The following is a 55,474-nucleotide window of genomic DNA, read 5'->3' on the forward strand; positions in this document are numbered from 1 at the left end:
CTCATCTCCACTCTCTGATGGTTACGATGAGCCTGAAATCCTCCGCTACGCAATCAACCTAGTCTGTTCCATGGGTGCTGATGGCGGACAATCGAGCGCGCTAGCAAACCGGCTCCCAAGGAGAGGTATCTCACGCGCCAGGAGATTTCACAGCTCCTGGCGGTCGACTGCGCACCGCACATCAAACTGGCTATATGGCTGATGCTGTCGACGGCGGCCAGAGTAACAGCAGTGTTAGAACTCACATGGGATCGGGTGGACTTTGAACGCCGTCAGATCAATCTCCGAACTGGCGACGGACAGAGGAAGGGCAGGGCCATCGTCCCCATGACCGAGAGTCTGTATGCTGCGCTTTTGAACGCCCGAAAAGCCGCATTATCTGAGTATGTTGTGGAGTGGGCCGGCGGATCGGTAAAGTCGATCAAGAAAGGCTTCAAGGCGGCCGCAGTCGCGGCGGGCCTGCCTGACGTGTCACCGCACGTCTTGCGGCACACCGCAGCAGTTCATATGGCTGAAGCAAGTATCTCGATGGAGGAGATTGCACAGTTTCTAGGCCATTCAGGCTCCCGGATCACCGCGTCCGTCTACGCGCGCTACAGCCCTGAGCACTTGCGTAAGGCTGCCAGTGCGTTGGAGTTCGACTAACGCTCAGGTTCAACGAACCTCGGATCACTGTCTAAAAAACAACAAAAGCGCCCTCGGGCGCCTTGTTTTATTGGTCGGAGTGAGAGGATTCGAACCTCCGACCCCTGCCTCCCGAAGACAGTGCTCTACCAGGCTGAGCTACACTCCGACCGTGGCGGCGGGTCTATACCCGGCAATTTGGATGTGCAAGAGGGATTTTGCGGTTTCAAACCCCGCGCTCATTGTCGCGATTGGTGTCAGGGCAGGGCGTCCGTGCGGTAGAGGCGGATTTTGGTGCCGCCGTGGTCAACCACCGGTCCGGGCGGCAGCAAAGGCAGGCGAGTTGCGCGGGCAAGCCCCGCATTGCTGGTCACGATCCCCGCGCGCCAGCCGCTGAATCGAGTGGCAAGCACCTTGCCCAACGCCCCGTAGAGAGAGCGCAGGCGTTTTTCATCACCGATTCGTGCACCATAGGGCGGGTTGACGATGACAAGACCGGCGTCGCCGGGTGGGGGCTTGATGTCGCTGACGGCGCGGGTTTGGAACTTTGTGACCTCACTCACTCCGGCCTGCGTCGCATTGGCTTGGGCGGCTTCAACCGCGCCCGAATTGCGGTCAGAGCCGGAGAAAACAAGATCGGTTTCGGACATATCCCCGTTGGCGCGTAGATCGCCCCAAGCGGCAGGGTCGAACCCGGCAAGGTCTTCGAAGGCAAAGCTGCGGCCGCGACCGGGGTTCAGCCCCAAGGCGATCTCGGCGGCTTCGATGACGAAGGTGCCGGAGCCACACATCGGGTCCAGGACCGGTTCGGATCCGGTGTATCCGCACTCGCGCAGGAACATGGCGGCCATGGTCTCGCGCATTGGGGCTTTGGCAACTACCGGTTTGTGGCCGCGTTTGTGCAGCGGCTCGCCGGATGTATCGACTGAAAAAGTGCAGATATCCTTTTCAATGCGTAGCAGGACCCGCAGGGTGGCATCGCCCGAGATTGGCGCGCCGAGAGTTTCGGTAATTGCGTGCTCGATCCGCTGCTTTGCGGCGCCTGCATGGTAGATACGGGATTTGCGGCTGGTCGCCTCGACTTTGACCGGCACATCGGGGCGCAAAAAAACTGACCATGGAAACTTGCGGGCACGTTTGTCGAGCTGGGCCAGGTGAACGGCAGGAAAGCTACCCATGCGCAGCAAGACCTTGTTGGCACCCCGCAGACACAGATTGGCGCGCCAGACATCGGTCCATCCGCCGCGCAGGCTGACACCACCGGGTACGATTCTGGCGTTTTCGTATCCGTTTTCGACAGTCTCGGCCAGCAGGGGGGCCTCGAGGCCGGGCGTGGCCACCAGAAATATCTCGAATTTGTCGCTGTGTTCCATTTTGGGTGCTTACACCGGATGCGATCCGGGTGCGACATGCATTTTCCACGCATCGAAACTGCGCAACGTGATAGGAATGTGACAATTACTTGCGGCTTTGAGCGGTAACAGGTTTGCGTTTATGACCATCCCCGCGTAAAGGGTCCATGATCGAAAATATGCCTGCGGATTTTGGACCGTTTTCGGCGCTTTTGCGACGGAGATCCCGAAAAACCGTGCTATTGCAGGATTCCGAAAGGACGTCGGCAGAGTTGGCGCAGACAAAGAGGCTTGGAAGACCGTAGCGACATGCAAACTTTCAAACTGAAAAAAGGGTTCGAGCTGCCGGTGCTGGGTGCGCCGGATCAGACGATTCATCCTGGACCCGAGTTTTCGACCGTCGGGGTTCTGGGCGGCGACTATATTGGCCTGAAACCCAAGATGCTGGTACAAGAGGGTGACGACGTCCAGCGCGGCACGCCCCTGTTTAGTCACAAAGACGCGCCCGATGCGATGATGGTAGCGCCAATGACCGGCAAGGTCGTCGCAGTCAATCGCGGTGCTCGGCGCGTGCTGCAAAGCGTCGTGATCGAGGTGTCAGACCCCAATGACACCGGGGTTGATTTCTCGGGCACCGGGAATGCCGACAGCGCCGAGGGCGTGACGGCCAAGCTGTGTGCTGCGGGTCTTTGGACGGCCTTCCGAACGCGGCCCTATTCCAAAATGCCGACACCCGGCACCACACCTGCAGCGATTTTCGTGACGGCGATGGACAGTGAGCCTCTGGCGGGTGATGCAGCCGTGATCATCGCTGACGCAGGGGATGCTTTCGCCGCGGGTCTGGCGGCGGTCGCGAACCTGACCGAAGGCAAGACCTATCTGTGCCACAAAGAGGGTGACTCGGTACCGGGCGCCGATGTGCCAGGAATTGAAGCCGCCGCATTCGCAGGGCCGCACCCGTCGGGGCTGGCGGGGACGCATATCCATTTCCTCGAGCCGCTGGCAGGGGACAAGCAGGTCTGGACCATCGGGTATCAGGACGTCATCGCCATTGGTCGCCTGATGCAGACCGGCCATCTGGATCCCAATATCGTGGTCGCTCTGACCGGTCCGGGCGCGCGGCAGCCGCGTTTGATCCGCACGGTCATGGGCGCGTCGACCGACGATCTGACCCGTGACGAGGTCGATGTGGACGGGACGCCCCGGATTATCTCGGGCTCGATCCTGTCAGGTGCACAGGCTGAAGGCCCGACCGCTTATCTGGGCCGCTTTGCGCGGCAGGTTTCGATCATCCGTGAAGATCACGATCAACACACGATGGGTTGGATTCTTCCGATGCCGTCGAAATTCGCCGTACAGCCCGTGTTGGGCTCGGCCTTTGCGAAAAAGCTGTATGCGTTCACTTCAAACCTGAACGGCGGCCGTCGTGCGATGGTGCCGACGGGCGTGTTCGAAGAGCTGATGCCGCAGGACTATTTGCCAACGCAACTGCTGCGCGCATTGCTTGTCATGGACACGGACACGGCGCAGGCGTTGGGTGCGTTGGAGCTGGATGAAGAGGATTTGGGCCTTGTGGGCTTTGCCTGTCCAGCAAAATATGAATACGGGCTGGCGCTGCGCGACTGCCTGACCAAGATTGAAAAGGAGGGCTGATCCACATGGGTTTGCGCAGCTTCTTCGATCGGATTGAGCCGAACTTTACCAAGGGCGGCAAGTACGAGAAGTATTTCCCCATCTACGAGATGGTCGAAAGCTTTATCTACACTCCGAAAACCGTAACCACCGTGGCCCCGCATGCGCGGTCCTACGTGGATATGAAGCGGATCATGACCTATGTCGTGATCGCCACGATCCCCTGTATCCTGTGGGGGATGTGGAATACGGGCTATCAGGCGAACTCGGCCATTGCGACGCTTGGTCCGGATGCCGCGACCGGTTGGCGTATTGCTTTGCTGCAGATGTTTGGCATCTCGCTGGATCCGTCCAGCCTGTTAGCCAATGTGTTGCACGGGTTGCTTTATTTCCTGCCGATCTACATCACGACGCTGGTTGCGGGTGGTATTTTCGAGGTCATCTTTGCCACCGTGCGTGGGCATGAGGTGAACGAGGGCTTCCTTGTCACATCGATGCTCTACACGCTGATCCTGCCCGCATCGACACCGCTGTGGCAGGTCGCTTTGGGCATCATCTTCGGCGTTGTCATCGGCAAAGAAGTATTTGGCGGCACCGGCAAGAACTTCCTCAACCCGGCATTGGTGGGGCGGGCGTTCTTGTATTTCGCTTATCCCGCGCAAATGTCGGGGGACTCGGTCTGGACTCCTGTGGATGGGTTCTCGGGCGCGACCGCGTTGGGGATCACCGCTGCCGAGGGCGTTCAGGCGCTGGCGGCCGACGGTATCACTTGGGCCAATGCGTTCTTCGGCACCATTCAGGGCAGTTTTGGCGAGACATCGACCCTGGCCTGTATGATCGGCCTGGCCTTCCTGCTGACAACGAAAATTGCCAACTACCGCCTGATCCTGGGCTGTTTGGCGGGGACCATCGGCTTTAGCCTGTTGCTGAACCTGATCGGGTCGGACACCAACCCGATGTTTGCGATGCCTTGGTACTGGCACATCGTTCTGGGCGGCTACGCCTTTGGTCTGGCTTTCATGGTCACCGAGCCGGTTTCCGCCAGCCACACTAACATGGGCCGCTATATCTACGGTGCGCTGATCGGTGTCATGGTTGTGATGATCCGCGTCATTAACCCTGCTTTCCCCGAAGGTATGATGCTGGCTATCCTCTTCGGAAACGTCTTTGCGCCGCTGATCGACTATTTCGTCGTGCAAGCCAACATCAAACGGAGGGCGCGTCGCCATGTCTGATACGCAGTCCCAAGAACCAAAGGGCGCGATTGCAAAATTTCTGGCCGCCTCGCCGGATTCTGTCGGTAAAACGATAGTCGTCGCGGTCGCTGTCTGCCTTGTGGCCTCAATGGTCGTATCCGCCGCAGCGGTCAGCCTGCGCCCGGTGCAAGAAGCCAACGCGCTGAAGGACAAGCAGGTCAACGTTCTGCAAGTCGCCGGTGTCTATGAGCCGGGCGTCGATGTCTCCGAAGCGTTCGCTGCGTTCGAACCGCATGTACTTGAACTGTCGACGGGCGCTTTCGTCGACGATCAGTTCGACGCTGCCACGTTTGATGACATCGCTGCGGCCAGCGATCCCGACCTGAGCGTTGCGCTGGACAATGACCCGGCGGGAATTGGGCGTCAGTCTAAGTATCGCGTGATCTACCTGTTGCGCGACGATGCGGGCGAGTTGGACAAGGTGATCCTGCCGCTGCATGGCTATGGCCTGTGGTCCACGCTCTATGGCTTTATCGCACTGGAGAACAACGGCAACGATATCTTCGGCCTGCAATTCTATCAGCATGGTGAGACGCCGGGCCTTGGGGCCGAGGTGGACAACCCACGCTGGAAGGCACTGTGGAATGGAAAACGTCTGCGTGATGACGCGGGTGAGCTTCAGATCACCGTCGCCAAATCGCAGCCCGCCGCTGGCCCGGACTTTTACGTCGACGCGCTGGCCGGGGCGACGCTGACCTCGGTGGGTGTCGATAACCTTGTACGGTTCTGGATGGGAGATGCGGGTTACGCTCCGTTTCTGGCCAAATTGCAAGCAGGAGAATTCTGATGTCTCAGACTAAGAAAGAGATGCTGGTCGACCCGCTTGTCGACAATAACCCGATCACTCTGCAGGTGCTGGGCATCTGTTCGGCGCTGGCGGTGACCTCGTCACTGCAGGTCTCGATGGTGATGGCGCTGGCGGTGATCTTCGTGACCTCGTTCTCGTCCTTCTTTATCTCGTGCCTGCGCAACCAGATTCCGGGCTCGATCCGGATCATCGTACAGATGGTGATCATCGCCTCGCTGGTGATCCTGGTGGACCAGATCCTTAAGGCCTATGCGTTTGAGATCTCGAAAACTCTGTCGGTTTTTGTCGGCCTGATCATCACCAACTGTATCGTGATGGGCCGGGCTGAGGCGTTTGCGATGAAGAACCCGCCCGTCGCGTCGTTCATCGACGGCATGGGCAACGGTATGGGCTACGGCCTGATCCTGCTGCTGGTCGGCTTCATTCGTGAGCTATTCGGTGCCGGATCGCTGTTTGGCATCACCATTCTGGAGACCGTCAACAACGGTGGCTGGTACGTGCCCAACGGCATGCTGCTGCTGCCTCCGTCAGCGTTCTTCATCATCGGTCTGATCATCTGGGCCTTCCGCACATGGAAGCCGAACCAGGTGGAAGAGCGTGAGTACAAAATTCAGCAGGTAGAGGCCCACTGATGGAAGGTCTGATTTCACTGGCCGTAAAGGCCATCTTTGTCGAAAACCTTGCGCTCAGCTTCTTTCTGGGGATGTGTACCTTCATTGCCGTGTCCAAGAAGATTTCGACCGCGCTGGGTCTGGGCATCTCGGTCATGGTTGTGCAGGCCATCACTGTGCCTGCCAACAACCTGTTGCTGAACTACCTGCTGAAACCGGGCGCGCTGGCCTGGGCCGGTTTCCCGGATGTGGACCTGACCTTCCTTGGCCTGATCTCGTATATCGGTGTGATCGCGGCGATGGTTCAGATCCTTGAGATGGTTTTGGACAAGTATTTCCCGCCGCTCTACAACGCGCTGGGGATCTTCCTGCCGCTGATCACGGTGAACTGCGCGATCTTGGGTGGTTCGCTGTTCATGGTGGAGCGTGACTATAACTTTGCCGAGGCCGCGACTTATGGTCTGTCTTCCGGTTTTGGCTGGGCACTGGCGATCACTGCGATGGCGGGTGTGCGCGAAAAGCTGAAATATTCGGATATCCCCGACGGCCTGCAAGGGCTTGGGATCACCTTCATCACCGCGGGTCTGATGGCGATGGCCTTCATGTCCTTCTCAGGCGTGAAACTGTAAGGAGGGGCGCATGGAAACTTTTAGCTTAGGCGTCGTTCTTTTTACCCTGATCGTGTTGGGGCTGGTGGCCATCATCATGGCTGCGCGGTCCAAGCTGGTGTCGACCGGGAACGTGAACATCACCATCAACGGTGAGAAAACCATCTCGGTCCCAGCAGGTGGCAAACTGCTGCAAACGCTGGCGGCCGAGAAGCTGTTTGTTCCGTCCGCCTGTGGCGGCGGCGGTACCTGCGCGCAATGCCGGGTGCGGGTGCATTCGGGCGGTGGCTCGATCCTGCCAACTGAGGAAAGCCATATCACCAAGCGTGAGGCTTCGTGCGGTGACCGTCTGTCCTGTCAGGTCGCGGTCAAGCAGGACATGGACATCGAAGTCCCCGAAGAGGTCTTTGGCGTCAAGAAATGGGAATGCACCGTTCGCTCGAATGAAAACGTGGCGACCTTCATCAAGGCCCTGACCCTGGACCTGCCGGAAGGCGAGGACGTGAACTTCCGCGCCGGTGGCTATATCCAGATCGAGGCCCCCGCGCACGCGTTGAAATATACCGATTTCGACGTGGAAGAGGAATATCGCGAAGATTGGGACAAGTTCAATCTGTGGCAATACGAATCCGTCGTGGCCGAACCGATTGAGCGGGCTTATTCCATGGCCAACTATCCGGACGAAAAAGGCATGATCATGCTGAACGTCCGAGTGGCTTCGCCGCCTCCGGGTTCGGATGGTATCCCCCCGGGCCAGATGTCGTCGTATATCTTCAACCTGAAACCGGGTGACAAAGTCACGATTTCGGGTCCGTTTGGTGAGTTTTTTGCCCGCGACACGCAGAAAGAGATGGTCTTTATTGGTGGTGGTGCGGGCATGGCCCCTATGCGCAGCCACATCTTCGATCAGCTCAAGCGTCTGGAAAACCGCGATCGCAAGATCAGCTTCTGGTACGGCGCGCGGTCGAAGAAAGAGATGTTCTTTGTCGAGGATTTCGACCAACTGGCCGAAGAGTTCGACAATTTCGAATGGCATGTCGCCCTGTCGGATGCGCAGCCCGAGGACGATTGGAAAGGCTATACCGGCTTCATCCACAACGTTCTGTTCGAGGAATACCTCAAGAACCACCCCGCGCCCGAGGATTGCGAGTTCTACATGTGTGGACCGCCGATCATGAACCAGTCGGTCATCAACATGCTGCTGGACTTGGGCGTGGATCGCGAAGACATCATGCTGGACGATTTTGGCGGATAAGACAGGATAAACCGGCGCAGCACAGCGCCGGTTTTTTTACAGCCGCAGGTCGCTGGCCTCTGGCGGCAGACAGGATTTGACGTCGAACAACACGCTTTGATCCTTGCCAAAGGCGCGTATCTCGGCTGGGGCGAGCGTCAGAAATTCCCGATGCGCAACTGCCAGAACGATACCGTCATAAGCACCGGTTTCAGGCTGCGAAGTCATTGAAATCCCGTATTCCTGCTGCGCGGCAACTGCATCCGCATGGGGGTCGTAGACATCGACGGCGACGCCGTAGTCTTGCAACTCGTCAATGATATCCACCACACGCGTGTTGCGCAGGTCGGGACAGTTTTCCTTGAAGGTCAGCCCCATTACCAGCACGCGGGCGGCGGCCACATTGATCCCCTCGCGCATCATCCGCTTGACCAGTTGCGAGACCACATAGCCGCCCATACTGTCATTCAACCGACGCCCGGCCAGAATGATCTGCGGGTGATGGCCCACAGCTTCGGCCTTGTGGGTCAGGTAATAGGGGTCTACGCCGATGCAATGCCCGCCCACCAGACCGGGGCGGAAGGGTAGAAAGTTCCACTTGGTCCCCGCGGCGCGCAGAACTGCATCGGTGTCGATATCCATCCGGCCAAAGATCATCGCCAGCTCATTCACCAGCGCGATGTTCAGGTCGCGCTGGGTGTTCTCGATCACCTTTGCGGCCTCGGCCACACGGATGCTTTCCGCCTTGTGGGTGCCTACCGTGATGATCCGCGCGTAAAGCGCATCCACCAGATCGGCCACCTCGGGGGTCGAGCCGGACGTAACCTTGCAGATATCCGCGATCCGATGGGTCTTGTCGCCGGGGTTGATCCGCTCGGGGCTGTAGCCTGCAAAGAAATCGCGGTTGAACACCAGGCCCGAGGCGCGTTCCAACACTGGCACACAGTCTTCCTCGGTCGCGCCGGGGTAGACGGTGGATTCGTAGACCACAAGATCGCCGGGTTTCAGCACGCGTCCAACGGTTTCAGACGCGCTGAGCAAAGGTGTTAAGTCAGGCTGCTTGCCTGCCGTGATCGGGGTGGGGACGGTGACGATATAGGTGTCACATTCCGCGATTTCTGCCGCATCGGTGGTGAAGGACAGGCCGGTTGCGGCGCGCAGGTCCTCGGGCTCGACCTCATGGGTTGCGTCCTGACCGGCGCGCAGGGCGGTTATCCGGGCTGTGTTGATGTCAAAGCCGGTCACAGGGCCGATTTTGCCGAAGGCCACGGCCAGCGGCAGGCCGACATAGCCCAGTCCGATCACAGCGATCTTGCGGGCGTTGGGGTCTGTTTCAAACATCGCCGTCATTTACCATGATAGTCGCGGAACCACGCGACGAACCGGGCAATTCCCTCTTTGAAATCGGTTTGCGGGCGGTACCCTGTCAGGGATTGCAGCAGATCATTATCGGCCCATGTCGCAGGCACATCGCCCATCTGCATAGGCATGTAGTTTCGGATAGCCTTTTTGCCCAAGGCATCCTCAATGGCCTCGATGAAGTCCATCAGCCGCACCTTGTCTCCATTGCCGATATTCACCACCCGCCACGGCGCTGCCGGAGACAGGCTGTCGCCCTCGGCAATCTGATCCGCGCTGTCCGGGCGCACGGGCGGCACGTCGATCAGCAGGCGGATACCCCGCACCAGATCCTCGACATAGGTGAAGTCGCGGTACATGTCGCCGTGGTTGTAGATGTCGATTGGTCGGTCATCCAGAATGGCGTCCACAAATTTGTAGAGCGCCAGATCGGGACGCCCCCAACTGCCGTAAACAGTGAAAAAGCGGAACATCGTCGTCGGCAGGTTCCACAGATGAGCGTAGGAATGGCCCATCGCCTCATTTGCTTTCTTCGTGGCTGCGTAGATCGTCAGAGGGGTGTCGGCCTTTTCGACCTCGGTAAACGGCATCTCTTCGTTCGCACCGTAAACGGATGAGGTCGATGCCATCAGCAGATGCGCAACTTCATGTTCTCGGGCAATCTCCATGACATTGAATGTGCCCACGACGTTTGAGTTGATATAGCTGCGCGGGTCTTCCAGGCTGTAACGCACCCCGGCTTGTGCGGCGAGGTGAACGATGACCTCGGGCTTGAAGTCATCGGCGATCTGTTTCAGGCGGTCGTGATTTTCCAGCAAGTCCTCGGTTGCGGAAAAGCCAGGGTTTTGCAGCAACATCTGGTGGCGGCGCTGCTTGAGGGTGACGTCGTAATAGTCGGTCATCCCGTCATAGCCGTGCACACGAAAGCCTTCGGCCAGCAAAAGCTTGGCCAGATGGAACCCGATGAACCCGGCCGTTCCGGTGACAAGAACCCGTTTCATGCAACCCTCTGTTTCATCGCCGTTTGATGCTGCATCAGGGATACTGTCACCGGCCCGAGGTCAAGCGGTTTTCGCACTTTGGAGCGTCAACCGACGATCATCTGTTTCATGCGAAGGGCTTCGTATTCCAGCTCTTTCAGGCGGAAATGCACGACGTCGCCAATGGTGATCACGCCGCGCAGGGCGCCGTCGGCGAGAACCGGCATATGGCGGAATCGCCCCTCGGTCATGGTTTTCAGAACGTCGTTCAGCGGGTCATCAGGTGCGCAGGTTTTGACCTCACGCGTCATCAGGTCCTCGACCGATTGGGGAAGCGTCTGACCGGGGGTGTCGGCCATGCGGCGCACGATATCGCGTTCCGACAGAATGCCCTGCAGTGCGCCGTTTTGATCGGTCACCAGAACCGCCCCGATTTTCTTTTCCTTCAGCGTGTTCACCACCGAGTGAATCGTGTCGTTTGGACGCACCGAGAACACCGCATTTCCCTTGCCCTCAAGCAGTTTCGCCACGGTCGTCTGCGAGTGTGACAGGTTCGAGTCGACCGACTGGCTGCGCGTGCTGGTCTCGGCCTTGTCGCCGCGGGTCGGTGGCTGGTAAGAGCTTGGGGCCATGGGCAATCTCCTTCTGCTTTGTTATTTACCTTAGCGCAGCCAAACGACCTGTATAGGGTGCAATTGCCCGTTCCGGGGAAAACTGCCGAAAACCAAGGATATCCGAACTTTTGTCCGACCTTTCTCTGACCCCGCCTGTTGCAGCGCTGATCTTTTTCGCCGTGGTTGTATGCGGGCACAATTTTCGCATGGCATGGAAACAACAAGCGCCGGGGTGGCAGAAAAAGGCGTGGCTGTTTGGCGTGCCTGCCGGAATTGGTCTGCTGGTTTTGGGCTTCATGCCGCTGAAACTCTGACGCAGGTTTGACTCTGATCCGGGGCGCTGGCATATGCCGGGCACGTTTTCCTAAGAGGGTGCTGTGATGCGTTTTGTCCCCGTTTTGGCTGTTGCCGCGCTGGTGTCTGGCTGTTTGTTCGACAAAGAACCAGAAGTCGTGCGCCTGTCTGGCGAAACCATGGGGACGACCTTCAACATCACCGCCATCGGCGTGGACCTTGACGAAGAGGCGCTGGCAGGTGCAGTCGATCAGACGCTGGCCGAGGTCAACGCCAAGATGTCCAACTGGGATCCGAATTCCGAGGTGTCCACCTTTTCTGCGTCGGACAGCACCGATGCCGTGGCAGTATCTGACGAATTTGCGTTGGTGATTGATGCGGCAAATGACGTGCACGAGAAAACGGGCGGCACGTTTGACGTCACCCTTGGCCCGCTGATTGAGCTGTGGGGCTTTGGCCCGCGCAAACCCGAAGATCCTGTGCCATCGGATGCCGAAATTCAGGCCGCGCTGGACAGCGTCGGTCAGTCCCGCCTGTTGACGCTGGACCGCGAGGCCGGGACGTTGGCCAAATCGGATGCGGATGTAGGCATCAACTTGTCGGCCATCGCCAAAGGCTATGGCATTGATGCGGTGGCCGAAACGCTGCGCGAAGCTGGGATCGAGAACTACATGGTCGAGATCGGCGGCGATCTGGTCACTATGGGTCAGAATGACAAGGGTGAGGCATGGCGGATCGGGATCGAAAAACCTGAAACTGGCGTGCAGGCCATTCAGTTGATCGTTCAGCTTGACGATCTGGGGATGGCGACCTCGGGCGATTACAAGAACTTCTTCGAACAGGACGGCGTGCGCTATTCGCATATTATCAACCCGGTGACAGGCCGCCCGATCACGCATCGGACCACCTCGGTCACGGTGCTGGCGGAAAACGCGATGATGGCCGATGCCTGGGCCACGGCCATGTTGGCGCTGGGGCAGGAAAAAGGGCTGGAACTGGCCGAAAAGCATAAACTTGCCGTGTATTTCATCTCGCGGGATGTGACAGGGGGCGAAGATGCCTATATCACGGTTCATAGCAGCGCGTTCAAAGACGCCTTAGGCAGCAACTGACGGATACGAATCATGAGCACCTTTATTCTGGCTTTCATACTGCTGGCTCTTGTGATGGTGGGCATGTCGTTGGGCGTGATGCTGATGGGCAAGACCATCAAGGGCAGCTGTGGCGGTCTGAACGCGATCTCGGGTGCGGATAAATGCGTGGTCTGTCAGAAAGATGTCGACCCGAACAGCCCGCTGCGTGATCAGTTGCAGTGCAAGCGCGCCAAGAAGATGCTGGAACAGATGGAACGCGAAGCGCAGGTGTAAATTCCGCTTCGCCGCTGACGCCGAATTGGTTAGCCTAAGCCCCGGACGATCAAAGGGGCGTATCCGTGGCAAAAGCCAAAAACATCCTGTTCATCATGTTCGACCAGCTGCGCTGGGATTACCTGAGCTGCTACGGCCATCCGCATCTGCATACTCCGAATATCGACCGGTTGGCGGCGAGGGGTGTGCGATTTGACAGGGCTTATATCCAATCACCCATTTGCGGCAGCTCTCGCATGTCGACCTATACCGGACGCTATGTGCATTCGCACGGCGCCTCGTGGAACGGCATCCCACTGAAGGTTGGCGAGATGACGATGGGCGATCACCTGCGCAGGGCTGGGATGGAGTGTTGGCTGGTCGGCAAAACTCATATGCGCGCGGATGCCGAGGGGATGGCCCGACTGGGTCTGGAGCCTGACAGCCTGATTGGGGCCCGTGTGGCCGAATGCGGTTTTGACGTGTTCGAACGCGATGACGGGATGCTGCCCGAGGGGCCGGATGGCTATTATGATCCGGACGGCGCGAAAGAGTACAACAATTACCTCGCTGCCAAAGGTTATGAGAGTGACAACCCGTGGCACGACTTTGCCAATTCTGGTCTGGATGCAGATGGCAACGTTTTGTCCGGCTGGTTCCTGAAGAATTCGACCGAGGCCGCAAATATCGCCGAGGAAGACAGCGAAACCCCATATCTGACCGGGCGCGGGATCGAGTTCATTGATACCCATGACGGCCCCTGGTGTTGCCATCTGAGCTTCATCAAACCCCACTGGCCTTATATCGTGCCCGAGCCCTATGCCTCGATGTACGGCCCCGATGACGTGCTGCTGGTAAACCGGTCTGAAGCCGAGCGTGACAACGCGCATCCCGTTCTGCGTGCTTTCATGGACACAAAGATTGGCCAGACATTCTCGCGGCAGGATGTGCGCGAGGCGGTGATCCCCGCCTATATGGGTTTGATCAAACAGGCGGATGACCAGATGGGCCGCCTGTTCGACTGGATGGAAAAAACCGGCCGGATGGAGGACACGATGATCGTGCTGACCTCGGATCACGGCGATTTTCTGGGCGATCACTGGATGGGGGAGAAGACGTTCTTCCACGATGCCTCGACCAAAGTGCCGCTGATCATCTATGATCCATCGTCCGCCGCTGACGCCACGCGCGGCACGGCCTGTGATGCGTTGGTGGAATCCATCGATCTTGCCCCGACCTTTCTGAATGTAGCCGGTGGCGCAGATGCCTCGCATATCCTCGAAGGGCATTCCCTGTTGCCGATCCTGCATGGGACACAGGCGGAAACTCCGCGGGATGTGGTGATTTGCGAATATGATTATTCGGCCTCGCCGCTAGCAGAGAAACTTAATGCCTCGGTCCGCGATGCGGTGATGTTCATGGTCGCCGACAGGAAGTGGAAGCTGATCCATTGCGAGGGTGGCCATCGTCCTTTGCTGTTTGATCTGGAAAACGATCCACAGGAATTGACCGATCTGGGCGACAGCGCCGACCACGCCGACGTCATCGCGCAGATGTATGAGCATCTGTTTACGTGGACCCGCAGGCAATCTCAGCGCACCACGCGGTCCGAGGCGCAATTGATCGAGATGCGGACCAAAAGCCGGGGCCGGGGGGTTGTTGTCGGCATCTACGACGAAAACGACGTGCCGTTGGAGTTGACGGTGAAATACCGAGGCCGCAAAGCGCGCCCGTATCGGGATATTGTCGGCAAGGATTAAATTCAGCGCGTCTGCGCCAAAAGGCGGTTCACCCGGCGTCGGGCAAGGGGTAAAAGGTCAGGCAAGAGCAGCAATCCCGGAGAGTCCGAATGACCGCCCCCAAACCTGTCGTCCTGTGCATTCTTGATGGTTGGGGTTTGTCCGAGGACACCGAGGCCAACGCCCCCTATCTGGCGCAGACCCCGACATTTGACGCGATCATGGCGCGAGGGCCGCACGCGCAACTGATCACACACGGGCCTGACGTGGGTCTTCCCAGCGGCCAGATGGGCAATTCCGAGGTCGGCCATACCAATATTGGCGCAGGCCGCGTGGTGGCTATGGATCTTGGGCAGATTGATCTGGCGATCGAGGATGGGTCATTTTTCGAAAATCAGGCGTTGCAGGCCTTCATCGCCAAGGTGAAGGCGGCGGGCGGCACGGCGCATCTGATGGGTCTGGTCTCGGATGGCGGCGTGCATGGGCACCTGAACCACATCGTCGCGGCGGCCAAGGCGATCACGGATGCGGGCGTGCCGGTGGCGTTGCACGCGGTGACGGATGGGCGGGACGTTGCGCCGAAATCGGCCGCGCCCTTTGTTGCCGAACTGGAAGAGCGACTACCCGAAGGCGCGCAGATCGTCACCGTCAGCGGGCGCTACTATGCCATGGACCGCGACAATCGGTGGGAAAGGGTCAGTCAGGCCTATGCTGCCATGATCAACGGACAGGGGCGGGCGGCTAGCACGGCGCATGGGGCCATCGACCACGCTTACAACCAGTCGGAAACCGATGAATTCATCGTGCCCACGGTGCTGGACGGGTTCGATGGGGTGACGGATGGCGACGGGTTCTTCTGTCTGAACTTCCGCGCCGACCGCGCCCGCGAAATCCTGCGCGCGATTGGCGAGCCGGGTTTTGCCGATTTCGACACCGGGCCGCGTCCGCATCTGTCGGCTTTGCTGGGAATGGTGGAATACTCAGACGGCCACAACGCCTATATGACCACTGTATTCCCCAAGCGAGACATCGTGAACACCCTCGGTGAATGGGTGGCCAAACAAGGTCTGCGTCAGTTCCGTTTGGCCGAGACCGAGAAATACCCCCATGTCACCTTCTTCCTCAACGGTGGCAAGGAAACCCCCGAGGTGGGCGAAGACCGCTATATGCCCAAATCGCCAAAAGTAGCGACCTATGATTTGCAGCCCGAGATGTCGTCGGCCGAGGTGACAGCCAAATTCGTTGAGGCGATTGAAGAGGGCTATGACCTGATCGTCACCAACTATGCCAACCCCGATATGGTCGGCCATACCGGTGATCTTCAGGCAGCTATCAAGGCGTGCGAGGCGGTGGATCAGGGCTTGGCGCAAGTTGTTGCGGCGCTGACCAAAGCAGGGGGCGCGATGATCGTGACGGCGGATCACGGCAACTGCGAGGTGATGGTCGACCCTGAAACCGGTGGGCCGCATACGGCGCATACGCTGAACCCGGTACCCGTGGCTTTGGTCGGCGGACCCGAAGGCGCCACGTTGCGCGAGGGGCGGCTGTCGGATCTGGCACCGACACTGTTGGACCTGATGGGGCTGGAGCAGCCTCAGGAAATGACCGGGCGCAGCTTGCTGTCATGAGGGCGCTTCCGGTTCTGCTCGCAGCCCTTCTGGCAGCCCCGCTTTACGCGCAGACGGACCCTTCCACTGCGGCGCTGAACGCGGCGCGCCAGCTCGAGGCGGCCTCGATCGCGCTGACCGAAGCTGACAGCGCGCGGGATCGGGTGCGGGCGTTGACCACCACGGTGCAGGCTTATGAGGCCGGGTTGACGGCGATGCGCGAAGGCTTGCGCAAGGCCGCTACGCGCGAGGCGCAGCTGACCGCCGAACTGCACGCGCGGGAAAAGGATGTGGCGCAACTGTTGGGTGTGTTGCAAACGATCGAGACCACAGCGCCGCCGGTTTTGATGCTGCACCCGTCGGGCCCGTTGGGGTCTGCGAGGGCGGGCATGATGTTGTCCGAGGTCACGCCGGGCCTGAATGCCCGCGCTCAGGCGCTGGCCAGTGACCTGCGAGAGGTTCAGACGCTACGCCAATTGCAGCAAAGTGCGACCGAAACCCTGACCGAAGGTCTGGTGGGTGTGCAAATCGCCCGAACCCAACTAAGCGCCGCGATTGCCGACCGTACAGACCTGCCGCGCCGCTTTGTCGAAGACCCTATTCGTACCGCCATCTTGATTTCCTCGACCGAGACTTTGGAAGGCTTCGCAAGCGGTCTGTCCGAGATTTCCGAGGGTGAGATTGCCGCCACCAATGCCGATGTATCCGACCGCAAGGGTCAGATCGACCTGCCGACGCAGGGGATCATCCTGCATCGCGCGGGCGAGACCGATGCCGCAGGCGTGACCCGCCCCGGCATTGTGATGGGCACCCGGCCCCGCGCGATTGTTACATCGCCCACGGCCGCGACGATCCGCTATCGCGGGCCGCTGCTGGATTTGGGCAATCTGGTGATATTGGAGCCGCAACCGGGTCTTTTGTTCGTCTTTTCCGGCTTACAAGAGGTGTATGGAGAGACGGGTCAGGTGATCCCGCAAGGCTCACCCGTTGGGTTGATGCCAGGTGAAACGCCGGAAATCGGCGCTATTTTGTCAACAAGCAGTGATGGTACTGGAACTGACCGCTCAGAAACGCTCTATATAGAGGTAAGACAACAAAACAGCCCCGTGGACCCGGAATCGTGGTTTCGGACCGACAAGGATGGATAACCGAGTATGAAGAAATTTGTGATGGCCGGTTTGGCCGGAACCGTGGCAGGCATTATCGCAACCACTCAGATTGCAGGCCCCTTGCTGGCGCAAGAGGCCGAGAACAAGGCGAGCGTTTATCAGCAACTTGACCTGTTTGGGGACATTTTCGAGCGTATCCGTTCGCAATATGTCGAAGAGGTTGAGCCCGAAGATCTGATCGAAGCGGCGATTGACGGAATGCTGACCTCGCTTGATCCCCATTCCAGCTACCTGTCGCCCAGCGATGCAGAGCAGATGCGTGTTCAGACGCGCGGTGAGTTTGGCGGGCTGGGGATCGAGGTTACGCAGGAAGAAGGCTATGTCAAAGTGGTCTCACCCATCGACGACACTCCGGCTGATGAGGCCGGGATCGAAGCGGGCGATTTCATCACCCATGTGGATGGCGAAAGCATTCTGGGCCTGACGCTGGACAAGGCGGTCGATCTGATGCGCGGGCCGGTGGGCTCGGAAATCGTGATCACCGTAGTTCGTGAGGGCGAGCAGGAGCCTTTTGACATCACCATTGTCCGCGACACGATCAAGCTGACTGCCGTGCGCGCCCGGACCGAAGGTACCAGTGTCGTTCTGCGTGTGACGACGTTCAACGACCAAACCTTCCCCAATCTGCAAGAGGGCCTGAACGAGCAGATCGAAGAGATCGGCGGCATCGACAAGGTCAACGGCGTTGTTCTGGACCTGCGCAACAACCCCGGTGGTCTGCTGACGCAGGCGATCAAGGTTTCAGACGCATTCCTGAACGAGGGCGAAATCGTTTCAACCCGTGGTCGTGACCCGGGCGAGGGTGAGCGGTTCAACGCCACCGCCGGCGATCTGGCCGAAGGCAAGCCGATCGTGGTGCTGATCAATGGCGGGTCGGCCTCAGCCTCGGAAATCGTGGCGGGTGCGCTGCAAGACCATCGCCGGGCGATTGTCGTGGGCACGAAGAGTTTTGGCAAAGGCTCGGTCCAGACGGTCATGCCGCTGCGCGGGGATGGTGCGATGCGTCTGACGACGTCACGCTATTACACGCCGTCGGGACGCTCGATCCAGGCGCTTGGGGTCAGCCCGGACATTATTGTGGAACAACCGCGTCGCGCTGCGGATACCGAGGAAGAGGAAACAAACCCCCGCACCCGGTCCGAGGCCGATCTGCGTGGCAGCCTGAACAATGACAGCCTCAGCGAGGATGAGATCCGTCAGATCGAGGAAGACCGCGCCAAGGCTGAAGAAACCGCCGAATTGCGGGAAGAGGATTACCAATTGGCCTATGCCATCGACATCCTCAAAGGTCTGTCGGCCTTCCGGCCCAACGGCCCGTCCCAGTAAATCGAAGGGCCGCTCCAGGGCGGCCCTTTTCTTATGAACTTAGCTTTCGACCTTCCGCAGCTTCTCTTCATCCAGCATCGTCGCGAGGATCATACCGACCGAGACCGAGATGGCGGCGAAGACAAAGGCCATGTTCATGCCGCTGTCAAACGCCGATGCGATAGCGGTTTTCACCTGTTCGGCCTCTGTCGGGGTCAGCTTGGCCATCACGGTTTTGGCGGAATCGGTAGTCAGCGTGCCGCCGTTGATGGCCCTTTGATCCGCATCGGACATTTTGATGCCATCCACCGCAAGCTGTTTGCCAAGGCTGGAGAGGCTGGTGGCATACATGATCGCGGTGGCGAACGCGACTGAGATGGCACCATAGACGAGATGGGTCATGAAGCTTAACCCGCCAACAAGCCCGGCGCGTTCGGGTTTGACCGCACTGACCGCAGCCGTACCCGATGGCCCCACTGTCAGCGTTGCGCCCAGCCCGATCATGGCCATGCCGGGCAGGATCTGGAAATAGCCCAGCCCTGTAGGCATCGCCACGATGCTGAGCGCCCCTATGGTGGCAATGAGATAGCCCCAGAACAACAGCCGCTTCGGCCCGAAGTCGTTATAAAGCGTCCCAGAAACGATCGACCCGATCGCCAACAGTAAAGTCAGCGGGGCCAGCCCAAGCGCTGAATGAAAGACCGACCAGCCCAGAACCTTCTGCATATATTGCGGGAAATACAGCAGCCCGACAAAGGCGGCTGAGACGTTGAACATGTTCAGACCCAGCGTGATCAGAAACTCTCGGTTCTGCATCATTTGGGGCAGCAGCAGCGGCTCTTTCACACGCTTTTCGATTATGGGGAAAGACAGGAACAGCACGGCGCTGACGAAGAACACCATCAGCAGTGGCGGCGAGGCCCAACCCCAATCCGCGCCCACATCCAGCCCGTAAAGCAGCAGCAGGACCGCCAAGGACAACAGAACCATTCCGGCGATGTCCAGATGCTCACCCTGTTTGTGCTGTTTTTCACGCTCCATCAGGATCAGTGCCGTAATCATCGAGATGGTCGAGAATATGACATTGGCCAGGAAGAACAGCCTCCAATCACCGAAACTGACCGCTGCGCCGCTGATCAAGGGACCAAACACATTGCCACTGGTGACACCCGCCAAGATCATGCCCATGACCAAGGCCCGCTGTTCAGGCTTGGCGATCTTGGTGGCGCCAAAGGCCAGCGCGCAAGGCCAAACACAACCTGCGCCGATACCTTGCAAGGCGCGCGAGAGGATCAGGAAATCGAGGCTGGGGGACAGAAAACACATGACCGAAGAAAACAGAAAGATCGACAGCCCGATCAGCATCATTTTGCGGTGGCCAAACATGTCCCCCATCCGGCCTCCGGCCACCATGGTCATGGCAAAGAACAGGGCGTAGATGTTTAATACCCATTGGGTCGAGGTGATGTCCGCGTCAAAGCTGTTTTCGATCGCGGGGACCAGTATCAAGGCGCCGGTAAAGTCGATCCCGATGCCAAACCCTGTCACCATCAGGGCGATGACCTTGATAATACTCGTCCGGTCCATACCAATACTCCACCAATCGCCTATCGGTTCATGATGCACGGAAAACGCTGGAAAGATAGGGGCTTGGGTCGCAGGCGTCAGGTATCGGACTGTTGCGACCGGCGAAAGGCGCGTTTCAGAAGGTCCAGTTCCGCGCGCAGCAGGTCAATCTCGGCCCGCAGATCGTCCGCCGCAGGAACCCCTGCAATGATGGTGAAATCGCCCAGTTTTTCTGAACTGTCCCGATCTAGGATGACAAAGCTGTGCACCCCGTCCGACAGAGCCGAGTTCGGGACGGGAATAGCCAGCGCCCAGCCATCGGGCGAGGCAGTCAGAGTTACGCCGTCCAACACCTCATCCCGGTAGTGAACTGAGACGTGCGGCTCGGCTGAGGATGTGATCAGCCCTTGCCAGATTCCGTTTTCCAGTCTGAGCGGCGTCAGGATGGGGTGCGTCATGATATGGGCCTCATAATTCGGCGCGATGGTGGCGGCAGAAGGTCAGTTCGCGCACAAAAATGCGGTTCATCGTCGGGGCGTCAAAGATGAGATCTAGCCAGATCTTGTCGATCCGCCGCTCGTTCAGGGGGAGGTGGGCCAAATCGAAATCGACCCCGCCTGTTCGGTTTGGGTCTAACTCCCTGAGAACCTGTTCGGTATTGGGGCCGTGCTGGATGTTCAAACGGGCCATTCCGTGTGTATCGCGTTCCGCCTCGATCTGCGCATCGACCCGTATCAGGTGCTGCTTGGTCAGACCCTGCGCGGCATCTGCGGGCAACGCGACGGACAGGGACAGAAAGGAGCCTGCGAATTCGAACACCTCGAGACTGAGCCCAAAGGGTGCCAGATCATTGTCGCGCCGGTTGCGCGTCTGGCGCAGGCTGATTTCCGACAGCGCGCAGTCGTGAAACAAGGTAGTCTGACCGTCCAACGGTGTTCTGCGCGGGGCCGAGGCCAGCCCGCTGCGCGACAGCGGTTCGCGCCAGAGGTCGGGGCGCCAGCTCCAATCTGTGCCAAGGGGTTTGGCGAATTGGTTTGATCCGATCAGGGGCCGCGTCAAACGGCCATCCGCCGCATGGATCAACCGGTCCAGATCGGCGCGCAGCTTGCGCGCTTCGTCTCGCTGGTGGCGCAACTGGGCGGGGGGTGTGTGCCCGGCCATCTGTGCGGCCTGCCGCCAACGGGCCTGCACCTTGCGGAAAATATAGCGATCCAGAAATTTGCCCATGGTCCCCGTCATCTTTTGTTGACCACTGTTTAGTCAATGACGGTGGTTAGGATAAAGCCGAAACCCGGAAATATCGCGTTAATTCCGGCGGCACAGCCGGGTTTCGGCTGGGCAGGCGGGTTGCGATCTGATACCCGCAGGGCCGTTCTTGCAATCGCGTGGACCAATGCGTACCGTCCGGCACCTGATTGCTGTAGATCATCCGAAAAAGCGCGTATCAAAAAACTTGAGGCAAGGCCGGGGTATGGAACCCACTCTTTTTTCGTTCATTTGGAAGTATTCGAAGAAGCAACAGATTGTGCTGTTGGTGCTGACGGTTCTGTCCTTCCCGTTTCTCTACGCCTCGTTGGAGTTGCCCAAGCAGATCATCAACGATGCCATCGGTGCGCCCAGCGATACGGTGACGGTGCTGGGGATCTCGTTCACACAGGTCCAGTATCTCTTGATTCTGTGCTGCGCGTTCTTGCTGACGGTGATCATCAGCGGGCTGATGAAGATGCGCATCAACACGATGAAGGGCGTTCTGGCCGAACGGATGCTGCGTCGGCTGCGGTTCACACTGATCCACCGTACCATGCGCTTCCCAAAATCCTATTTCCAGACCACCAGCCAGGGTGAGCTGGTGTCGATGATCACCTCCGAGGCAGAGCCGATGGGAGGGTTGATGGGCGATGCGATTGCCCAGCCGGTGTTCCAGTTCGGGCAGATGATGACCATCGTCACCTTTCTATTCATGCAAAGCGTTTGGTTCGGATTGGCCAGCATCGCATTGATCCCGCTTCAAGCGTGGATCATTCCCAAGCTGCAACGGCAGATCAACCTGCTGAATAAGGACCGCATCCAGGAGGTGCGTCATCTGAGTTCGGAAATCGGCGAAAGTGCCGCGGGCATCAGTGATCTACGCACCAATGGGGGCTGGCGATATCGTCTGGCGCTGTTCAGTCATCGGTTGGGCACTTTGTTCGAGATCCGGTTCAAGATCTACAACAAGAAATTCTTCATGAAATTTCTCAACAATCTGATCACTCAGATGACGCCGTTCCTGTTCTATTCGGTTGGCGGCTATCTGGCGATCAAAGGAGAGGTTACGGTGGGCGCGCTGGTTGCGGCGCTGGGAGCCTACAAGGATCTGAGCGGCCCGTGGAAGGATTTGCTGACTTATTACAATCAGGTGCAGGATATGTCTCTGCGCTGGGAAATCGTGACCGAGCGGTTCGCGCCGGACAATATGATTCCAGAAAACCTGTTCGTGGGCGAGCCAGAGACGATTCCACACCTTACGGGCGTAATTCAGTTGCGCAACGTGACAGTCCGCGACGATGACGGCAAAACGATCCTTGAAGATATCGACCTGACGATCCCCAAGGGCGCGCGGGTTGCGATCCAATCTTCGAACGCGGCCGAGCGCAGTGCGTTGGCTCAGGTCCTCACGCGCGAGTTGCTTCCGGTGCAAGGCGATGTGACCATTGGCGGGCACGATCTGCAAGGGTTGCATCAGGCGGTGATCGCGGCCCGGATAGGCTATGCCTATTCGCGGCCCTATCTGTTCGACGGGACCTTGGGGGACAATCTGCTGATGCCCCTGCGCACCCGTCCGAAACATGCAGAAGAGGCCAAAAAAGCGCCGACACGTTGGCAGATCGAAGCGGAACGCGCCGGAAACCCGGTGGATTCCCTGTCGGACGAGTGGATCGATCCCGCGCTGGCCGGGTTAGAGGATATCGACGACATCCGGGACTGGTGGTTCCAGCTGGTCGAATCCATGGGCATTGACGAGTTCATGTTCCGCCGGACTTTGCGGTCTCAGTTCGATCCGGTGCAGCACCCGTCGTTGGCGCGTGAAATTGTCGATCTGCGCAGCCGCGTGGCTGAGCGGTTGCAGCAAAAGGGGCTGGACCGGTATGTCTACCGCTTCGACCCGGATCTGTTCAACCCGGCGGTTCCATTGGGGGGCAACCTGCTTTACGCCGCGCCGTCGCATGATATTTCGCCCGATATTCTGGCGGGCGACCGGCGGTTCATGTCGATGTTGCGGGCACATGATTTGGATGACGACGCGATGGGGATCTCCAGCGCGGTGCTGAAGACACTGAACCGAACTTTCGGACGGGATGGCACCGATCACCCGCTATTCCTGCGGTTGGGCATGACCAAGGACATGTATTACCGCCTGCTGGATATCGAGGAACGGCGCAAGCTGAAGGGTGAGGCCGGGATCACCGATCAGGAACGCGCGCTGCTGTTGACCGTTCCTTTCCTGTTGACGGCGGAACAGATTGGTCCCGATTTCCCCGACGAATACAAGGAGAAAATTCTGGCCATCCGCAGCGGACAGGCGGACCGTCTGCGCGCGCATCTGAAGGGCATGTTCATCCCCGTCACGCCTGACGCCTATATCGAGCGTATGACGGTCATTGAGAATGCGCTCTTTGGCCGTATCTCGTTGATGGCGGGCGCGCATGCGGATGAGATCGAGGATGTGGTGGCCGATATCTTGAACGAGGCCGGTCTGCGCCGTCGTGCGGCGGCGATCATCTATGACTTGCCCTCGGGGCTGGGCGGAAACAACCTGCCGACGGTGTTTCAAGAGCGCGCCGCCTTTTCGCGCGCTGGAATCAAGCGGCCCGATGTCTTAATCTTGGACAAGGCGCTGGCCAGCCACGATTCCGAAAGCCGACTGCGGACGCGGTTGAAACTGCGAGAGCTGTTGCCCGACTCGATCATGATCTTCATGGAAGATCACTTTGCCCATCCCGAGGCTTACGACCTGTTTGTCGAGATCAAGGATGGCCGTATCGACGGCGTCTCCAAGACGCGAACCCTGGACGAGGTGGACACGACTGAGGATCTCAGCCGCAAGCTCAAGATCATATCCTCGACCGAGCTGTTCGCCGGCATGGATGGCCGCAACCAGCGCCTGCTGGCTTTTTCGGCGCAATGGTACCATGCCACGGCTGGTCAGGTCATCTTTTCATGCGGTCAGGCACCGGATGCGGCCTATCTTTGCATCTCGGGCCGAGCCAGCCTGGAATGGCCCATCGAGGGCGGCACCTCGCGGCAGGTTTCGGTTATTGAACCGGGCCGTCTGATCGGGGATTTGTCCATCATCACTCGGGACCCCCGTCAGTTGGACCTTGTGGCGCTGGAGGAGTGTTCCTTCCTGCGCATTGGTGCCGAAGAGTTCCGCGCCGTGGTCGACAGCGACGCGGGTGTTGCCGTTCAGTTGCTTGAAACTGTTGCCGGGTATCTGACCTCACTGGCCAACCGGGTGAACGAGACCAAGGACCCAACCATCTTCCTGGAAGATCCCGGCCAGCCCGAGAGCGTAAATGAACGTGCCTGAGATTAGCTCGCCCCGCTACGGGTCGCATGAACAGCTTGTGGCCCCGGCTCGGGCGCGCGCTGAGATTTGGCGTCTGTTGGCGGGGTTGGGCATCGTCGCAGCCGTTGTCATTGCCCTGAATCTGGCGCTTCTGATCGTCATTTCAGCTATAGGGTCCTACGAATGGGCCGAGGCGTTTTTGTCCGGTTCCTCACCGTTGTCCATGTTGGTTCTGCTGAGCAGTTTCGCCTTTGTGACATTGGGCGTTCGACTGGCGGTCCGCCGTCTTCACCAAAGGTCGCTCGCGTCTGTTTTGGGCCCACTAGGTCAAAGTGTTGCACAGTTCTGGGTCGTCTTGCGCGCATTGGTGGTGCTTGGTGTCGTCATCACGGTGTTGCCGCCATATGATATGGGGGCCGCTTTCGTTCCGAATCTGGCCTTGTCGACATGGCTGTTGTTTCTGCCCCTGTCTTTAGGTGCAGTTCTGATTCAAACCAGCGCAGAAGAGTTTTTGTTTCGCGGCTATATGCAACAAGCCCTCGCTGCGCGATTCCGGTCGCCTGCGGTGTGGATACTCGTCCCATCTTTGCTGTTCGGAATAGGCCACTACGCCCCCGGTACCGCCGAAGGGAACGCCGGGCTGATTGCGCTTTGGTCTATCATGTTTGGCGTTTTCGCGGCTGATCTCACCGCGCGCTCAGGCACGTTGGGCCCTGCGATAGCACTCCATTTCTTCAACAATACCGTGGCGTTGCTGTTCATATCGTTGCCCGACAGCCTAAGCGGCCTTGCCCTTTTCCACCTGCCTTACGACATGTCCGATACCGGTATATTGCGGCAATGGCTTTACGTGGATTTCGCCATCATGACCGTCAGTTGGCTGACCGCGCGCCTGGCACTCAGGCGTTGATTGCATTTCTTTCCGTTGCGCCTTATTTGACGTCAAAGCCGCATTAGCAAGGTTCCGACATGAACTGGATCACAAACTACGTCCGCCCCCGGATCAACTCGATCTTTTCGCGCCGCGAGGTTCCCGAAAACCTTTGGCACAAATGCGATGAATGCGGAACGATGTTGTTTCACCGCGAACTGGCGGCAAACCAGAATGTTTGCACCCAATGCGATCATCACATGGCGATCACCCCACGGGAACGCTTTGCTCACCTGTTCGACGGCGGTATCTTTACCGAGGTAGAGGTCCCTGCGCCCAAAGACGACCCGCTGCAGTTCCGCGATCAGAAGAAATACCCCGACCGCATGAAGGCGGCGCAGAAAAAGACCGGCGAGAAAGAGGCGATGCTGGTCGCTGCTGGTGAAATCGGCCGTACTCCGATCATCGCTGCGGCGCAGGACTTTTCCTTCATGGGCGGTTCGATGGGCATGTATGTTGGCAACGCCATCATTGCCGCCGCGCAAGAGGCGGTTAAGCTGAAGCGCCCGCTGATCCTGTTTTCCGCCGCAGGTGGCGCGCGGATGCAGGAAGGCATCCTCAGCCTGATGCAAATGCCGCGCACGACTGTGGCGGTCGAGATGCTGAAAGAGGCGGGCCTGCCTTATATCGTCGTCCTAACTCACCCGACCACCGGTGGCGTCACCGCGTCCTATGCAATGTTGGGTGACGTGCACATTTCCGAACCCAACGCGCTGATCTGTTTTGCCGGGCCGCGCGTGATCGAACAAACCATCCGTGAAAAACTGCCAGAAGGCTTTCAGCGCGCTGAGTATCTGCTGGATCACGGTATGCTGGACCGCGTCACCAAGCGCACCGAAATGCGGGACGAGTTGATCACCATCACCCGGATGCTGCTGAACCAGCCGCCGGCAGTGAAAGGCGATCTGCCCGCGCCAGCTCCGGAAGAAGCACAGCCCGAAGCACTGGCTGAACCTGCGGACGAAAAATGACCTCACCGTCTTCTGACGTCATCCTCGACCGGATGATGGCACTGCATCCCAAGATCATTGACCTGACCTTGGATCGGGTGTGGCGTCTGCTGGCCGCGCTGGATAACCCGCAAGAAATGCTGCCCCCGGCGATCCATATCGCCGGGACCAACGGCAAAGGCTCAACCCAGGCGATGATCCGCGCAGGGCTCGAAGGGGCAGGGCTGTCGGCCCATGCCTATACCTCGCCGCATCTGGCCCGGTTCCACGAACGTATCCGCTTGGCCGGAGAGCTGATCTCGGAACCTGCCCTGACCGAGGTGCTGGACGAATGCTACGCTGCCAATAACGGCGAAAACATCACCTATTTCGAGATCACGACCTGCGCCGCCCTTCTGGCTTTCGCGCGCACACGGGCTGATTACACCCTGCTCGAAGTGGGTCTTGGCGGGCGTCTGGACGCCACCAATGTGATCCACGAACCCGCAGTTACGGTGATCACGCCCGTGTCCATCGACCACGAACAGTTCCTTGGCGATACACTGGGCAAGATCGCGGCGGAAAAGGCCGGGATCATCAAGCCTGGCGTGCCCTGCATCGTCGGACCCCAACCGGACGAGGCGCTCGAGGTCATCGAATACACCGCCGCCCGTCTTGGCGCACCGCTGTTGGTTCACGGCCAGCATTGGCATGTGCACGAGGAAAACGGACGCCTGATCTATCAGGACGAAACGGGTCTGCGCGACCTGCCTCTGCCCAACCTGTTGGGCGCGCATCAGATCCAGAACGCAGGTGCCGCGCTGGCGGTCCTGCGCCACCTGAACCTGGGCGATGACGCCTATGAGGCCACCGTCACCCGCGCCGAATGGCCAGCCCGGATGCAGCGCCTGAAAACCGGCCCGCTCGTTGATGCCGCTCCCCAAGCAGAGCTATGGCTGGACGGAGGCCACAACGCCGCTGCCGGGATCGCCTTGGCCGATGTGCTGGCGAAACTGCCTAAATGCCCCACCCATATGATCTGCGGGATGCTCAACACCAAGGACGTCACCGGATACCTGGCTCCACTGGCCGCACAGGCCCAAGGCCTGACTGCCGTTTCCATACCGGGAGAAGCCGCCACGCTTAGCGCCGAAGACACCGCATCCGCGGCCGCCAAAGTCAATCTGCCGGCCACTACTGCAAACAGTGTCATGGATGCTTTAACCGCCATCGTCACGGATGACCCGCAAGCCCGCGTCCTGATCTGCGGCTCGCTCTATCTGGCTGGTCACATCCTACGCGAAAACGGCTAACTCCCGATCCGTGCCGCTTCATCTGGCCAAAAATATCCCGGGGGAGGCGCGCAAGGCGCGTCGGGGGCAGAGCCCCCTATGTCCCCCAATCTTGTGCTTGCATCTCACGTAGACGCGAGGCAGTCCGTTCAAATTCAAACGTCCCTTCACCCTCGACATACAACATCTCAGGTTCCGCGGCCGCCGAGCAAATCAATCGCACCTTCGCTTCGTAAAGCGCGTCAATCAACGTCACAAAGCGTTTCGCCTCGTTAAAATTGTTGCGCGACAGGCGGGGAATGTCCTCCAACACAAGCACTTTGATGGCTTCTGCAATGGCCAGATAATCCGCAGGCCCCAACATCCGCCCACATAGATCGTAGAAGCTGGCGCGCGCCACCCCATTTCGAAACGCCGGTAGCTCGACCGCGCGACCATTGACCTGCAAAACCAAGGGATCAGCCTGACCCCCGGACAAGTCCTGCCACATAGCCCGAACGCTCTGCCGCGCCTCAGGTCCAATCGGGGTGAAATAGACCGGCGCTCCTTCCAAACGGTTCTGGCGATAGTCGGTGGGCGAGACCAACTCCCACACCTGAAGCTGTTCCTTGATATGCGCGATGAACGGCAGGAACAGCTGCCGGTTCAGGCCATCCTTATACAAATCGTCCGGGTGCCTGTTCGAGGTCGTGATCACCGCCACCCCGCCCGCATGCAGCAGGTCGAACAGACGTCCCACAATCATTGCATCGGTGATATCGGTGATCTGCATCTCATCAAAAGCCAGCAGGCGGATGGATTTCACAACCGCATCGGCCACCGGGGCCAACGCATCCTCGACGCCATCGGCGCGGGCTTTGTGCATCCCGGCATGGATTTCCTGCATGAAGGCATGAAAATGAACGCGTCGTGCGGGAATATCCTCCAGCGCATCAACAAACATGTCCATCAGCATCGACTTGCCGCGCCCAACGCCGCCCCACAGATACAACCCCTGCGGTGCAGGTGGGGCCTTGCGGAAAAATCCGCGTTTAACCGGGGCGGCCAGAGCCTGACGGATACGTTCGAAATGAGGAAGAACAGCCTCTTGCGCATCGTCTCGGGTCAGGCTGCCATCGGCAATGCGTGCCTCGTAAAGCGAAATCAAATCCGTCATATTCCGAGGCATACCCGCCGCGCAGCCCGTTGAAAAGCGGCCATTCCCGCGACGCATCAATTTTGCTGATCCGAAGTCCCAAAACTCCTGAATTGACCACGTCAAGATTTCCTCTACCGTCCTTGGACCAAACCGTCCGAGGGCCCAATGCCGCAATACGAACGCCTGCTGAACCCGATCCTGATCGTTGGCTGCATCATCATCACGGTTAGCTTTGCCGTACGCGCGTCGTTCGGGGTGTTCCAGATTCCGATCGCCGACGAATTCGGCTGGCTGCGCACCGACTTCTCGATGGCGATTGCGATTCAGAACCTGGCCTGGGGGATCGGCCAGCCGATCTTTGGTGCGCTTGCGGAAAAAATTGGTGACAGGCGCGCGATTGTTCTTGGAGCGCTGACTTATGCCGCGGGCATGGTCCTGACCGCATGGTCGGTGACACCGTTCGAACATCAACTATACGCTTGGCTTGTAGGTTTTGGCATTGCCGGAACCGGGTTTGGTGTAATCCTGGCTGTTGTCGGGCGGGCGTCTTCGGATCAGAACCGCTCGATGTCTCTGGCTATCGTGACGGCAGCGGGCAGCTTTGGACAGGTCCTTGGCGCCCCCGCAGCCGAATGGATGCTGAGCTTTCTGCCCTGGCAGCAGGTTTTCATCATCTTTGCGCTGCTTATTCTGGCCCTTGTCCTGACCTTGCCTTTCATGCGCGCGCCGCAAGCGGCCACCAAGGCCGAGTTGCAGGACAGCATGGGTGAAATCCTGGCGCGCGCTTTCCGAGACCCATCTTACGCGCTCATTTTTCTAGGCTTTTTTAGCTGTGGCTACCAATTGGGTTTCATCACCGCCCATTTCCCCGCCTTCGTGACTGAGATGTGTGGGCCGATCCAACCAGGAGGAGTACTGCACGCCGTCGGGATCACGACAACATCGGCGCTGGGGGCTGTGTCGATTTCTCTGATCGGTCTGGCTAATATAGGCGGCACACTGGTAGCGGGTTGGGCGGGTAGCCGCTTTCCCAAGAAATATCTGTTGGCCGGGGTCTACACGGCGCGGACACTTGCGGCCGCTGTCTTCATCGTCTTTCCGATTACACCGATCTCTGTCATCGTCTTTTCTCTGGTCATGGGGTCGCTATGGCTGGCCACAATCCCGTTGACATCAGGGCTGGTCGCTCATCTTTATGGGTTGCGGTATATGGGTACGCTCTACGGGATCATCTTTTTCAGTCACCAGATTGGTAGTTTTTTGGGCATTTGGTTGGGGGGCCGCATGTATGACGCTTATGGCGACTACACGATGGTCTGGTGGATCGGCGTTGCCATCGGTGCTTTCAGCGCAATCGTTCACCTGCCCATCCGCGAAAACCGTACCCCTGTTCCAGCGTGACCATGGCCTTAAAAACCGCAGCGCGACACGCGCTGCCCGGCCCAACCGGAGGTGACGCATCTTTGATGCGGCTTCGACGGGCGGGAGCGCTACGCCCTTTGTGCCGCGCGTAACTCCCGTTCCAAAGCGTCCAGAAACCGGGATCGGTCGGCCCTGTTGAACGGTTTCCCTCCGCCACCATCGCCCAGCGGATTGGCCGCGCGCAGGTCGGCCATCAGATCGCGCATCGCCAGTTGCTGGCCGATATTGGCGGCGGTGAAGGCCTCGCCATTGGGGCGGAGAACCCGAGCACCGGCTTCGACGCATTTCGCGGCCAGCGGGATGTCGGACGTCACCACCACATCGCCGACACCGCAGCGCTCGGCTATCCACTTGTCCGCCTCGTCCGCGCCCTCAGATACGACCACAACCTGTACCAAAGGATTGGCCGAGGGGCGCAAACCCCCGTTTGACACCAGTGCCATCGGCACCTTGTGCCGGGTCGCCACACGTTCGGCCTCGGCTTTTACCGGGCAGGCATCGGCATCGATATAAAGCGTGGTCACGCCTTTTTCGCCTGTTTCGCTGCGGGTTTTTTCTTGACCTTGAACTCTTCGGGAATGGGCATTCGGTTGAACGCATCCAGCCCGGCGATTTTATAGGCTTCGGCCAGTGTCGGATAGTTGAACGTGTTCTGCACAAAATAGTCCACGGTGCCCTTCAGGTTCAGCACGGCCTGCGCGATGTGGATCAGCTCGGTTGCGCCTTCACCAACGATCTGCACCCCCAGCACCCGGCGGGTCTTCAGCGAGAACAGCATCTTCAGCATCCCGTGCTCCAGTCCCATGATGTGCCCGCGCGAGGTTTCGCGGAACCGCGCCACGCCGACCTCATAGGGGATACCGCGTTCTTGAAGCTCTTCCTCGGACATGCCGCAGGTGGAAATCTCGGGGACGGAGTAGATGCCGTAGGGGTACCACGGGCTTTCCGGCAGGGTTGGGGTCTCCAGCGCATGACAGGCCGCGACGCGACCTTGTTGCAGGGATGTGGATGCCAGAGAGGGATGCCCGATCACGTCGCCTGTCGCATATATATGCGGCACAGCGGTTTGATAAGTCTTGCGATCCACCGTGATCCGGTTGCGGTGATCTGTCTCCAGACCCACCGCCGACAGGTTCAGGGCCGATGTCGCGCCCATGCGCCCGGCGGCAAACAACAGCATCTCTGCCCGCACGTGGCGGCCATTGTCCAGCGTGACTTCCACATGGCCGCCGGCATCCTCGATCTTTTCGACCGCCGAACCCAACCGCAAGTCCACGCCGTTTTCGCGGATCTGATGGGTGAAATCGTGGATCAACCGGCTGTCGATGAAGTCCAGAAATGTCTCGCGCGGCTCGATCAACGTGACCCGCACATCCAGCGCCGAGAACATGGTGGCATATTCCACCCCGATCACGCCCGCGCCGATCACGCAGAGCGACCGGGGGATCTCGTCCATTTCAAGAAAATCGTCGCCGTCCACCACGGTCTTGCCGTTGAAGGGCACATAATCGGGCCGGTAGGTCTTGGTTCCGGTGGCGATCAGGAACTTGGCGGCTGTCAGCCGGGTCGTCTTGCCCGCATCCGTTGCAACCTCGATCTCATGCGGGCCGACGAATTTCGCCAGACCGTTCAGCGTTTCCACGTGGTTGCGGTTGAACTGGTGTTCCAGAACATCGACCTCGTGATCCAGCGTCATGTGCAACCGGGCCTTGAGGTCCTCGGCCCGGATTTGGTCTTTCACCCGATAGGACCGCCCATAGAAACTGCGCTCGCGCCAGCCCGAGAGGTTCAGCACGGTTTCCCGCAGGGTCTTCGACGGGATCGTACCGGTGTGAACCGAAACGCCGCCCAAGCGGTCTTTGCGGTCGATCACCAGCACCCGGCGTTGCAGTTTGCCTGCCTGAATCGCAGCCGCCCGCCCCGAAGGGCCAGACCCGATGATGATCAGGTCGTAGTCGAAATCGCTCATGCGTTAGTCTCCGTACAGCGCCTCGGCGTGGAAGGTGATATGATCTTCCATGAAGGTCGACACAAAGAAATATGAATGGTCATAGCCCGGCTGCAAGCGATAGGTTGCCTGTTGGCGACGCTCTGCAATCGCCTGCGCCAACGCCTCAGGGCGCAGCAGGTCCATGAATTGATCGCTGGCCCCGGTGTCGATCAGGATGGGGCCGTCAAAGCCTTTTTCCTTCATCATCAGCGAGGCGTCATGTTTGGTCCATGCGGCCTCATCATCACCCAGATAGGCGCTCAACTGCTTGCGACCCCAATCGGCCCCCGTCGGGTTCGAGATCGGCGCAAAAGCCGAGACTGAGCGATAGCGCCCCGGCAGGTTCATTGCCAGCGTCAGCGCGCCATGACCGCCCATCGAATGGCCTGTGATGGCTTGGCGCTCCATGTCGATGGCAAAGTTTTCAGCCAGCAGGGCGGGTAGTTCCTCGGCCACGTAATCCCACATGTTGAAATGCGGGGCCCAAGGGGTTTGGGTCGCGTTCACGTAAAAGCCCGCACCTTGGCCCAGATCGTAGTCCTCGTGATCGGCCACGCCCTCACCACGCGGAGAGGTGTCGGGAAACACAACCGCAATCCCTTGTTCTGCCGCCCACGCCTGCGCGCCCGCTTTGGTCATCGCGTTTTCATGGGTGCAGGTCAGGCCCGAAAGATACCACAGGACTGGAACTGGGCCGTCCTTGGCCTCGGCAGGCAGAAACAGGCCAAAGGTCATGTCGCATTGGCAAGCGGTCGAGGCATGGCGGTAGACGCCCTGTACGCCTCCGAAGCAGGTGTTTTCCGAAACGGTTTCCATCTGGCTTGTGTCCTTACATTGGGGTTGCGCCATGGCTAACCGCCCAAAAGCCGCACGTAAAGTGCGGTGGACACTGGGTGCGCGCATTTTTCGGAAAGGTGATGGTCAGGGCGTGCTGACCCACGCGATGACCAGCGGAACGGTCAGGATACTTGCGGCGGTCGACAGAAGGATAGCCGCCGATGCCCGATGAGGGGCGACGTTATAATGCGCGGCCAGCATATAGACATTTCCGGCGACCGGCAGCGCAGCGGCGGCAATGGCCACCGAGGCCGGAAAGGCGGCAATTGGCATGATCCACAGCAAGGCCACCGCCACACAGGCGGGATGAACCACCAGTTTGCAAAAACTCAACCACCCGGCGACCTGAACCCGTTCTGCGGATTTGGAGGCCAGCGACGCCCCGATGGCGAAAAGCGCGCCGGGTGTGGCTGCACCGCCAAGAATGGTCAGAAAGTCATTCAATGGCGCTGGGACAGGAAACTGCATGGCGGACCACAGCATTCCGGCCGAGATGGACACGATCATCGGGTTTTTTACCAGACCCAGTCCGATTAGTTTGAACGTGGCCGGGGCCAACCGCCCGTCGCGACCTGCATTGATCAGGATCACGATCAGCGACGAGAACACCACCAGATCAACGGTCAGCACCAGCATGACGGGGCCGATCGCGGCCTCGGTGAACAGAAGCGCGAGCATCGGAAGGCCCAGAAACCCCACGTTGCCGATAGCCGCGCACTGTGCCTCGACCGCGGCGGTTGGAATGTCGAGCCCGCGCAGCCAAGCGACGCAAGTGGCCAGTCCGTAGACGGCCACCGTGCCTATAAGATAGCCGATGACAAGGCGCGCGTTGAAAATCTCGGCGAAAGGCAGAGTGGCGGCAAACCGAAACAGCATCGCCGACAGGGCGAAATAGAACACGAATTTTGTCAGATAGGCCGTCGCCTCTTCGGTAAAAAAGCGGGTGCGACCGGCCCAGTATCCCAGGCCGATGATCGCGAAAAAAGGCAGGGTGCGCAAAAAGATATCGACCATGGCCGAAGTGTTAGCACGGTTTGGCAGAACGACAAGGCCGCGTATGTATGGTCATGGGGATCAAAGACCACGTTGGATACGTCTAGACAAAATTACCGGTTTTGTAGGGTTTCGGCGGCATCATTTTGTGCGAATCGTTGTGTCTGAACTAAACGGTTTATAAACTTTAACCTCTTCATCAACGGAGTGAGCATGTCAGAACCAGCCGCCATTTTGCGCACCGGACGCAAGTTCGATCAGGTATTGCGCGGTGCGCGCGAGGTGTTCATGGCGGATGGGTTCGAAGGCGCAAGTGTTGATGACATCGCGCGCGCGGCCGGGGTGTCAAAGGCGACGCTTTACAGCTATTTCCCTGATAAACGTCTGTTATTCATGGAAGTTGCGCAGACAGAATGTACCCTCATGGCCGAACACGTCGTGTCGATGGTGGACGATACGCTGCCGGTGCGCGACGTTCTGTTGATCACGGCCAAACAGTTGACCGCATTTCTTGTATCTGATTTTGCGCAACAGGTTTTCCGTATTTGCGTGGCCGAGCGCGACAGGTTCCCGGAACTGGGCCGCGCGTTTTTTGAGGCCGGGCCGAAACGCGGTACCGGCCACATTGCGGAGTATCTGCAACTGGCAGTCAAAAATGGCGAATTGGCGATTGAGGATGTGCAACTCGCGGCCGAGCAGTTCTCGGAGTTGTGTAAGGTGCGGATCTGGGCGCGGGCCGTTTTTGGAATTCAGAACCAGTTTTCGCAGGACGAAATAGATGCGGTCGCCTTGCAGGCGGTCGACATGTTCATGGCAAATTACGGGGTTCGATAGGTCGGGATTTGGTTAAACTTTAGGCATTGGGACGTGGCTCTGCGCGTCGCCTCAAGGCTGGGTTTGACTGCGCCGGAATAATAGCGAACCATCGGGTGTATGAAACCTAAGGCCCGGAACTTTTGACCAGTGTGAATTCCAGTTTCTCGCGCCGGCTGGCTGAGCTTGTCGCGCAGATCTACCCTGACAAGGACGTGCCGGACATTGCGAAGCGCGTGTCCGATGCGTTCTGGCCAACCGGCACACATCGTCGCAAACAAGGACGCAAGCCGGGCAATGGTCTTTGGTCCGAGAAAGACAGCGTTCTGATCACCTACGGCAATTCGATCGAAGATCAAGTGCACAAGCCGCTTGATCTGCTGCATGATTTTCTGATCCGTCACCTGAACGGGGTGGTCAACGGCGTTCATATCCTGCCGTTCTTTCCATTCACCTCCGATGATGGGTTCGCCGTATCGGATTATTACAGCGTCAGTACGCAGCTGGGAGGTTGGCCGGACATCACTCGGATTGCCAGTGATTTCCACCTGATGTCCGATCTTGTGCTGAACCATGTCTCAAGTCAGGGTATGTGGTTCACAAATTATCTGCAGGGTAAACCGCCACATAACCGGTTCTTTTTCGAAGCTTCACCCGAGGATGATCTGTCTGCGGTTGTCCGTCCTCGCACCACGCCGTTGTTGCGGCAAGTCGATACCAGCGAGGGAGAGAAATATGTTTGGTGCACTTTCAGCCACGATCAGGTCGATCTGGATTTCTCGAACCCCGAGGTTCTGATCGAGATGCTGCGGATCATCCGCCTGCACATCGACAAGGGCGTGCGTATTCTGCGCCTGGATGCGGTGGCGTTCGTGTGGAAAGAGATCGGAACGAATTGCATCCACCTGCCGCAAACGCACGCTATCGTGCAATTGTTGCGGTTGTTGTGCGACTATGCCACCGAAACGCTGGTTCTGCTTACGGAAACCAACGTGCCGCGGACTGAAAACCTCAGCTATTTCGGCAACCGGAACGAGGCGCACGCGGTTTATAACTTCCCTCTGCCGCCTTTGATCCTGCATGCGATGCAATCAGGTACGGCGCAATATCTGCGTGAATGGCAGGCCGCGATGCCACCCGCGCAGCTGGGCTGCGCCTATCTAAACTTCACCGCCAGCCATGACGGCATCGGGATGCGCCCCGCCGAGGGCGTTTTGCCCCCCGAGGAAAAGGACCGAATGATCGACACGGTGCGCCGGATCGGCGGATTGGTTTCGATGCGCGCGCTGCCCGACGGGCGCGAGGAACCCTATGAGCTTAACTGCGGTTACTTCGACGCTATGTCCGAGACGTTCCACGGGTCCGATCAATATCATCTGGCACGGTTCATCTGTTCGCAGACCATCGTGATGTCTTTGGAAGGGATACCGGCCTTCTACATCCATTCTCTGCTGGCCACGCCCAATGATCACGAGGCGGTCGAACGACGCTGCATGAACCGGGCGATCAACCGGCATCGCTGGCACTATCCCGATTTGTTGGCACGTCTGGCCGATCCGGGGTCAAATCAGGCGCTGGTATTGTCAGCGCTGTCCAAACGTCTGCACCTGCGGTCGCAGCAACCGGCCTTTCACCCCAACGCCACGCAGTTTACCCTGCGGCTGGATGATCGCGTCTTTGGCATCTGGCGGCAGAGTCTGGATCGTAGCCAGTCGATCTTTGCGCTGCACAATGTCTCGGCTGAATTGGTCCATGTCAGCCCCGCCGAGATCAATATGATCGCCGAAGAGGTCTGGACCGACGCATTGACCGGCGAAATCCTAGCCACCAACGGCCCGGATATTGTTCTGGCTCCGTATCAGTGCCGCTGGATCACGAACGCGGGCTGAATTCGTTCAGATCGTCGGATACGGCGGCCTTGAGACGCAGCAGAAACTCGGGGTCGGCAGAATGCACTCGGTTCCATGTAGGGATGAACGGCGTCTCATGCGGGTTGTCCAGAAACACCTGCCCGGCGCGAATGATGTTTTCGGCGAACAGCTCGATGGACTTCTCTTCCTTGTGGCGGTCCAGTTCCAGCCCGTTCATCTTGGCATCGGTATAGTAACCCTCGAGCAGATCCAGCGCCGAGCGATAGTAGGTCGCCTTGAGCGTGCGGAACGTATTGGGCGTAAACACGGTGCCATCGGCGGCCAGTTTGCGGAAGATCGCCTTGCAGATATCGGTGGACATACGCGACAGGCCGCGATTTGCGTCCTCGGGCGAAAGGTCTTGATGTTTGTGGTCGTAATTGTCGGCAATCTCGACCTGACAGACGGATTTCGGGGCCAGATTACGCCACGCTTCAGACAATACGCCGATCTCTAGCCCCCAATCGGATGGAATGCGCAGGTCGGGCAGGGTGGGGGTGCGGATGGCGAACTCGCCCGACAGCGGATAGCGGAAACTGCGCAGGTAATCGAGGTAGTCGCGATCCCCGATCACCTTTTTAAGCGCGATCAGCAGCGGGCTAACCAGCAGGCGCGTGACGCGGCCGTTCAGCTTTCCGTTCCCGATGCGCGGATAAAAGCCCTTGGCCATCTGGAACGGAAAGGTTGGGTTCACCACCGGATAGACCAGACGATCCAGCATTTGCCGGTCATAGGTCACGATATCGCAATCATGGATCGCCATCACCGAACTGTCGGCGCAAGCCAGCAGATACCCTATGCAGGACCAAACATTCTTGCCCTTGCCCGGCTCTTGCGGCGCCAGTCCCAGTTCTTGCAGATGCGCCTGCAACGCAGTCAGGCGGGGGCTGTCATTCCAGATGACGGCATGGTTTTGCGGCAGATCGGCAAAGAACGCCCGCGCGTGGCGATATTGCGTCTCATCCGCTTGATCCAACCCAATAATGACGCGGTGCAGGTAGGGCACTTGCGCCAGTTCGTGCAAAATCCCGGTCAATGCGGGACCTGCCAACTCTGAATAGAGGCAGGGCAGGATCAGAGTGATCTTGCGCGTCTCGGCAAAGACCGAGATTTCATGGGCCAACTGGCCAGCGGGTCGGCTGCGCAGGTTGTGCAGAGTGGTAATGTTTCCGTTCTGGTGAAAATCGGCCATGTCGTGCGCCTCGTTTTGTCAAAGATCCCGGGTCAGCGCCAAAATCGCGTCCGACCACCCTTGTGGACCTGCCTGTTTTGTTCTGAGAATGTGGGCTTCGGTATCGGACGGAAACTGCGATATCCCAGCGCTGTGGGGGTTGTGCACGACCACGCCGTGATCGGCCAGCTCCAGCATCTCACGGTCATTCGGAGCATCCCCCAAAGCGATCGTCAGACGAGGGGTAAAGTGGCTGATAACCTCGCGCATCGCGTCCGCTTTGGTCGAGCCAAACGACAAGGTCAGAAATCGCCCACCCTGACGCGCGTGCAATCCGTGTTCCTGCGCGGCAGCAAGGAATGCTTCAAGGCCTGAAGTGGAGCCAGTCCACAGGCCCGGCTCGCTAAACCGACGCTGCCGGGCAAGTGACGCCTGCTGGGGGTCGAGGCCCGTCAAATTGGTTACCTCGCTATCGGACATGTCCCCGAACCCTTTAAAGCCTTTGGGCAGTTCCGCGAGACTTGCGCGCAGTTTGGCATAACAGGTTTCGCCGCTATCGGGCTGGCCCGGCCATAGAACGCCCGCACCGTTTTCAACGATGGCGGGCATCCCGACAAACCCCAGTTCCTGTTGCAAAGGCAGGATTTCTGCTGCGGTTTTGCTGCTGGCCAAAACCAGACCGGCCTTCAGGTCAGACAGGCGTTGAAGTCCGGGTTTGGCGGCTGCCCAGCTATAGTCGTGATGATCCAGCAGCGTCCCGTCGAGATCGGAAAAAACCAATAAATCAGGCGCGCGTGTCATGGCCGGGGAGGGGTCGTGCAAAGTTTCATATCGTCAAATTAGAAAACCATGCCCGAGCGAAGTAAATGTATGGCGGTGATAAATGCGCCAAATGAACAACCCGCGCCTAAAAAATAGGCGCGGGGGTACCCAGGTCACTCGATAAACGTTTTGGCCAACCGGTCGCTGATAGGTTGCGACAGGTAGGTAAAGACTGCCCGTTCGCCGGTATTCACAAACAGGTCGGCGGGCATTCCGGGCACCAGATCCAGCGATGCGACGGCCTGCGGTTGGTTTGCGTCCAGCTTGACGCGGGCCTTGTAGTAGGCCTCGCCTGTGCGGTCGTCTTCCAGCGCGTCGGCTGAAATGTCGAAGATCTGACCATTGGCTTCGGGGACATCGGCCTGCGCGAAAGCGGACAGGCGGATACGCGTGGTTTGCCCGATATGCAGCTTGTCGATGTCACCGGTCTTGACGCGGGCTTCGACGATCAGGGCCTGATCGGCGGGCACGATGTCCATGATCGGCTCACCGGGTCGGATCACACCACCGGTCGTTGATACCGCCAGGTTCACCACACGGCCGCTGGTCGGGGCCAGAACCTGCGTGCGGTTCAGACGGGCCAGCGTTCCTGCAAATTGCGGACGGACCAGATCAAGCTGGGCTTCGACTACGGCCAGTTCTCCGGCGATGACCTCATCACGCAGTTTTTGCTGGCTGATCAGCGACAATTCCAGTTCCTGCACCTGGTTTTCGGCTTGCGCGATTTGCGTGCGCAGCGAGGCATCGACACCATTAAGACGCTCCAACTCGATCCGGCGGGCGCTGACGCGAGTGATGGCAACCAGACCTTTGGCCAACAAAGATTCCAGGTTGGTCAGCTCACCTTTGGTGATATCGATCTGGTTTTGAGTGCTTTGGCGTTGCTCATTCAAGCCCGCGATCTGGGCACGCAGACCCGACACGCGCTGCGCGTTGATTTGGGCTTCGGTGTTGCGGGCGCGGGCCTCGGCATCGAAGAGTTGTTTCTGCGTCAGATAGGGCGAGACCCAATGCAGGCGCTCCATGCCTTCCTGAAAACCCGCAAATGCGGCAGCTTCGTCAAAGTGACCTTGGCCGCTCATCTGTGCCAGCAGACGGGCGCGGCGTACTGAAAGCTCGCCCAACTGGCTGCCCTGCACGCTAAGATCGACGTCGATCTCGGTGCTGTCGAGCCGCACGAGGGGTTGCCCGGCCTGCACAAACTCGCCATCCGTGACGAGGATTGCGTGAATGATGCCGCCATCCAGATGCTCGACCGTTTTGCGGTCGCCTTCGACCACGAACGAGGCAGGGGCAACTACTGCGCCGTCCAGTTTCGAGGCCAGAGCCCAATAGGCGCTGCCGCCGACAAAGGCCATCAGGGTGAAGACGCCGAACAGGATATAGCGTCCGATATTTGATGTGGTGTCGTTGATTTCCTTCAGCTGCGCCTCGTGAAAGGCAACTGCACCGTAGGATTGGGAGTGGGGAACCAAGTTTGTCATTGGGCTGCTCCGCTGATCTGAATTTCATTTGCAGGGCGTGGCGACGGGGTCGCAGCGCCGGGTTGATTGGGGGTATCAAGAACGTTGCGCCGGTTAACCTTCAGCACGTCGTCTTTGTCGCCGAATTGGGTCTGGTTACCGTCGCGCAGCACCATGACCTTGTTGGCCGCTTGCAGGGTGGCCGGACGGTGCGTCATCACGATCGAGATCGCTCGGCGGGCTTGCGCGGCCAGAATAGCGTCACGCAGAGCCTGTTCGCCTTCGGCATCCAAGTCCGAGTTCGGTTCGTCCAGAACCAGAACGAACGGATCACCATAGAGCGCGCGGGCCAGGGCCAGACGCTGGCGTTGACCACCCGACAGGAAAAAGCCCTTGCCGATGCGCGTTTCATAGCCGTCGGGCAGCGAGCTTATCAGCTCGTGCACACCGGCCTCGCGGGCGGCACGCAGAACTTCGGCGTCGTCGATGGCGATCGAGAAGCGGCCGATGTTTTCGCGGATCGTTCCGTCGAACAGCTCGACATCCTGCGGCAGATAGCCGATCTGTTTGCCGAGGTCTTCGTTGTTCCATTTCGATAACGGGCTTCCATCCAGCAGAACCTCGCCGCGCTGCGGGAACCAGATCCCGGCTAGCATCTTGCCCAGCGTGGTCTTCCCTGATCCGCTATGTCCGATCACAGCCAGCACGTCACCCGGTTGCAGGCTGAAATCGATACCGCGGACCGTGGCGTTCATCGCACGCGGCGGACCAGCCTGCGCGATTTTGACGTCCAGAGATTTGAATGCGCGTGGCAGGTTCAGATTGGTCGGCGCTTCCGCATAATCCTCGGTCAGTTTCTTGATCTTGGCATAGGAACCGCGCGCGGCCAGGAAGGTGCGCCACTGGCCGATCAACTGGTCGATAGGCGACAAAGCGCGGGCCAGAACGATGGTTGCAGCGATCATCACACCGGCGGTGGATTCCCCGGTGATGGCCAGTGCGGCACCCAGACCCAGTATGGCTGATTGCAGGCCCATACGGATTGTTTTGGACAGTACCGAGAAGCTGGCCACACGGTCCGAGGCGCGCGTCTTGTACTGGTGCGCATCGGCTTGCAAGGCAGTCCAACGGCGCATCAGGTCTGACTTCATTCCCAGCGCATGCACAAGTTCGGCGTTCTTGTCGCTGGTGTTGAACAGCGCGTCAGAACGTCCACGCGCCTGCGAGGCTTGCTCCATCGGGCCGCGGGCGCGCGAGTTGTTGATCAATGCCATGATGGTCAAGGTCAGCGCGCCGACCAGACCCAGCAGGCCCAGCAGTGGGTGCAGAACATACAGCACCATCAAATAGATCGGGATCCAAGGGGCGTCGAAAAAGGCGATCAGGGTCGTGCCCGAGATGAACTCGCGGAAGCCGTTGACATCCTCGACCAGATGCTCGCCGGCGTCGCTTTCGCCCTGCACCCGGCGGCGCATCGCAGCGCTGAGGACGGGGGCACCCACGGTCAGCTCGAACCGGGCGGCCAGACGGCCCAGGATGCGCATCCGCATCAGGTCAAGGCAGGCGATTACAATGAAAACACCAACCAGAAGAACGGACAGAGCGATCAGTGTGTCGACGTTCTGGCTGGTCAGAACACGGTCATAGACCTGTAGCATGTAAAGCGGCCCGGCCAGCATAAGCAGGTTCAGAAACAGGCTGAAGAAGGCGACCGCAACAAAACCCTTGCGCAGTGACCCCCAGGCAATTTTGACGGGATTGGCTTGCTTGAACATTTCTTTGACCCTTTCCGGTTTGAAGAACGGGGCGACCCAAGGCCGCCCCGCAGTTGGTCAGTTACGCGACAAAGTCGTCGTCGTTCAGGTCGGTGCTGTTGACACCGGCGAGGCGGACGGACCCTTCACTGCCGAAGGTGATGACCGCGTCGTCGCCATCTTGTGCAAGGCTGACACTGCCGTCGAAGTCGGGTCCGAATTCGCCGAACTGGAGCTGGTCCAGACCGACTTCGAAGTCCTGAATGACGTCATTGCCGAAGTTGCCTTCGAAGACGAAGGTGTCGTTGCCTGCGCCACCGATCAGGATGTCATCGCCACCCTCACCGTTCAGCACATCGTCACCGGCCTGACCGTTCAGGGTGTTGGACCCCGAGTTGCCCGACAGGATGTCGTTGCCACCATTCGGGCTGCCAGCGTTGTTCGAGCCGTTGATGTTTTCGAACCCAAACACCTGATCCAGGATTGCTCCATCGGGTGCATTGACCTGTGCAACGCCGTTGCCTTCTTCATCCAGATCCAGAACAACGCCCGGCCCTGCAGTGAACAGCGCGGTGTCGATCCCTTCGCCGCCGATGATCACGTCGGCACCTCCGAAGGAATGGATCGCGTCATTGCCGGCACCACCGTCGAGGATGTTGAACTCGTTGTTGCCAAGGATCAGGTCATCCCCGTCCGAGCCTACAACGTTTTCGAAGTCATCAACTTCGGCGACGATCTGGCCATTCTGGATGATGGCACCGTCCTGCGGACCTTCATCACCGCTGCCAGCAGGGTTCGGCGAAGGACCGCTGAGGTCCAGATCAACGGTTACACCGTCAAAGCTGGAGACGTCGATCGTGTCGCTGTCATCCGAGCCGACAACCCGCTCGATCGAGCGCAGGATGTCCACTTCGATCTGGTTGTCGATGACGTCCTCGCCGATGACACCTGTGCCACCAGTGGCTTCGGTATCCAGCGTTGCACCAGCATCTACCAGCGTGTCCTGCACGACCGGGCCGTTCTGACCAGCAGGTGCATTGTGCAAGTGCACAGCCGAGACAACACCCGGGATCGGCGTCAACAGATCAGCTTCGTTCAGGCCCGTCACGCTCAACTCGCTGGAATAGGTGACTTCACCGGTTTCCAGGTTTTGAGTGACGACGAGGGTCGCCTGACCGGTCGCTTCGCTGTCGGATGTAGGACCAGGCTCCTGCGAGGCGTCCAGACCACCGCTCAGCGTGACAGTACGGATGCCATTCTCGGTCACGTCGCTGTCAACCAGCAGTTGCCCGCGAATTTCACCAGCCGGGAAGTCCGATGTGTGGATGTTGTAGTACAGGTTGCCCTGGACTGCCTGCTCCACGAACTCGGCGCCGTTGGTGATGGACGATCCGAACTGATCCGGTGCTGCAACAACCGCGTCGGTGATGGTGACGTTAAAGCCTGTGTCACGTGTGGCAGTGCCATTGCCGTTTGCATCCAGGCTGACTTCGACCGCGACATCCAGATCCGAGAAATCGGCTGTGTCGATGCCTTCGCCACCGTCGATGAAGTCATTGCCCAGACCGCCGGTGATGACGTTGTCTGCGTCGCCTGCGATCAGAACGTCATCTCCTGCGCCGCCCGAGATATCACCGTTGGTGGTGCCCAGGTCGACAAAGATGTCGTCGCCGTCGCTCAGCAGAACGTTGCCGTTGATCACGCCTTCGTCGTCGTTGACGATGGTCACGAAGCCTGCATCCGATGCGTCGATCGCATTGACCGTGCCGCGGATTTCGCCTTCGTTCAGGATCGCGCCAACCAGGTTCAGGCCGCCATCAACGCGGATACCTGCTGCGGCGTCCGAGTCCTCGGAACCGGCGATCAGGCCTTCGTTGACCACAACACCCGCGAAAGAGGCGTCGTCCTGGCTGGTGAACAGGCGCAGACCGTCACCGACCTGGTTGCCTTCCAGCGCATCTCCACGACCTTGCAGCGTACCTTCGTTGATGACTGCTGCGGACACGATGTCCCCCGACTCGTCGCCGGTTTGCAGCGAAACGGCGGAACCGTTGTTGCCTTCGCCTGCATCGACCAGACCCGAGTTGGTGAAGCTGTAGTTGTCAGCAGTGCCATCGGCATAGACGGTGCCGTTGCGCTGATCGCCAGTGCCCAGGATTTCGCCTTCGTTGACAACATCCAGACCGATCCCGTCGATATTCACCGCACGGCTGTCCGATGTCACGGTGCCACGGTTGATGAACGAGCCGCCTGTGTGATCGCCGGTGCCAAAGTACACACCGTTCTGGCCGCCTTCGAACAGACCGCCTTCTTCGTTGATCAACTGACCTTGGAAGTTGACGTTGTTCACCGCACGGAACGCACCGACGGTGCCGTTTGCACCTTCGGATGCAACGGTGCCCGAGTTGGTGATGGTGCCCGAGAACGTGCCCGTGTTGCCGACATTGCCAATACGGATGCCGTCTCCGGCGCCGTTGGTGCCTGCCGCCGCGTTGCCGCGACCCTGGATGGTGCCTTCGTTGTTCAGCTCAAAGCTGTTCTCGCCTGCAATCTCAGCGCCAAAGCCCGAACCTTCATTGCCTTCGCCCGCATCGACCACACCGGTCGAGAGGTTGTTGAAGGTAAAGTCCTGCGCGGTGCCATCGGCATAGACTGTGCCGTTGCGCTGATTGTCGGTGCCAAGGATGTCACCGGCGTTGTTCACTTCCAGACCGATGCCATCAATGTTGAACGCGCGGCTGTCGGACGAGATGGTCCCGCCTTCCAGGTTGTTGAACACACCACCGGTGTGATTTGCGCCCTCACCGTTGACCGGGTTGCCGAAATAGACACCGTTCTGCACGCCCGAGATATCGCCCGAGTTGTTGAACTCACCCTGGAACGAAACGCCGTTTACGAAGCGTACGCCAGCAACGGTACCGTTTGCGCCTTCCGAGTCGATGGTGCCGGTGTTGTTGATGACCGCATCGGTGGTGCCGATGTTGCCGACATTGCCGATCCGCACGCCGTCACCGGCTGCGTTTGTGCCCGCTGCGGCGTTGCCGCGGCCCTGGATCGTACCGGCATTGTCCAGCGTGAACGAGGTCACGCCGTCTGGTGCGTCACCGATTTCAACACCAAAGCCCGAGCCTTGGTTGTGCTCGCCCGCGTCGATGGTCCCGGTTACGAGGTTGTTGACCGAGAAATCATCGGCGGTGCCATCGGCATAGACGGTGCCGTTGCGCTGATCGTCGGTGCCCAGAATGTCGCCACCGTTGATCAAGTTAACCCCTGTGCCATCGATGTTTACGGCGCGGCTGTCGGATTGGATGGTGCCAAAGTTCAGAACGTCAAGATCATGTTCACCCTGGCCGATATACAGACCGTTCGCGGCACCTTCGATCACCCCGGTCGAGGTGTTCAGGATTTCGCCTTCGGTGTTGGCGCCGTCGGCGATGCGGATACCACCGGCAGTGCCTTGGGTGCTTTCCGACGTAATCAGGCCGCTGTTGACGATTTCGGTTTCCAGGATGGTGCCCTCGGCGCCGTTGTCGACGCGAATGCCGTCGCCGGCCAGCGATGTGTTCGATGCTGCCTGACCGCGACCCTGAATGGTTGCGCCAAAGCCGTTGAAGATGTCGGTTTCGACACGATCGCCGACCTCGTCACCCACCTGCAGCGATACACCTGCGCCCTGGTTGCCTTCACCTGCGTCAACGGTGCCGCCCGTGAAGTTCGAGATCGAGACGTCCTCGGCGGTCGAGTTGGTGTAGATGGTGCCGTTGCGCTGATCGCCGGTGCCGATGATGTCACCAAAGTTGCGAACGTCGATTCCCTGGCCCTGAATGTCCACAGCCCGGCTGTCCGAGCTGATCACGCCGCCTGCAAAGTTGTCGAGGCTGCCCGAGCTTTCGGCGCCAGCAAATTGCACGCCGTTGAATTCGCCCACGATCTCGCCAAAGTTGCGGATTGAGGCGCTGCCTGTGACCTGAACACCGGTTGCCAGCGCGTCAGGGCCGTTGTTGGCTTCGATACGGCCGGTGGCGAAGTTGAAGATGTCGACGTCCTGGCCTTGGGCTTGAACAGCGGCAACTGCGTTGTTGGTGATGATTTCACCAAAGTTCAGCAGGCGCGAAAAGTCGTTTGCCAGTACAAAAGCCGGGGTGTCATCAACCACGGTGCTTTGCGCGAAGTTGTTAATTAGAGTCTGACCATCACGAGAGGTCTCTTGCGCCAGGGTAGACGAGGTCAAGAGACGAGCGCGAAGGCTGCTCAGAAGTTGGGACAGCATGGGATACTCCGTCAAGAATTGTTGCGTTCTGTAGGTCGCCCGCTGCTTTGGGCGTTCCACGTAGCAAAGGGGTAGCCAGCCGCGCCCGTCAGCTAAAATTCATCCTTCGAATTGGGGGTATAACAAACGCAAATACTCACGAAATTCGTGTGAATTCACAGCGTGGTTGGATGAAAAATCAAAGGGTTACAAAAATCCCGATCACGTCGATGATCTATGCCATGCCAATCGTTGACGCTCATGTGACCAGACGTGACCGTGTTTTCATGCAAGACGGTCGGCATTGGGGTATGAAATGGACGGCCCAAATGGGGCGCGACTCAAGTTGATAGTTTGCAATCATGAATTTCAGAGATTTGGAATATGTTCTGGCCATCGCCAAACACGGTCAGTTCAGTCAGGCCGCAGCAGCCTGCAATGTTTCGCAACCAGCGCTATCCAACCAGGTCAAAAAGCTTGAGCAGGAATTAGGGGCCGAACTGTTCTTGCGCCTCAACAATCAGGTTCGTCCGACGGCCTGCGGTTTGCAGGTTCTGCGCATTGCCGAGCGTGTTTTGACCGATGCGCAGAAAATCCGCGATACGGCGACCCAGTTCCGCGATCCCGAAGCGGTTCCTTATAATATCGGGATGACGCCAACACTGGCCCCGTACCTGACGCAGTATTTTTCCGACCTGTTCAATGCGCTGTTCCCGAACATGCGCGTAACAATGATTGAAGACCTGCCACATAACATGTTGCGGATGATCGAAGATCACACGTTGGATCTTGCTTTGGTGGCTAAGGTCAACAACACCGAGACGCTCGAATTCACCTCAATCTGGTCGGAACCTCTGTTTCTTGCCGTGCGCGAAGGGCATCCGTTGTGCACCTTGCCGTCTATTTCGCCCGAAGACGTCCCGCGCCATGATTTCATCCGCCTGCCACACAGTTTCGGCTATGAACTGGAAGATCGGCTGCCCAAGATCGACCCGGCCAATCGCGCCAGTAAACGGTTTGATCTGAGTGCGCTTCGGTTCGAAACCATTTGCCGGCACATTTGCCATTCGGACGATTGCACAATCGTTTCGGCCCTGGCCGCTGAACAGTTCAAGCGGGATCGCTGGCCGTTGTGCTTTATCCCCTTTGACGCGCCGGGAAACCTGCGCGATCTTGGCGCGGCAACTCGCCCGGGGTGTCCGAGGCGGCCATTGTTGGACCGGATCGGAGGCTTCATCCAAGAGCAACCTCCGGTGGGTGTCACGCCGACTTTCAAGATGTGATTGCCGAACCTCTGAAACTTGCGCTGCATCAAAGTCGGCGCATTTGATTCCCGTCATAGCTGGAAGCATGTGCAGGTCGTCCACAACGGGTGACCGCCTTTGCGTGCGCCGACGCTCGCGGAATCGTTAACTTTGTTGACAATGGATTTTGTATTTTGGATACATTGGGCAGTGATTTCGCAGCGGCCAGAGTCGCCAAAGGGTGTTCTGGTAAAAAAGCGCCAAGCGAAAATCAAACAAACAACATTTTCTGGGAGAAACTCATGAAACTTAAGTTTTTGGCCGCAACCGCAGCGATTGCGTTGTCGAGCGCTGCGGCACAGGCAAATACGTTGGTCTATTGCTCGGAAGGCTCGCCCGAAGGTTTTGACCCGGCGCTGTTCACCGCTGGCACCACCTTTGATGCGTCCTCGCACCCGATCTACAACCGCTTGCTGGAATTTGAGACCGGCACCACCAATGTGATCCCAGGCTTGGCCGAAAGCGTCGAGGCCAGCGATGACGGTCTGGAATATACGTTCAAGCTGCGTCAGGGCGTCAAATTCCACTCGAATGACGAATTCACCCCAAGCCGCGACTTCAACGCCGATGACGTGATCTTCTCGTTCATGCGCCAGAAGGATGAAGGCCACCCATATAATCAGGTGTCTGGCGGTACGTGGGAATATTTCCAGGGCATGGGTATGCCCGATCTGGTCGAGTCCATAGAAAAGATCGACGACTACACGGTGAAATTCACGCTGTCCAAACCCGAGGCGCCTTTTGTCGCAAACATGGCGATGGACTTTGCCTCGATCCTGTCGGCTGAATATGCCGATGCGATGATGGAAGCGGGCACACCTGAAAAGCTGAACACCGCGCCTATCGGCACCGGCCCGTTCTCATTCGTGGCCTATCAGAAAGACGCCGTGATCCGCTATGCGCAGAACGCTGATTACTGGAAAGCACCGGCGGATGTGAGCAATCTGATCTTTGCGATTACGCCTGATGCGTCGGTCCGTTATCAAAAGCTGAAGGCGGGTGAATGCCACATCATGCCTTATCCGAACCCCGCCGACATTCAGGCGATGCAGGATGACGCTGACATCAACATGATGGAGCAAGAAGGCCTGAACGTGGGTTATCTGGCTTACAACACCACGATGGAGCCGTTCGACAACCCGAAGGTGCGCAAAGCGCTGAACATGGCGATCGACAAGCAGGCGATCATCGATGTGGTGTTCCAGGGCTCGGGGCAAGCGGCCAAGAACCCGATTCCGCCGACCATGTGGGGTTATAACGAGGCCATCACCGACGATGCCTATGATCCCGAAGCGGCCAAGGCGATGCTGGAAGCCGAAGGCGTCAGCGATCTGTCGATGAAAGTCTGGGCGATGCCGGTTCAACGCCCCTATAACCCGAACGCCCGCCGCATGGCCGAGCTGATCCAGGCAGATTTCGCCAAGGTCGGCGTGGATGTCGAGATCGTCTCCTATGAATGGGGTGAGTACCTGTCACGCTCTAAAGAACTGAACCGCGACGGTGCTGTTCTGCTGGGTTGGACCGGTGACAACGGCGATCCAGACAACTTCCTGGCCGTGCTGCTGGGTTGCGACGGCCGCGAAGCCTCGAACCGTGCGCAATGGTGCCACGAGCCCTTCGAAGATCTGATCCTGAAGGCCAAGCAGACCACTGATCAGGCCGAGCGCACCAAGCTGTATGAAGAGGCGCAGGTCATCTTCAAAGAGCAAGCCCCCTGGGCCACCATCGCACACTCAGTCGTTTACATGCCGATGCGCAACGAAGTGCAGGGCTACAAAGTCCACCCGCTGGGCGGTCACATCTTCTACGGCGTCAGCGTCGAATAAATCATCACTCACGGATCGGAGCCGCCCGTATGGCGGCTCCGGTTTTCTTTTTTGGAGGTCGGCCCCCATGCCGGATTTGTCCGAGTACCGTCAACTGGCAAAGGACATGTCAGTCGATGCCGTGGCCCTCGTGCCCGGTCCCAATTTCACCCGCGCGTTGGGGAAACCCTTCATGAGCCACGAGCGACCCTTTGTGGTCGTTATCCCGGCCCGAGGTAGTCCCGCCGCGATTGTCCCCAATCTGGAGCTTGGCACCTGGGCGCTGGTCGGCTTTGACGGTGCCGTGTTCGATTGGATGGACCAGGCGGGCTATGACAGCGCTTTTGCCGCTTTGGCCGCGCACATGCCGCTGACATCGCTGGCCGTCGAAGGGCAAGTGATGCGGGTCTTTGTGTCGAAGGCTTTCACCAACGCGCTGCCCGATCTGCGCATTGTGGATGCCGAACGCGAAATCTCGGGCTTGCGGATCATAAAGACCGATGACGATATCGCGGCACTGCAAGCGGCAATTGATATCTCGGAACGCGCGCTGGAGCGTGTGATAGCCGATGTGCGCGTCGGACAGACGGAAAAACAGATCGAACAGGCGCTGATTCAGGCACTGTTCGCCGAGGGTGCGGCCTCATTGGCGTTCGCGCCGATTGTGGCGGCTGGTGACAATTCGGCCCAACCGCATGGCAAGGCGCGTGCGGACTATCAGATCAAACCCGGCGACGCGTTGTTGTTCGATTTTGGCGCGCGCAAACACGGCTTTGCCGCCGATATCACCCGCACTTTCTTTGTGGCCGAAGTTTCAGACGAGGGCAGGGATGTCTACGACACCGTCCTGCGTGCCAACCTCGAAGGGTTCAACGCCTGCCGCCCCGGTGCTACGGCGCATGACATCGACGATGCCGTCACCCGAGTACTTGAGGCATCGCCCTATGCTGACCGTATCCGCACCAAGACCGGGCACGGGCTGGGCCGCGACGTACATGAAGCGCCCTATATCATGCGTGGAAACCATCAGGCCATCCTGCCGGGCATGGTCTGGACCAATGAGCCGGGGCTTTATGACCTTGGAAATTTTGGTGTTCGGATCGAAGATGATGTTCTGGTGACGCAGGATGGCTGCCGGTCACTGACCCACTTTCCCAAAGATCTCACAATCATAGGTCGCTGATGTTTGGCTACTTCCTTTCGCGCCTTGGAATGTTCGTTCCGACATTTCTGGGCGTGACGCTGATTTCCTTCATGTTCATCCGGGTGCTGCCCGGCGATCCCATCATCGTCATGGCCGGAGAACGCGGTATGACTGAAGAACGCTATCAAGAGATGGTGGTCAAGCTGGGCTTTGACAAACCGGTGCTGCAGCAATACTGGGACTATCTGGTCGGCGTTATGCATGGCGACTTGGGCGAAAGCTTTGTCACTAAGAAACCGGTCTGGGATGAGTTCTTTGCCCTGTTCCCCGCCACGCTGGAACTGTCGATCTGCGCAATGATCTTTGCGGTGGCTCTGGGCTTACCTGCGGGTGTGATTGCAGCCGTGAACCGAGGCAAGTTCTTTGATCGCGCGCTGATGTCCTCGGCTTTGGTTGGCTATTCGATGCCGATCTTCTGGTGGGCCCTGCTGCTGATCATCGTATTCTCGGGCAATCTGGGTTGGACGCCTGTGTCGGGGCGGATCGACCTGTTGTACTACTTCCCCAACGTGACCGGGTTCATGCTGATCGACAGCTTGCTGTCGGGGCAGGAGGGGGCGTTTACGTCAGCCGTGCGTCACTTGATCCTGCCGACCATCGTACTGGGCACCATCCCGCTGGCGGTGATCGCGCGCCAGACTCGCTCGGCCATGTTGGAAGTTTTGGGCGAGGATTACATTCGCACCGCCCGCGCCAAGGGCCTTTCACCCACGCGGATCAACGGGCTGCATGCGCTGCGCAACGCTCTGATCCCGGTGATAACAGTGATCGGCCTGTCGGTCGGCACGCTGCTGGCCGGTGCGATCCTGACCGAGACAATCTTTAGCTGGCCGGGAATCGGCAAGTGGATGGTCGACAGTATTTTCCGCCGCGACTACCCGGTGGTGCAGGGCGGGCTGCTGATGATCGCTGTGATCGTGATGCTGGTGAACCTGCTGGTCGATGTCCTTTACGGCATCATCAACCCCAAAATCCGGAGGCGGTGATGGCCGAGCTTTCCGCAACCACCCCCAAGACCGAGGACCGCCCAAGCGCCCTGCGCGAATTCTGGTTCTATTTCAGCGAAAACCGCGGCGCGGTGATCGGGTTGTATGTGTTCGTGGCCTTCGTGATATGCGCGGCCCTTGCGCCTTTGCTGGCGCCCTACGACCCGACCGAGCAGTTCCGCGACCACATCCTGCAACCCCCCGCGTGGCAAGAGGGCGGCAGCTGGGCCTTTCCGCTGGGCACCGATCCGTTGGGGCGGGATATGCTGTCGCGGCTGATCATGGGATCACGCTATTCTTTCTTTGTGGGCATCGTTGTGGTCTGTGTGGCAGTGACGGGCGGCGTGATCATCGGGCTTTTGTCCGGCTTTGCGCCGAAATGGGTCGATACGCTGATCATGCGGGTGATGGATATCATCCTGTCCTTCCCCTCGCTGCTGTTGGCGCTGGTGCTGGTGGCTATTCTTGGGCCGTCGCTGACCAATGCGATGATCGCCATCGCCATCGTTTTTCAGCCGCATTACGTGCGCCTGACCCGAGCCTCGGTTCTGTCTGAGCGGCAGAAAGACTATGTGACCTCGGCCCGTGTGGCGGGCGCGGGCAAGGCGCGGCTGATGTTCAAGACTGTGCTGCCCAACTGTCTGGCCCCGATCATAGTGCAGGCGGCATTGTCTTTCTCGACCGCCATTCTGGACGCCGCCGCGCTTGGATTTCTGGGGATGGGCGCGCAGCCTCCTACGCCGGAATGGGGCACCATGCTGGCCGAGGCGCGTGAGTTCATTCTGCGCGCCTGGTGGGTCGTCACCTTCCCCGGCCTTGCCATTCTGGTCACGGTGCTGGCGATCAACCTGATGGGCGACGGCCTGCGCGACGCGCTGGATCCGAAACTGAAGCGGAGCTGACGATATGAGTTTGTTGGATATCCGAAACCTCACTGTCGAATTCGCTACCGCCTCGGGCAAGTTCCGTGCCGTGGACGGGGTGGACCTCTCTGTCGACCGGGGCGAGCTGATGGCCATCGTCGGCGAAAGCGGCTCGGGCAAATCCGTGTCGATGCTGGCGCTGATGGGGCTGTTGCCTTGGACCGCTACAATCAACGCCGACCAGCTGAGTTTCGAAGGCATCGACCTGACCAAAATTTCGGCTCGCGACCGGCGCAAGATCATCGGCAAGGACATCGCCATGATCTTTCAGGAGCCGATGTCGTCGCTGAACCCCTGTTTTACTGTGGGCTTCCAGATCAAAGAAGCGCTGCGTATCCATCTGGGCCTGAACCGCAAGGATCGTCACCAACGCGCGATCGAGCTGTTTGATCAGGTCGGCATTCCCGCGCCGGAAAGCCGGTTGAATACCTTTCCGCACCAGATGTCAGGCGGTATGAACCAGCGGGTCATGATCGCCATGGCGATTGCCTGCAACCCCAAGCTACTGATCGCTGATGAGCCGACAACAGCGCTGGACGTCACCATTCAGGCGCAAATTCTCGATCTGCTGGTGCGGCTGCGCGATGAACAGGGGATGGGTCTGGTTTTGATCACTCACGATATGGGCGTTGTGGCCGAAACCGCCGAACGGGTGCAGGTACAATATGCCGGTCAGAAGGTCGAGGAACAACCGGTCAAAGACCTGTTCCGCACCCCGCGCCACCCCTATACCTCGGCGCTGCTCAGCGCGCTGCCGGAACGGGCGACCTCTAAAATGTTGCCGACGATTCCGGGTGTGGTGCCGGGGCAGTTCGACCGCCCCAAAGGCTGTCTGTTCAGCCCACGCTGTCAGTTCGCCGATGGCACCTGTCAGGCCATCCCGCCCACACCGCATAGCGATTTGTTCGGCAAGGCGCGGTGTCACCATGTCGAAAGAATTGCAGCCGGAGAAATGGCATGACAGCTCCTATCGTTCAGGCAAACGCGCTGGCGCGACACTATGAGGTCAAGGGCGGGTTGTTGTCGAAATCGGCTACGGTCAAAGCCCTGTCCGGCGTCGACTTCGCGCTGCAACCGGGCAAGACACTGGCGATCGTCGGCGAGTCGGGCTGTGGCAAGTCCACTCTGGCGCGCGTCGTTACGATGATCGAAGAGCCGACCTCGGGCACGTTGTCCATTGACGGGGTCGATATCACGCCGTCGAAATGGGCGCAGATGCGCGATACGGTGCAGATCGTGTTTCAGGACCCCTATGGCTCATTGAACCCACGCCAGCGGATTGGGCAAATTCTGCAGGAGCCTCTGATCATCAACCGCCCTGACATGTCTGCCGCCGACCGCGAAGCACGGGCGCGCGAGATGATTGATCTGGTCGGGCTGCGGTCGGAACACTATGACCGCTATCCGCACATGTTCTCGGGCGGTCAACGTCAGCGGATCGCAATTGCACGCGCGCTGATGCTGAACCCCAAAGTGCTGGTGCTGGACGAGCCGGTCTCGGCCTTGGACGTGTCGATACAGTCGCAAATCCTGAACCTGCTGGTCGAATTGCAAGAGCGTCTGAACCTGGCCTATCTTTTCATCTCGCATGACCTGTCGGTAGTTAAACACTTCGCCGATGATGTGATCGTTATGTATCTGGGCCGCGCGGTCGAGCACGCCACGAAAGACCAACTGTTCGCCGCCCCCCGTCATCCCTATTCCAAGGCGCTGTTATCGACCACGCCGCGCGCGGACCCTGAGGCGCGCAAGGAACGGATCAAGCTGGAGGGCGAGTTGCCCTCACCCATGAACATCCCCAAAGGCTGCGCATTTGCGCAAAGATGTTGGCTCGCAACAGATGAATGCCGCGCAGCCCCGCCCGATCTGTCAGGCGAAGCCCATCGCGTGGCCTGTCTGCATCCGCTGGACTGACCCTAGTCTTCGGGGTTTCGCGTTGCCGTGACCATGGCCAGCAACTGGTCTTTGGTGCGTTGGATGTGCCGGGTTAGCAGATCGCACCCAGCTTCCACATCGCGCGCGCGGGCAAGGGCCAGCAACTCGCCATGATCACGCTTGGCGGGTTCGCGCTGTTCCATGACGCTTAGATGCATACGGACATAGCGATCCGATTGCACATTGACCCGTTGCAGAATGTCATTGGTAAGCCCGCGCCCTGCCGCTGCATAAAGCGCCTTATGATATTCATAGTTCAGACCCCCCCAGCGCCCGACATCGTAGGCTTCGTAGGATTTCTCCATCTCATCCAGCAACCTTTCGCATATGGCGAAATCGGCTTCGGTCATAAGTGGGATCGCGCGGCTGAACAGGTCAACTTCGAGCAACACGCGTAGGTCGAATATCTCGGCGATTTCGTCCAGCGAGTGCGTGGTCACGGCAGCGCCGCGATTGTTGGTCAATTGTACCAGCCCTTCGGCATCCAACCGCTTGAGCGCCTCGCGGATCGGCATACGCGAGACATCATAGTCCTCGGCCAGCGCTTCTTGGCGGATGGTCTCACCCTCGGCCATCTCGCCGCTGAGGATTCGCTCGCGCAAGTCATTGGTAATGACATCTGGCAGGCTTTGCCGTGGGATCGCGCGGGTGCTTGGCATTGTGTTCATCTCGGGCAGTGCATTTTGTATCCAAAGTACAAACTGGAGGCGAGATTTCCAAGGCCTTAGCGAATGGGTATTTTGCGCACCCAAGCTGACCTGACATTCGGTTGATGCAGCCATTAAAATAAAACCCCAGACTGCTGATGCGATCTGGGGTCCATTGGTAAGTGATTTGGTGCCAGGGTTAGCCCTGAACAACATCCTGCCGTTGCACGCCCAGTCCTTCGATCCCCAACTCCATCTTGTCGCCGGGCTTCAGATAGGTTTGCGGGTTCTGTCCCATCCCAA

Annotated in this window: 46 protein-coding genes, 1 tRNA gene and 1 pseudogene; 28 read left to right on the forward strand and 20 right to left on the reverse strand. The window is 59.0% G+C overall.

Going from position 1 to position 55,474, the window contains the following annotated elements:
• Positions 1 to 90 precede the first annotated feature (90 nt).
• Positions 91 to 645 carry a tyrosine-type recombinase/integrase gene (locus ACR0C5_RS18230; RefSeq protein ID WP_480878320.1) on the forward strand — a complete coding sequence of 185 codons (555 nt, stop codon included), beginning with the start codon at positions 91 to 93 and terminating at the stop codon, positions 643 to 645.
• Between the two features lie 71 nt (positions 646 to 716).
• On the opposite strand, the gene ACR0C5_RS18235 is transcribed toward ACR0C5_RS18230, so the two are convergent.
• Positions 717 to 793, reverse strand: a tRNA-Pro gene (locus tag ACR0C5_RS18235).
• 88 nt (positions 794 to 881) lie between these two features.
• Positions 882 to 1,997 (reverse strand): THUMP domain-containing class I SAM-dependent RNA methyltransferase, encoded by a 1,116-nt coding sequence (locus ACR0C5_RS18240; protein WP_480878261.1) that lies wholly within the window; start codon positions 1,995 to 1,997, stop codon positions 882 to 884.
• 288 nt (positions 1,998 to 2,285) lie between these two features.
• On the opposite strand from ACR0C5_RS18240, the gene ACR0C5_RS18245 reads away from it, so the two are divergent.
• From ACR0C5_RS18245 to nqrF, 6 genes are read left to right on the forward strand one after another with little or no spacing between them, the layout of a single operon-like run.
• Positions 2,286 to 3,629: a Na(+)-translocating NADH-quinone reductase subunit A gene (locus tag ACR0C5_RS18245; RefSeq protein WP_170773160.1), complete on the forward strand. Its 1,344-nt coding sequence runs from the start codon at positions 2,286 to 2,288 to the stop codon at positions 3,627 to 3,629.
• Positions 3,630 to 3,634: 5 nt separating this feature from the next.
• Positions 3,635 to 4,843: an NADH:ubiquinone reductase (Na(+)-transporting) subunit B gene (locus ACR0C5_RS18250; protein WP_480505856.1), complete on the forward strand. Its 1,209-nt coding sequence runs from the start codon at positions 3,635 to 3,637 to the stop codon at positions 4,841 to 4,843.
• Positions 4,836 to 5,651, forward strand: a complete 816-nt coding sequence (locus ACR0C5_RS18255) for a Na(+)-translocating NADH-quinone reductase subunit C (RefSeq protein WP_170789853.1) — start codon at positions 4,836 to 4,838, stop codon at positions 5,649 to 5,651. Before ACR0C5_RS18250 ends, ACR0C5_RS18255 begins: the two co-directional genes overlap by 8 nt.
• Complete coding sequence (locus ACR0C5_RS18260; RefSeq protein WP_117873115.1) at positions 5,651 to 6,304, forward strand: NADH:ubiquinone reductase (Na(+)-transporting) subunit D; 654 nt, start codon at positions 5,651 to 5,653, stop codon at positions 6,302 to 6,304. Before ACR0C5_RS18255 ends, ACR0C5_RS18260 begins: the two co-directional genes overlap by 1 nt.
• Positions 6,304 to 6,912 (forward strand): NADH:ubiquinone reductase (Na(+)-transporting) subunit E, encoded by a 609-nt coding sequence (gene nqrE, locus ACR0C5_RS18265; RefSeq protein ID WP_050603817.1) that lies wholly within the window; start codon positions 6,304 to 6,306, stop codon positions 6,910 to 6,912. Before ACR0C5_RS18260 ends, nqrE begins: the two co-directional genes overlap by 1 nt.
• Before the next feature lie 10 nt (positions 6,913 to 6,922).
• Positions 6,923 to 8,146, forward strand: coding sequence for an NADH:ubiquinone reductase (Na(+)-transporting) subunit F (nqrF, locus tag ACR0C5_RS18270; RefSeq protein ID WP_170789852.1), 1,224 nt, complete (start codon positions 6,923 to 6,925; stop codon positions 8,144 to 8,146).
• Positions 8,147 to 8,182: 36 nt separating this feature from the next.
• Here nqrF and tviB read toward each other — a convergent pair whose 3' ends face one another.
• The 3 genes from tviB to ACR0C5_RS18285 form a co-directional block, all read right to left on the reverse strand.
• Positions 8,183 to 9,466, reverse strand: coding sequence for a Vi polysaccharide biosynthesis UDP-N-acetylglucosamine C-6 dehydrogenase TviB (tviB, locus tag ACR0C5_RS18275; protein ID WP_480878266.1), 1,284 nt, complete (start codon positions 9,464 to 9,466; stop codon positions 8,183 to 8,185).
• Positions 9,467 to 9,471: 5 nt separating this feature from the next.
• Positions 9,472 to 10,485 (reverse strand): GDP-mannose 4,6-dehydratase, encoded by a 1,014-nt coding sequence (locus ACR0C5_RS18280; RefSeq protein WP_170773148.1) that lies wholly within the window; start codon positions 10,483 to 10,485, stop codon positions 9,472 to 9,474.
• An 86-nt stretch (positions 10,486 to 10,571) separates the two neighbouring features.
• Entirely contained in the window at positions 10,572 to 11,096 is a 525-nt protein-coding gene (locus tag ACR0C5_RS18285; protein WP_170773146.1) for a CBS domain-containing protein, read from the reverse strand.
• Between the two features lie 110 nt (positions 11,097 to 11,206).
• Here ACR0C5_RS18285 and ACR0C5_RS18290 point away from each other — a divergent pair, with 110 nt between their 5' ends.
• From ACR0C5_RS18290 to ACR0C5_RS18320, 7 genes are all read left to right on the forward strand, one after another.
• Complete coding sequence (locus ACR0C5_RS18290; protein ID WP_170773143.1) at positions 11,207 to 11,392, forward strand: hypothetical protein; 186 nt, start codon at positions 11,207 to 11,209, stop codon at positions 11,390 to 11,392.
• A 66-nt stretch (positions 11,393 to 11,458) separates the two neighbouring features.
• On the forward strand, positions 11,459 to 12,484 hold the full coding sequence (locus tag ACR0C5_RS18295) for an FAD:protein FMN transferase (protein ID WP_480878269.1): 1,026 nt from the start codon (positions 11,459 to 11,461) through the stop codon (positions 12,482 to 12,484).
• A 12-nt stretch (positions 12,485 to 12,496) separates the two neighbouring features.
• Positions 12,497 to 12,739: a (Na+)-NQR maturation NqrM gene (nqrM, locus tag ACR0C5_RS18300; protein ID WP_170356551.1), complete on the forward strand. Its 243-nt coding sequence runs from the start codon at positions 12,497 to 12,499 to the stop codon at positions 12,737 to 12,739.
• A 65-nt stretch (positions 12,740 to 12,804) separates the two neighbouring features.
• Positions 12,805 to 14,478 carry a sulfatase-like hydrolase/transferase gene (locus tag ACR0C5_RS18305; RefSeq protein ID WP_480878272.1) on the forward strand — a complete coding sequence of 558 codons (1,674 nt, stop codon included), beginning with the start codon at positions 12,805 to 12,807 and terminating at the stop codon, positions 14,476 to 14,478.
• Positions 14,479 to 14,567: 89 nt separating this feature from the next.
• A complete protein-coding gene (gene gpmI / locus ACR0C5_RS18310) occupies positions 14,568 to 16,085 on the forward strand; it encodes a 2,3-bisphosphoglycerate-independent phosphoglycerate mutase (protein WP_480878274.1) in 1,518 nt (505 codons plus the stop codon).
• A complete protein-coding gene (locus ACR0C5_RS18315) occupies positions 16,082 to 17,212 on the forward strand; it encodes a murein hydrolase activator EnvC family protein (RefSeq protein WP_480878276.1) in 1,131 nt (376 codons plus the stop codon). Before gpmI ends, ACR0C5_RS18315 begins: the two co-directional genes overlap by 4 nt.
• A gap of 6 nt (positions 17,213 to 17,218) precedes the next feature.
• The gene (locus ACR0C5_RS18320) at positions 17,219 to 18,559 is read left to right on the forward strand and encodes a S41 family peptidase (RefSeq protein ID WP_170789846.1); all 1,341 of its coding nucleotides are present in this window, start codon (positions 17,219 to 17,221) and stop codon (positions 18,557 to 18,559) included.
• Between the two features lie 39 nt (positions 18,560 to 18,598).
• On the opposite strand, the gene ACR0C5_RS18325 is transcribed toward ACR0C5_RS18320, so the two are convergent.
• From ACR0C5_RS18325 to ACR0C5_RS18335, 3 genes are all read right to left on the reverse strand, one after another.
• On the reverse strand, positions 18,599 to 20,125 hold the full coding sequence (locus tag ACR0C5_RS18325; RefSeq protein WP_480878278.1) for an MFS transporter: 1,527 nt from the start codon (positions 20,123 to 20,125) through the stop codon (positions 18,599 to 18,601).
• A gap of 77 nt (positions 20,126 to 20,202) precedes the next feature.
• The gene (locus ACR0C5_RS18330; protein WP_170785606.1) at positions 20,203 to 20,562 is read right to left on the reverse strand and encodes a hypothetical protein; all 360 of its coding nucleotides are present in this window, start codon (positions 20,560 to 20,562) and stop codon (positions 20,203 to 20,205) included.
• 10 nt (positions 20,563 to 20,572) lie between these two features.
• Positions 20,573 to 21,331 carry a DUF6478 family protein gene (locus ACR0C5_RS18335; protein ID WP_480878280.1) on the reverse strand — a complete coding sequence of 253 codons (759 nt, stop codon included), beginning with the start codon at positions 21,329 to 21,331 and terminating at the stop codon, positions 20,573 to 20,575.
• A 244-nt stretch (positions 21,332 to 21,575) separates the two neighbouring features.
• On the opposite strand from ACR0C5_RS18335, the gene ACR0C5_RS18340 reads away from it, so the two are divergent.
• From ACR0C5_RS18340 to ACR0C5_RS18355, 4 genes are read left to right on the forward strand one after another with little or no spacing between them, the layout of a single operon-like run.
• Positions 21,576 to 24,674 (forward strand): ABC transporter transmembrane domain-containing protein, encoded by a 3,099-nt coding sequence (locus tag ACR0C5_RS18340; RefSeq protein WP_480878282.1) that lies wholly within the window; start codon positions 21,576 to 21,578, stop codon positions 24,672 to 24,674.
• The gene (locus ACR0C5_RS18345; RefSeq protein WP_170773123.1) at positions 24,661 to 25,563 is read left to right on the forward strand and encodes a CPBP family intramembrane glutamic endopeptidase; all 903 of its coding nucleotides are present in this window, start codon (positions 24,661 to 24,663) and stop codon (positions 25,561 to 25,563) included. The genes ACR0C5_RS18340 and ACR0C5_RS18345 overlap by 14 nt, the downstream gene beginning before the upstream one ends.
• A 59-nt stretch (positions 25,564 to 25,622) precedes the next feature.
• Positions 25,623 to 26,555 carry an acetyl-CoA carboxylase, carboxyltransferase subunit beta gene (gene accD, locus ACR0C5_RS18350; RefSeq protein WP_170773120.1) on the forward strand — a complete coding sequence of 311 codons (933 nt, stop codon included), beginning with the start codon at positions 25,623 to 25,625 and terminating at the stop codon, positions 26,553 to 26,555.
• On the forward strand, positions 26,552 to 27,826 hold the full coding sequence (locus ACR0C5_RS18355; protein ID WP_480878285.1) for a bifunctional folylpolyglutamate synthase/dihydrofolate synthase: 1,275 nt from the start codon (positions 26,552 to 26,554) through the stop codon (positions 27,824 to 27,826). Before accD ends, ACR0C5_RS18355 begins: the two co-directional genes overlap by 4 nt.
• Positions 27,827 to 27,902: 76 nt before the next feature.
• Here ACR0C5_RS18355 and zapE read toward each other — a convergent pair whose 3' ends face one another.
• On the reverse strand, positions 27,903 to 28,961 hold the full coding sequence (gene zapE, locus ACR0C5_RS18360) for a cell division protein ZapE (RefSeq protein ID WP_480878287.1): 1,059 nt from the start codon (positions 28,959 to 28,961) through the stop codon (positions 27,903 to 27,905).
• 147 nt (positions 28,962 to 29,108) lie between these two features.
• Here zapE and ACR0C5_RS18365 point away from each other — a divergent pair, with 147 nt between their 5' ends.
• Positions 29,109 to 30,344 (forward strand): MFS transporter, encoded by a 1,236-nt coding sequence (locus ACR0C5_RS18365; RefSeq protein ID WP_480878289.1) that lies wholly within the window; start codon positions 29,109 to 29,111, stop codon positions 30,342 to 30,344.
• Between the two features lie 89 nt (positions 30,345 to 30,433).
• Here the strand turns inward: ACR0C5_RS18365 and ACR0C5_RS18370 are convergent, their stop codons facing one another.
• The 4 genes from ACR0C5_RS18370 to ACR0C5_RS18385 all read right to left on the reverse strand — a co-directional run bounded on the left by ACR0C5_RS18370 (position 30,434) and on the right by ACR0C5_RS18385 (position 34,206).
• Positions 30,434 to 30,889: a YaiI/YqxD family protein gene (locus ACR0C5_RS18370; protein ID WP_480878291.1), complete on the reverse strand. Its 456-nt coding sequence runs from the start codon at positions 30,887 to 30,889 to the stop codon at positions 30,434 to 30,436.
• Positions 30,886 to 32,334: a Si-specific NAD(P)(+) transhydrogenase gene (sthA, locus tag ACR0C5_RS18375; protein ID WP_170785590.1), complete on the reverse strand. Its 1,449-nt coding sequence runs from the start codon at positions 32,332 to 32,334 to the stop codon at positions 30,886 to 30,888. The genes ACR0C5_RS18370 and sthA overlap by 4 nt, the downstream gene beginning before the upstream one ends.
• Before the next feature lie 3 nt (positions 32,335 to 32,337).
• The gene (gene fghA / locus ACR0C5_RS18380) at positions 32,338 to 33,171 is read right to left on the reverse strand and encodes an S-formylglutathione hydrolase (protein WP_480878295.1); all 834 of its coding nucleotides are present in this window, start codon (positions 33,169 to 33,171) and stop codon (positions 32,338 to 32,340) included.
• 105 nt (positions 33,172 to 33,276) lie between these two features.
• Complete coding sequence (locus tag ACR0C5_RS18385; protein WP_170789836.1) at positions 33,277 to 34,206, reverse strand: AEC family transporter; 930 nt, start codon at positions 34,204 to 34,206, stop codon at positions 33,277 to 33,279.
• 192 nt (positions 34,207 to 34,398) lie between these two features.
• On the opposite strand from ACR0C5_RS18385, the gene ACR0C5_RS18390 reads away from it, so the two are divergent.
• Both ACR0C5_RS18390 and ACR0C5_RS18395 read left to right on the forward strand, forming a co-directional pair.
• Complete coding sequence (locus tag ACR0C5_RS18390; protein ID WP_170773104.1) at positions 34,399 to 35,019, forward strand: TetR/AcrR family transcriptional regulator; 621 nt, start codon at positions 34,399 to 34,401, stop codon at positions 35,017 to 35,019.
• A gap of 131 nt (positions 35,020 to 35,150) precedes the next feature.
• On the forward strand, positions 35,151 to 36,887 hold the full coding sequence (locus ACR0C5_RS18395) for a sugar phosphorylase (protein WP_480878321.1): 1,737 nt from the start codon (positions 35,151 to 35,153) through the stop codon (positions 36,885 to 36,887).
• Here the strand turns inward: ACR0C5_RS18395 and ACR0C5_RS18400 are convergent.
• From ACR0C5_RS18400 to ACR0C5_RS18420, 5 genes are all read right to left on the reverse strand, one after another.
• Positions 36,871 to 38,100, reverse strand: a complete 1,230-nt coding sequence (locus tag ACR0C5_RS18400) for a glycosyltransferase family protein (protein WP_480878297.1) — start codon at positions 38,098 to 38,100, stop codon at positions 36,871 to 36,873. The genes ACR0C5_RS18395 and ACR0C5_RS18400 overlap by 17 nt on opposite strands.
• Before the next feature lie 18 nt (positions 38,101 to 38,118).
• Complete coding sequence (locus tag ACR0C5_RS18405; RefSeq protein ID WP_480878300.1) at positions 38,119 to 38,880, reverse strand: HAD-IIB family hydrolase; 762 nt, start codon at positions 38,878 to 38,880, stop codon at positions 38,119 to 38,121.
• Between the two features lie 134 nt (positions 38,881 to 39,014).
• Entirely contained in the window at positions 39,015 to 40,385 is a 1,371-nt protein-coding gene (locus ACR0C5_RS18410; RefSeq protein ID WP_480878302.1) for an HlyD family type I secretion periplasmic adaptor subunit, read from the reverse strand.
• A complete protein-coding gene (locus ACR0C5_RS18415; RefSeq protein WP_480505894.1) occupies positions 40,382 to 42,139 on the reverse strand; it encodes a type I secretion system permease/ATPase in 1,758 nt (585 codons plus the stop codon). Before ACR0C5_RS18415 ends, ACR0C5_RS18410 begins: the two co-directional genes overlap by 4 nt.
• Positions 42,140 to 42,200: 61 nt before the next feature.
• Positions 42,201 to 46,388 carry a beta strand repeat-containing protein gene (locus tag ACR0C5_RS18420; RefSeq protein WP_480878304.1) on the reverse strand — a complete coding sequence of 1,396 codons (4,188 nt, stop codon included), beginning with the start codon at positions 46,386 to 46,388 and terminating at the stop codon, positions 42,201 to 42,203.
• A gap of 341 nt (positions 46,389 to 46,729) precedes the next feature.
• On the opposite strand from ACR0C5_RS18420, the gene ACR0C5_RS18425 reads away from it, so the two are divergent.
• The 7 genes from ACR0C5_RS18425 to ACR0C5_RS18455 all read left to right on the forward strand — a co-directional run bounded on the left by ACR0C5_RS18425 (position 46,730) and on the right by ACR0C5_RS18455 (position 54,503).
• On the forward strand, positions 46,730 to 47,650 hold the full coding sequence (locus tag ACR0C5_RS18425; protein WP_480878306.1) for a LysR family transcriptional regulator: 921 nt from the start codon (positions 46,730 to 46,732) through the stop codon (positions 47,648 to 47,650).
• Between the two features lie 263 nt (positions 47,651 to 47,913).
• Positions 47,914 to 49,497: an ABC transporter substrate-binding protein gene (locus ACR0C5_RS18430; protein ID WP_170789829.1), complete on the forward strand. Its 1,584-nt coding sequence runs from the start codon at positions 47,914 to 47,916 to the stop codon at positions 49,495 to 49,497.
• 67 nt (positions 49,498 to 49,564) lie between these two features.
• Positions 49,565 to 50,659, forward strand: a complete 1,095-nt coding sequence (locus ACR0C5_RS18435) for a M24 family metallopeptidase (RefSeq protein WP_480878308.1) — start codon at positions 49,565 to 49,567, stop codon at positions 50,657 to 50,659.
• Positions 50,659 to 51,666 (forward strand): ABC transporter permease subunit, encoded by a 1,008-nt coding sequence (locus ACR0C5_RS18440; RefSeq protein WP_480878310.1) that lies wholly within the window; start codon positions 50,659 to 50,661, stop codon positions 51,664 to 51,666. The genes ACR0C5_RS18435 and ACR0C5_RS18440 overlap by 1 nt, the downstream gene beginning before the upstream one ends.
• Positions 51,666 to 52,568, forward strand: a complete 903-nt coding sequence (locus ACR0C5_RS18445) for an ABC transporter permease subunit (RefSeq protein WP_480878312.1) — start codon at positions 51,666 to 51,668, stop codon at positions 52,566 to 52,568. Before ACR0C5_RS18440 ends, ACR0C5_RS18445 begins: the two co-directional genes overlap by 1 nt.
• Positions 52,569 to 52,572: 4 nt before the next feature.
• Positions 52,573 to 53,550, forward strand: coding sequence for an ABC transporter ATP-binding protein (locus tag ACR0C5_RS18450; protein ID WP_480878314.1), 978 nt, complete (start codon positions 52,573 to 52,575; stop codon positions 53,548 to 53,550).
• Positions 53,547 to 54,503 (forward strand): ABC transporter ATP-binding protein, encoded by a 957-nt coding sequence (locus ACR0C5_RS18455; protein WP_480878316.1) that lies wholly within the window; start codon positions 53,547 to 53,549, stop codon positions 54,501 to 54,503. The genes ACR0C5_RS18450 and ACR0C5_RS18455 overlap by 4 nt, the downstream gene beginning before the upstream one ends.
• Before the next feature lie 2 nt (positions 54,504 to 54,505).
• On the opposite strand, the gene ACR0C5_RS18460 is transcribed toward ACR0C5_RS18455, so the two are convergent.
• Complete coding sequence (locus ACR0C5_RS18460; protein WP_480878318.1) at positions 54,506 to 55,183, reverse strand: GntR family transcriptional regulator; 678 nt, start codon at positions 55,181 to 55,183, stop codon at positions 54,506 to 54,508.
• A 187-nt stretch (positions 55,184 to 55,370) separates the two neighbouring features.
• A pseudogene (locus tag ACR0C5_RS18465) lies at positions 55,371 to 55,474 on the reverse strand (2-hydroxyhepta-2,4-diene-1,7-dioate isomerase); the annotation flags it as partial.

The organism is Ruegeria sp. N8 (genome assembly GCF_056531325.1).

Coding starts and splice junctions, on each gene's coding strand:
- ACR0C5_RS18240 (WP_480878261.1), bottom strand. CDS start 1,997: ATGGAACACAGCGACAAATTCGAGATATTTCTGGTGGCCACGCCCGGC.
- ACR0C5_RS18245 (WP_170773160.1), top strand. CDS start 2,286: ATGCAAACTTTCAAACTGAAAAAAGGGTTCGAGCTGCCGGTGCTGGGT.
- ACR0C5_RS18250 (WP_480505856.1), top strand. CDS start 3,635: ATGGGTTTGCGCAGCTTCTTCGATCGGATTGAGCCGAACTTTACCAAG.
- ACR0C5_RS18255 (WP_170789853.1), top strand. CDS start 4,836: ATGTCTGATACGCAGTCCCAAGAACCAAAGGGCGCGATTGCAAAATTT.
- ACR0C5_RS18260 (WP_117873115.1), top strand. CDS start 5,651: ATGTCTCAGACTAAGAAAGAGATGCTGGTCGACCCGCTTGTCGACAAT.
- nqrE (WP_050603817.1), top strand. CDS start 6,304: ATGGAAGGTCTGATTTCACTGGCCGTAAAGGCCATCTTTGTCGAAAAC.
- nqrF (WP_170789852.1), top strand. CDS start 6,923: ATGGAAACTTTTAGCTTAGGCGTCGTTCTTTTTACCCTGATCGTGTTG.
- tviB (WP_480878266.1), bottom strand. CDS start 9,466: ATGTTTGAAACAGACCCCAACGCCCGCAAGATCGCTGTGATCGGACTG.
- ACR0C5_RS18280 (WP_170773148.1), bottom strand. CDS start 10,485: ATGAAACGGGTTCTTGTCACCGGAACGGCCGGGTTCATCGGGTTCCAT.
- ACR0C5_RS18285 (WP_170773146.1), bottom strand. CDS start 11,096: ATGGCCCCAAGCTCTTACCAGCCACCGACCCGCGGCGACAAGGCCGAG.
- ACR0C5_RS18295 (WP_480878269.1), top strand. CDS start 11,459: ATGCGTTTTGTCCCCGTTTTGGCTGTTGCCGCGCTGGTGTCTGGCTGT.
- nqrM (WP_170356551.1), top strand. CDS start 12,497: ATGAGCACCTTTATTCTGGCTTTCATACTGCTGGCTCTTGTGATGGTG.
- gpmI (WP_480878274.1), top strand. CDS start 14,568: ATGACCGCCCCCAAACCTGTCGTCCTGTGCATTCTTGATGGTTGGGGT.
- ACR0C5_RS18315 (WP_480878276.1), top strand. CDS start 16,082: ATGAGGGCGCTTCCGGTTCTGCTCGCAGCCCTTCTGGCAGCCCCGCTT.
- ACR0C5_RS18320 (WP_170789846.1), top strand. CDS start 17,219: ATGAAGAAATTTGTGATGGCCGGTTTGGCCGGAACCGTGGCAGGCATT.
- ACR0C5_RS18325 (WP_480878278.1), bottom strand. CDS start 20,125: ATGGACCGGACGAGTATTATCAAGGTCATCGCCCTGATGGTGACAGGG.
- ACR0C5_RS18330 (WP_170785606.1), bottom strand. CDS start 20,562: ATGACGCACCCCATCCTGACGCCGCTCAGACTGGAAAACGGAATCTGG.
- ACR0C5_RS18335 (WP_480878280.1), bottom strand. CDS start 21,331: ATGGGCAAATTTCTGGATCGCTATATTTTCCGCAAGGTGCAGGCCCGT.
- ACR0C5_RS18340 (WP_480878282.1), top strand. CDS start 21,576: ATGGAACCCACTCTTTTTTCGTTCATTTGGAAGTATTCGAAGAAGCAA.
- ACR0C5_RS18345 (WP_170773123.1), top strand. CDS start 24,661: ATGAACGTGCCTGAGATTAGCTCGCCCCGCTACGGGTCGCATGAACAG.
- accD (WP_170773120.1), top strand. CDS start 25,623: ATGAACTGGATCACAAACTACGTCCGCCCCCGGATCAACTCGATCTTT.
- ACR0C5_RS18355 (WP_480878285.1), top strand. CDS start 26,552: ATGACCTCACCGTCTTCTGACGTCATCCTCGACCGGATGATGGCACTG.
- zapE (WP_480878287.1), bottom strand. CDS start 28,961: ATGACGGATTTGATTTCGCTTTACGAGGCACGCATTGCCGATGGCAGC.
- ACR0C5_RS18365 (WP_480878289.1), top strand. CDS start 29,109: ATGCCGCAATACGAACGCCTGCTGAACCCGATCCTGATCGTTGGCTGC.
- sthA (WP_170785590.1), bottom strand. CDS start 32,334: ATGAGCGATTTCGACTACGACCTGATCATCATCGGGTCTGGCCCTTCG.
- fghA (WP_480878295.1), bottom strand. CDS start 33,171: ATGGAAACCGTTTCGGAAAACACCTGCTTCGGAGGCGTACAGGGCGTC.
- ACR0C5_RS18385 (WP_170789836.1), bottom strand. CDS start 34,206: ATGGTCGATATCTTTTTGCGCACCCTGCCTTTTTTCGCGATCATCGGC.
- ACR0C5_RS18390 (WP_170773104.1), top strand. CDS start 34,399: ATGTCAGAACCAGCCGCCATTTTGCGCACCGGACGCAAGTTCGATCAG.
- ACR0C5_RS18400 (WP_480878297.1), bottom strand. CDS start 38,100: ATGGCCGATTTTCACCAGAACGGAAACATTACCACTCTGCACAACCTG.
- ACR0C5_RS18405 (WP_480878300.1), bottom strand. CDS start 38,880: ATGACACGCGCGCCTGATTTATTGGTTTTTTCCGATCTCGACGGGACG.
- ACR0C5_RS18410 (WP_480878302.1), bottom strand. CDS start 40,385: ATGACAAACTTGGTTCCCCACTCCCAATCCTACGGTGCAGTTGCCTTT.
- ACR0C5_RS18415 (WP_480505894.1), bottom strand. CDS start 42,139: ATGTTCAAGCAAGCCAATCCCGTCAAAATTGCCTGGGGGTCACTGCGC.
- ACR0C5_RS18420 (WP_480878304.1), bottom strand. CDS start 46,388: ATGCTGTCCCAACTTCTGAGCAGCCTTCGCGCTCGTCTCTTGACCTCG.
- ACR0C5_RS18425 (WP_480878306.1), top strand. CDS start 46,730: ATGAATTTCAGAGATTTGGAATATGTTCTGGCCATCGCCAAACACGGT.
- ACR0C5_RS18430 (WP_170789829.1), top strand. CDS start 47,914: ATGAAACTTAAGTTTTTGGCCGCAACCGCAGCGATTGCGTTGTCGAGC.
- ACR0C5_RS18435 (WP_480878308.1), top strand. CDS start 49,565: ATGCCGGATTTGTCCGAGTACCGTCAACTGGCAAAGGACATGTCAGTC.
- ACR0C5_RS18440 (WP_480878310.1), top strand. CDS start 50,659: ATGTTTGGCTACTTCCTTTCGCGCCTTGGAATGTTCGTTCCGACATTT.
- ACR0C5_RS18445 (WP_480878312.1), top strand. CDS start 51,666: ATGGCCGAGCTTTCCGCAACCACCCCCAAGACCGAGGACCGCCCAAGC.
- ACR0C5_RS18450 (WP_480878314.1), top strand. CDS start 52,573: ATGAGTTTGTTGGATATCCGAAACCTCACTGTCGAATTCGCTACCGCC.
- ACR0C5_RS18455 (WP_480878316.1), top strand. CDS start 53,547: ATGACAGCTCCTATCGTTCAGGCAAACGCGCTGGCGCGACACTATGAG.
- ACR0C5_RS18460 (WP_480878318.1), bottom strand. CDS start 55,183: ATGCCAAGCACCCGCGCGATCCCACGGCAAAGCCTGCCAGATGTCATT.